Raw genomic sequence first — 57193 nt, 5'->3', positions numbered from 1 at the left:
GCCCGGTTCGGGCTCCGGCCGGGGATCCTCCGCCTGCCGGCAGGTGAGCGGGACCTGGGGGCCGTCCGCCTCCCGGAGCCAGCGCCGCAGGACGACGTGCACGGCTTCGGCCCCCACCAGCTCCCCGCCCGGATCGGACAGGTCGGTGGGCCACATCAGGAACGGGCGCGCCTGCTCCCCGCCCAGGCCGCCGTGCGATCCGATCTGCTCCTCGAAGGCGTGCACGGCCCCGGTCACCGGGTCGTACGCCGAGTTGACCATGATGTCGGCCACGTGCGGGAAGGAGTCCGTCCGGCGGACCGCCCCGGCCGCGCCCGGGCCGAACGGCGCCAGCAGCTCCTCCGCCGCGCCCGGTACGTCGAGCCGCGCCGACGCGCCGTGCGGGCCCAGCACCTCGCCGTCCACCAGCAGGAAACCGACCCCGGGGTGGTTGGCCAGGGTGGCCAACAGGGCGGGGTGGGCCCGCTCGATCGCCCGGCGCGTGGCCCGGCCGGGCAGGTCCGGGAAGGAGATCAACGCGAGGTTGCCCGAGGCCAGCACCACTGGGTCGGAGCCCGCCGGCGGCCGGGCGTCCTCGCCCTCGTCCTCCGGCCGGTGCAGGGCCGCCAGCACCGACGCACGGGCCTCGGCCCCGCTGCGCGTGCCGCCGGCCCGCCGGGAGACCGGCAGCCCGCAGCCCGCCCGGACGAGGTCCTTCAGCGTGAGCCCGTAGCGGCCCAGGAAGGTCTCCCCCGGGCTCTGGCCGTGGTCGGAGAGCAGGACGAAGCGGTAGCCGCGCGGGGCGTGCTCGGTGGCCCGGGCGATCAGCGCGAGGCTCCGGTCCAGTCGGGCCAGTACCCGGTCGGTGTCCCCGCCGTGCGGCCCCGAGTGGTGGGCGACCTCGTCGTACGCGACGAGGTCGGCGTAGACGGCGGCGCGGCCCGCCAGGACGTCCCCCATCACCGCCGCGACCACCACGTCCCGCTCGATCACCGTCGCGAAGGCCCGGATCACCGGGTACAGGCCGCCGCGCGCCACCCGCGGCACGGTCCGCCGCGCCCGCGAGCGCAGCGACTGGCCGATCTCACGGCCCACCTCGGCCGTGAAGGACAGGGCGGTGCGGACGGCGTTCGCCGGGTCGGAGAAGTACGCGAAGTAGCCCGCGCGGGAGCGGTTGTCGCGCCCCCGCCGGGCGGCGACGGACAGCACCAGCGCCAGCTGGTCGGCCCCGCCGCCGAACAGGTTGCCCCGGCTGGCGCCGTCGAGGGTGAGGAGCCCGGCGTCCCCGGTGCGGCGCACGGCCCGGCGCTGGAGTTCGGCCGCGCTCGTGGGCCGGTTGCAGACCATCACCTCGCCGGTGTCCTTCTCGTACCAGCGGAAGGCCGGTACGTCGAAGTTGGAGCCGTGCAGGATGCCGAGCTGGCTGGCGCCGGTCTGGCTGGACCAGTCCGTGCGCCAGGGGGCGAGGCGGTGGCTGCGCTCCAGCCAGTCGGCGACGGTCGGCATCAGGCCGTCCGCGGCGGCCCGGCGCAGCACCTCGTACCCGACGCCGTCGAGCTGGAGGAAGACCAGCCCGGGCGCGGCCTCGGCCGCGCCCTCGGTGCCCGTACGGCGCTGGCGGCGGCGCCTGCGGTCGGCGAGCCGGTACAGCCGCCGCCGGTACGCCTCGTCGTCGCGGACCGCGAGGGCGGTGGAGGTGGCGGAGGCCACCGCGGACATCACCGCGGCGACGACGACGGCCGTCTCGGGGGCCGCGGCGCCGCGGCCGTCCGGGATGAGGCTGAGCGCGATCAGCAGGATCGAGCCGTTGAGGAAGAACACGAGCAGCCCGAGCACCAGGGCCGGCACCAGCAGCAGGGCCCGTACGAGCACCGGCCACACCAGCGCGCTCAGCAGGCCGAAGGCCCCGGCGCCCCAGGCGGCGGTCAGCCCGATCCGGGTGATGCTGTCGCTGTCGGAGGACTGGAGGCGGAAGTCGGGCAGGATCCCGGCGAGGACGAGCAGGGTGAGCGTGGACACCGCCCACACGATCACCACCCGCACCAACGCACCGCCCGCGGCCCGCCAGCGCCAACGCCCTCGCCCCACGCCCGTTCTCCGTCTTCCGTCCCGGGCCGCGCCCCGCCGGCGACCCCCCGGCCAGCGTCGCACAGGGCGGTGGGACGGTGCGTCGGACACGGGTGACGCACGGACGTACGGCGAATGGCGGGGGCGGTGGGGGCGCGGGGATGTGGGGATGTGGCGCGAGGACCTACGTGCCGTCGTAGCCGGCCGTCGGCATGGAGAGCCGGCGGTGCACCTCGGCCTTCATCGCCGAGGTGTACTGCGGCTCGTCGAGTCCGGCGGTCTCCAGCGGGACGCCGCGTCGCGCGCACTCGGCGGCGAACTCCTCGACCGAGCCGAGCGCCCGGGCCAGGACCCGCGGGTTGGGTGCGACGAACAGGTCGATCCGGCCGTCGTCCACGTCGCACCACAGTCCGCAGTGGTCGGCCCGCAACCCGTAGAACAGCAGGTGTCGGGTGATCACGTAGCCCCGGTCGGCGGCCCAGCGCGCGCACATGGCGTGCTGGCTCCGGGTGTCCACGGCGAAGGGATCGGTGTCGAGTTCTTCGAGCGGGGCCAGGCTGGCGATCGCGGCCACGCGCAGCTCATCCATGGCGCCCGACCCTACTCCGATCCGGGCCCGCGCAGGAGGGGACCGCGAGGATCGGGTCGCCGGATCGGTCCGGGGAGGTCACGTCCGCGCGGATCCCCGCGGTCACCCCTAAGCTCGGGAGGGGGTCGAGGGAGGGAGACGGTCGCAGTGGCGGTCGAGATCACCTGGTGGGGGCACGCGACGTGCACGGTGCGGGACTCGGGGGTACGGCTGCTGACCGACCCGTTGTTCGCCCGGCGGTTCGCGCACCTGCGGCGGCGGCGCGGGGCGCTGCCGCCGCCCGAGGCGGCCCGGGCCGACATGGTGCTGGTGTCGCACCTGCACTCCGACCACCTGCACCTGCCGTCGCTGGCCCGGGTGCCGCGCGGGACCCGCGTGGTGGTGCCGCACGGAGCGCGCCGGGCGGTGCCGGGGCTGGAGCGGCTCGCGGAGCTGCGTGACCTGGTGGTGGCGGAGGTGGCCCCGGGCGACGAGGTCGCCGTGCGGGACGACGTACGGGTACGGGTGGTCAGCGCGCGGCACGACGGGCGGCGGCTGCCGTTCGGGCCGCACCGGTCGCCCGCGCTGGGGTACGTGGTCGAGGGCGCGTCGCGGACGTACTTCGCCGGCGACACGGGTCTGTTCGACACGATGGCCGAGGAGGTCGGGCCGGTGGACGTGGCGCTGCTGCCGGTCGGCGGTTGGGGCCCGTACCTGGGTCCGGGGCACCTGGACGCGGAGCGGGCGGCGCGGGCGCTGGCGGAGCTGGCTCCTGCCGCGGCGGTGCCGGTGCACTACGGGACGTACTGGCCGATCGGCATGGACGCGGTGCGCCCGCACGAGTTCCACGCGCCGGGCGAGGAGTTCGCGCGGCACGCGCTGCGGCTCGCGCCGAAGGTGACGGTACGGGTGCCGGCGCACGGGGAGCGGGTGCGGCTGCCGTGATCCCGTGGCGGGAGGCGGTGGCGGCCGCCGGTCAGGTGCCGCCGGAGGGCACGCAACAGGCGCTCGGTTACCCGGCGTTGTTCGTGTTGGTGGCGCTGGGCGCGTTGGTGCCGGTGATCCCGACGGGGGCGTTGGTGAGTACGGCGGCCGTGGTGGCGTTCCATCACCAGGCGCTGCCGTTCGGGCTGTTGCTGGTGTTCGGGGTCTCCGCGTCGGCGGCGTTCCTCGGGGACGTCGCGCTGTACTGGTTGGGCCGGCGCGGGGTGCATTCGCGGGGCGGCTCGCGCTGGCTGGAGTCGCTGCGCGGCCGGGCCACGCCGGAGCGGCTGGAGCGGGCGCGGGCGAAGCTCGACGACAACGGCGTGATGGTGCTGGTGCTGTCGCGGTTGGTCCCGGCGGGCCGGATCCCGGTGATGCTCGCCTGCCTGTTGGCCGGGATGCCGTTGCGGCGCTTCGCCCGGGGCGACGCCCCGGCCTGCCTCGCCTGGGCGGCGACGTACGGGCTGATCGGGATCCTGGGCGGCTCGCTGTTCTCCGAGCCCTGGAAGGGCGTGGCGCTGGCCGTCGGCGTCACGCTGCTGATCAGCGCGGGCCCGGCCGGGTGGCGGCTGGCCCGGCGGTAGGCGTGCCCCGTCGGTCGGCGGCGGGCTCAGGGGCCGGGCGTCCGGTGGGCCCAGGGGCGGACCGCTTCGAGTTGGGCGGCGACCTGGAGGAGGGTCGTCTCCTGGTGTTCCCTGCCGACCAGTTGGACTGCGAGCGGGAGTCCGTCCGAGCCGAAGCCGGCCGGAACCGAAGCCGCGGGGTGACCCGTGACGTTCCACAGGGCGGTGTAGGCGATCATCGGCAGCGAGCGGACCGTCGCGCCGACCGCCCCGACTCCGTCCAGGGCGCCGACCCGTCGGGGCCGGGCGGCCAGGGTCGGGGTGAGCAGCAGGTCGGCCCCGGCGAAACAGCGGCCGGCCCGCTTCGCCAGCCGCTCCCCCGCGCGCACGGCCCGTTCCACCACGGCCTCGGGTGCCAGTCGGGCGAGGCGCAGCGTGCCGCGGGTGCGTCGCTCCAGCAGCTCGGGCCGTTCCACGGCCGCCGCCTCGGCGCGTACACCGCCGCAGAACTGGGCCGCGAAGGCAGCGGTGGTGTCGGGGTAGCGCGGGTCCACCTCCCGGACGTCGTGCCCCAGTTCGCGCAGGATCCGTACGGTGTCGGCGAGCGCGGCGACGTGTTCGGGGTGCGGGCGCACGCCGGGTACCGCGGGGGCGGCCGAGTACCCGATCCGGAGCCTGCCGGGCTCGGTGGACGCGGCGTGGACGAAGCTCGTCGGGGCGGGTCGGGCCGCCCAGCGGTCCCCTTCGGCGGGGCCGCTGAGGACGTCGTACAGCAGGGCGCTGTCCAGCACCGTGCGGGTGAGCGGTCCGATGGTGCCGAGGGCGTACCAGAGGTGCGGGTGCGGAGCGGTGGGGACGCGGCCGCGCTGCGGTTTGAGGCCGAACAGGCCGCAGCAGGCGGCCGGGATCCGGATCGAGCCGCCGCCGTCCCCGCCGAGCGCGGCGCCGGCCAGACCGGCGGCGACGGCGACGGCGCTGCCCCCGCTGGATCCGCCGGTGGTGCGCGCGGGGTTCCAGGGGTTGCGGGCCCAGCCGTGCGCGGCCGACTCGGTGAACGGCCACTGGCCGAACTCCGGCATCGTGGTCTTCCCGATGATCACGGCCCCGGCGGCCCGGAGCCGCCGGACGGCTTCGGCGTCGTGCGGGGCCGGTGTGAGGTTGGCGGCGCCACCGAAGCCGGTCACCTCGCCGGCGACGTCCAGCTCGTCCTTGATCGCGACGGGGACGCCGAGCAGCGGCCCCGCCGCGTCGGGCCCGCCGGCCGCGAGGGCCGCGTCGCGGGCGTCCGCCTCGGCCAGGGCGCGCTCCCCGAGCAGTACGCGGAAGGCCCCGAGGCGGTCGAGCCGCTCGGCCCGGCGCAGGGTCGCCTCCACGAGCCGACGCGCCGACACCTTGCCGGCGCGTACGAGTTCGGCCTGCCGGGCGGCGCCCAGGAACACCAGCTCACGGTCGTCCATCGGTTTCCTTCCGGTCCTGGGCGGTGGTGTTCCTGCTCGCGGTCGGGGTCGGGGTCGGCGCCACGGAGCGCGCCACGCGGAAGCCGACGTCCTCGACCCGGAAGCTCGGGTGGCTGCGGCGGCGCGCGGAGGCCCGGCAGCTCCAGTGCTCGTCGAACCAGCCGCCGCCGCGCAGCACCCGGTAACTGCCGTAGACCTCGGGGTCGTAGAGGTCCCAGCACCAGTTCCAGACGTTGCCGAGCATGTCGTGGAGGCCCCACGCGTTGGGGAGCCGGCCGCCCACCTCGTGGATGCGTTCGTCCGAGTTGCCGCGGTACCAGGCGATCTCGTCGAGGGGCCCGTAGTGCGGTCCGGTGGTGCCGGCCCGGCAGGCGTGTTCCCATTCGGCCTCGGTCGGCAGCCGGTACCCGTCGGCGGACCCGTCGAGGTCGACGCCCTGGCCGTCGGGGTGGAAGCGGTAGGCGGGCGCCAGGCCCCCGCCCCGCGAAAGCGCGTTGCAGAACCGGACGGCGTCCCACCAGGACACGCTCTCGACGGGCAGCCCGTCGCCCCGGGAGGCGCTCGGGCGCACCCCGGTGACCTGGGCGTACCGGTGCTGGGTAACGGGCAGCGCCGCGATCCGGTACGCCGGGAGGTCCACGGCCCAGCTGCGCCGCGTCCGCCGGTCCGACAGGGTGACCCGCCCCGGCGGGACGTCGATCATCCCGGGTTCCGCACTCGCGTCCATGAACAGGGGATCCTACGACACCAGTTCGGCGTCGGGCGGTGCGCCGGCTCGGCGTCGGGCGGCGGGCGGTGCGCCGGCTCGGCGGCGGGCCGCGATCAGTCCGCCAGCTCGGCGAGGGCCGAGCCGAGGCCGTCCAGCGCGTTCCGGACGTGCGGCAGGCCCAGCGGGTCCGGGGACTCCAACGCGGCCAGCCGCTGTCGGGGGTCGCCGCCCAGCAGCGGCCCGGTCGCGAGGCGGACCCGCAGCGCGCCCAGGTCGTCCGCGAAGCGCTGGCCGCCGGGGGTCGCCGCGCCCAGTCGGGCGCCGAGCCAGTCCTCCAGTTCCATGGCGTCGCCCACCCCGTGCCGGGCCAGGCCGGCACGCAGCGGCGTCAGGTCGGCGTACAGGTGCCGGCCCGCCTCCGGGGGCCGGGCGAACGCCCCGGCGGCCAGCAGCACCCGGTGCGCGGCGGCGGCGACCGAGCCGTGCAGGGCGGCGGCCGCGTAGGCCCGCGCGGTGACCGCGTCGGGTTCGTCCAGGGCGTGGGCGGCGGCTCCGGCGACGGGGCCCGCGATCAGGGCGCCGGTGGCGGTGAGGATGTCCAGGGTCCGGGCGCGCAGCCAGGTGCCGCGGGGGGTGCCGGGCAGGCGGAGCACGGCGGCCGGCCAGCCGCCGGGCAACAGCGCCCCGGAGAGGTCGACGAGGACGGCGACCTGGTCGGGCAGCATCTCGGCGGGGCTCAGCACCAGCGTGTCGTGGGGCCGGTGGACGGTGTCGCGCCAGCTCTCGTCGCTGACCACGAACAGTCCGGCGGACTCCGCCGCCTCGCAGGCCTCCCGCAGCAGTTCGGGCGGCGGCACGGTCCCGGTCGGGTCGTCGGCCACGGACAGCAGCAGCACCTGCGGGTCGCCGCCCTCGGCGCGGACCCTGCGTACGGTCTCCAGCAGGGCGTAGGGGTCCGGTACGCCGCCGCACTCGGCGGGGGTCGGCACGTGGTAGGCCCGTCGTCCCAGCAGGCGGATCTGCGGGGTCCACCAGGCGGGACAGGGGCGGGGCAGCAGCACGTCGCCGCCGTACGCGCCGAGCAGGGCCAGCAGCAGGGCGGGGGCGCCGGGCCCCGCGGCCACGTTCTCGGGGGCGGTGGCGAGCCCGCGCCGGGCCCAGTGCCCGCAGGCGGCCTCGCGTACGGGCTCCGCGCCGCCGGGCGGTTCGGGGGCGGCCCGGTCCGCGGCGGCCGTGAGGGCCGCGGTCAGCTCCGGGAGGGCGGGCAGGCCGGGTTCCGGGGCGGGGGGCCCGTACCGGACGGGCCCGCGTCCCACGGACACCGGTCCCCAGGCCCGGGCGGTGCCCGGGCCGTGCGTCGTCCCCTCGGCCATCCCCGCCACCGCGTCCGCCTTCCGCCGCCGACCCGTCCCTGCCCTTTATACGGCTGTTCGGGCTACCTCGCCCGTCGGCCCGTTCACCGAACACGCCCCGCACGAGATCCCACCGTGCGGCCATCCCATCCCCTTGCCGCACAAGCTGCGTGTCCACATGTCAGAACACAGGTCTCACATGACGGTCGCATCCCCTACCGTGATCAACGACGCTTCGACCAGGAGGGGTTCCGCCATGAACGACACCGCCCGAGCCACCGACGCCCACGCACCCGAGCCCGACGCGGCCCACGAGACGGCCGTCTACACGCACGGCCACCACGAGTCGGTGCTGCGCTCCCACCGCTGGCGCACCGCCGCCAACTCGGCCGCCTACCTGACCGGGGAACTGCGCCCGGGGATGCGGGTGCTGGACGTGGGCTGCGGACCCGGCACCATCACGGCGGACCTGGCCCTGCTGGTCGCCCCGGACGGCCGGGTGACGGCCGTGGACGCGGCGGCGGACGTCGTCGAACAGGCCCGTGCCCACGCCGCCGAACGCGGCCTGGCCGGGGCGATCGACTTCGGCACGGCGGACGTCCACGCCCTGGAGTTCCCGGACGACTCCTTCGACGTGGTCCACGCCCACCAGGTGCTGCAGCACGTCGGCGACCCGGTACGGGCCCTGCGCGAGATGCGCCGGGTGTGCCGGCCGGGCGGCATCGTGGCCGTGCGCGACGCCGACTACGCGGCAATGACCTGGTACCCGGCCACCCCCGGCCTGGCGCAGTGGCTGGACCTGTACCGGCGGGTGGCCCGGGCCAACGGGGGCGAGCCCGACGCGGGCCGGCGCCTGCTGTCGTGGGCGCGCGCGGCGGGCTTCACGGAGATCACCGCGTCCGCGACGGCGTGGTGCTACGCCACCGCCGAGGAGAGGGTTTGGTGGTCCTCCCTGTGGGCGGACCGCACGACGGCCTCCGCCTACGCGGCCATCGCCATGGACGGCGGCCACGCCACCCGCGCCGACCTGGACGCCGCCGCCCACGCCTGGCGCACCTGGGGCGAGGCTCCGGACGCCTGGTTCTCCGTCCTGAACGGCGAACTGATCTGCCGGGCCTAGCACGTCGACCAAGAGGGCCCCACGGGCGGTGCCCGGTGACCCTCGCCCGGCACCCCCGGTACGCGGCCGGTGCCGCCCACGCCCGACCGCGCCGCCCGGTGGGCGAGGTCGTCCGGGCCGAACTCGGCCCCGCGTGAGGGCCCTTCAGGCCGACCCCGCCGGGCCCGACCCGCCCGGCGGGCGCACCCGGAAGTCGTACGCGGGCGGCAGCGGGGCGTCCGTCAGCTCGGCCCAGAGTTCGGACAGGGCCTCCTCGCCCTCGCGCAGGTCCGGGAGTTCGAAGCCGTCCTCGAAGAGCCGGCGGGCCGCGCCGACGTGGCCCTCCGCCGCCAGCAACCGGGCGGCGAGCAGCCTGAACCGGCCCTGCTCGCGCAGCGTCGGGCGGAGCCCGTCCCAGACCTCCCGGGCGGCGGCCGGCCGGCCCGCGGCCAGCAGCGCCGTCATCGCCTCCCGACCCAGGGCGGATTCGGCGGCGGTCCAGGCCTCGCCGCCCCGGCTCCGCTCGACCAGGTCCGCGAAGGCCTCGGCGTACCGGTCGGCGGCCCGCAGCGGATCCCCGGCGAGGGAGTCGGCCACCGCGAGGCAGCGCAGCAGGGGCCAGCGGGAGGGGGCCAGGGCCAGGCCGCGCTCCCAACTCCGTACGGCCTGGGCCACGTCACCGGCGTGCCACTGGGCGACGCCGAGGTGGTACTCGGTGAGCGGGTCGGCGGGGGCCGTCTCCAGCATGTCCCGCCAGTGCCCGGCGACGAGGGGCTCGCCGGGCGGGCCCGCCTTGCGCGGCGCGGGCAGCACCCCGGTGCGCCACAACCGCAGCCAGGGTTCCTGGGCGGCGCCGAGGGTGGATTCCTCGAAGGGGGTGCCGGGCAGGTCGTGGCCCGCGCACAGCACCTCCAGGGCGCCCCAGCCGGAGCCGGTGGCGATCCGCTCCCCCGGTTCGGTGTCGGCGCGGGCCCGCCAGGCCTTGTGGGCGGCGTCGAGGGCCGCGGCCGGTAGGACGGCGTCCAGGGCCTCGGCGGCGGCCCCGCGGGCGGCCGCCCAGTCGGCGCCGTGCACCCGGGCGGGGTCGGCGCTCAGGGGCCCGTACGCCTCCAACCAGCTGAACTCGGCCCCGGGTTCCAGGCGTACGTGTTCCAGTGGGGTGCGGGCCAGGCCGGCCCGGAGTTCGGCGTAGCCGCCGGCGCCGGGCCCGGTCAGCCACTCCTGCCAGCGCCGGCCACCCGCTCCGGCGCCCCACACGAACAGCTCTCGGCCGCGCAACCGGGCGGTGGAGGCCTGGGCCGGCCCGTACCCGTCGGCGTCGAGGGAGGCGATCCAGGGCCGCTCCGCGTCCGCGTCGCGGACCGCGTAGAAGAAGTCGCTCGGGTACTCGCTGCGCAGCGGGTGGGTCCGGTCCTCGCCCTCCCACACGGGTACGGGGACGCGACGCGGGGAGCCCTCGCGGCCGAGGTGCCAGGCTTCGTCGGCGGGGGCGAGGACGCGCGTGCCCGGCTCCTCGGGGACGGCGGCGTTGGACCACCAGGACACGGGCGCGGGGCGTTCGTGCGGGTTGCGGACGCGGACGCCGACGTACAGGAACTCCGAGTCGGCGGGGAGCCACAGGTCCACCTGGAACGGCAGGTCGCGCAGCCGTTCCCATTCCCACATCCGCAGCATCACGCCCCCGTCGGGTGCGGGGACGGGGGCGGCGTGCAGCGGGGAGCAGGACAGGGTGCCGTGTCCGCCGGCGCCGATGCTCCATTCGATGCCGCCGGCGAACCAGGCTCCGTTGAGGGCGAGGTTGGCGGGCTGGAACACCGGATTGCGGTGGAGCAGTTCGCGGCCGGTCGCCAGGTGGACCAGGGAGTGGATCCGGCCGCCGAGTTCGGGCAGCACGGTGACGCGCAGCCTGCCGTTGTCGATGACGACCGATGCGAACTCCCGCTCCGCGCGCTCGCGTCCGTAGCCGTCGCGGACCGGTACGGGCAGCAGCGAGCGCGGCGGCTCGTGCCCGATGCGACGGTCCGTGTCGCGCGGCAGCCCGCCGCGCGCGCGTCGGTCCGGCGCGTGCACCCCGTCGGGGGCGCGCAGGGCGGGAAGGGGGTTGTCGGGACCCAACGGGGCTGCGGGAAGGGTCAGCAGGGCACGTCGGACGGTGGTGGCCATGAGGAAAGGGAACACGCCGGCGCGGTCGGTGCACAGGGGTTCCGCGGATCACCACCGGTCAGGATTACGCAAAGGCGTCCGCGACGAGGTCGGCGAGCAGGGCTCCCGCACGCCCGTCCGGATCCAGGTCCGGGTCGTAGACGGTGACGTTGATGCCGACGCAGCGCGGCGAGCGGGCCAGTACCCCGAGCAGCCCGGCCAGTTCGTCGGGCAGCAGCCCGCCGGGTTCGGGGCTGTCGACGGCGGGCATGACGGACGGGTCCAGCACGTCGGCGTCGAGGTGGATCCAGAAGCCGTCCGTGCGCGGCGGGTGGAGTCCCTCCAGCGCGGCCCGGGCCACGGCGGCGGCGCCCCGCTCGCGGATGTCCCCGACGGTGGCGGCGGTGATCCCGGCGGCGCGCAGTTCGGGGAGGTCGGCGTCGCCGTCCCGAATTCCGAACAGGCGTACGTATTCCGTGCGCAGGTAGGGGCCGAGGCCTTCCAGGTCGCTCAGGTCGGCCTGGCCGCGGCCGGTGGCCAGGGCGAGTTCCTCGCCGGCGGCGGCGCCGACGGGCCCGTTGACGGCCTCGTTGCCGGGGTGGCGGAAGTCGGCGGACCCGTCGATCGCGGCGAGGCCGTAGTGACCGATGCGGCGCATGGCGAGGGCGGCGCCGAGTTGGACGGAGCAGTCGCCACCGAGGACGACGGGGAACTCGCCGGCCCGCAGGTGCTTCTCGACGCGGTCGGCGAGGACGGTGGTGTATCCGGCGAGCGCGGCCGCGTGGAAGACGCCGTCGCCCTCCCGCCAGTCGCCCCGGTCGTAGCGGGGCGGGACGACGACCCCGCCCTCGCGGGCGCCGAGCCGGTGCAGCAGCCCTTGCTCGCGCAGCGCGCCGGCCAGTTTGTAGACGCCGGGCACGGCGCCGGGCGCGGGCGGTCGCAGGCCGAGGTTGGAGGGGGCGTCGAGCAGGACGAGGCTTCTCATGAGCCCATCCTGGGCGACGCGGCCTCCGTCGTCCCGGGATTCGTCCGACCGGGTTCGACGGCGGTGACGGCCCAGCGTTCGTGGTCGCGCCAGGCGCCGTCGACGTGCAGGAAGTCCGGGGAGAACCCCTCCAGACGGAAGCCGCGGCCCCTGACCAGGGCGATCGAGGCGGCGTTGGCCGGCTGGATGTTGGCCTCCAGGCGGTGCAGCCCGAGGCCGCCCCGGTCGGTGGGGGCGAAGGAGTGCTCGACGGCCAGGTCGAGGGCCTCGCCCATCACCCCGCGTCCGGCGGCGTGCGCGAAGGCCCCGTAGCCGAGGGCGCCGCACCGGAAGGCGCCCAGCACGATGTTGTTGACGTTGACGAAGCCGGCGATGGCGCCGGTGGCGAGTTCGCAGACCAGGAACCCGGCGCGGCCCTCGTCGCCCGCGAGGCGGGCCACCCAGGGCTCGTACTCGGCGACGGTGACGGGCGGGAACAGCCAGGGGTGGTGCAGGTGCCGGCTCTCGTGCGCGCGGGCGGTGAACTCCGGTCCGTCGGACGGGCGGAAGGGCCGCAGGCCGACCGCCGGACCGGTGACGACGTAGTGCGAATGTTCCATCGCCCCAGGCTAGGGGCCGGAACGGCATCCTCCGGTGATCGTCACCGAGGGCGTTTTCGTCCTGCCGGCCGCCGCCGCCCGCGTCACGTCGGGCGGCGGCGCCGGCCCAGGGCCAGGTAGGCCCCGCAGAGACCGCCGAGCACCGCCGTGCTCAGCAGCGCCACCCACAGGGGCATCGTGACGATCGGGACCAGCAGCCGGATCTCCGTCGACCGGGTGTTCTCGAAGATGAAGACGAGGGTGAGGACCGCGAGGGCGAGGAAGCCCACGCGGGCCGGGGTGAACGTGCCGCGGCCCTGGGAGGAGGCGCCTTTGGGGGCTTGGTGGGTCATGGGCCCATGATCCGCCCGCGGGGCGGTCGGCGGTCAGCTGTGGAGGGCCAGACGGGGGACGTCGTCCCGGTCGATCCCGAAGACCTGCGCGTACAGGGACAGCTCCGCCTCCAGGGCCGTGACCATCGTCTCCGCGCGTCGGAAGCCGTGGCCCTCGCCCTCGAAGGTGAGGTACGCGTGCGGTACCGGGCGGCCCCGCAGCGCGGTCAGCAACCGCTCGGCCTGGGCGGGCGGACAGACCGGGTCCTCCAGCCCCTGGAGCAGCAGGAAGGGGGCGGTGATCCGGTCGGCGCGGGCCACCGGGGAGCGTTCGCGGCAGCGCAGGGCCAGGGTCTGTCCGCGTCCGGCCAGGCCGTCGGTGTAGTGGGATTCGAGGTCGTGGGTCTCGGCGGCGAAGCCCCGCAGGTCCAGGACCGGGTAGATGATCGCGGCGCAGGCGTAGAGGTCGCCGGCGGCCAGCGAGGCGGCCGCCGTCCAACCGCCGGCGCTGGCGCCGCGGACCGCGAGCCGGGCGGGGTCGGCGGTGCCCTCGGCGGCCAGGGCGCGGGCGACGGCCGCGCAGTCCTCGACGTCGACCACCCCCCACTGTTCGCGCAGCCGCTCGCGGTAGGCGCGGCCGTACCCGGTGGAGCCGCCGTAGTTCACCTCGACGACGCCGATGCCGCGCGAGGTGAAGTAAGCGATGTGCAGGTCCAGGGCGGGCGGCACGTGGTCGGTGGGGCCGCCGTGCGCCCACACCACGTACGGGGGCCGTTCGGCGGCCGGGGCCCGTACGGCGGGGTGGTGCGGCGGGTAGACGTGCGCGTGGATCTCCCGGCCGCCCGGGCCGGGGAAGGTCCTGGTCTGCGGCTCCGGGTAGTGGGCGGGGTCCACGGGGTCGGTGGCGTGGGCGCCGACGACGCGGGCGTGGCCCGTCGCGGTGTCCAGTTCGACGACCTCGTAGGCGCTGCGCGGGCTCGCGGCGACCCCGTAGACGCGGGTGCCGCTGACGGCCAGGGTGGGCTGCCAGGCCGTCCAGGGGCCGGCGACGTCGACGAGGTCGCCGCTGTCGGGGTCGAGGACGCCGAGCACCGAGGAGCCGCGGCCGTGCAGGACGGCGAGCGGGCCGCCGTCGGACCCGTCGGCGCTGGAGCCGGGCAGCGGCGCCAGCCAGCTCAGGCCGGGCTTCCACAGGGCGCCGCCGAACTCCTCCTCGCGGGCGCACAGGTTGACCGCCCCGCCGCCCCCGGTGTCGACCCGGTACGGGTTCCACCAGCCGCTGCGGTCGCTGACGGCGAGCAGGCTCCCGTCGGCCGCCCACGCCACCTGGGCCACGGCCTCGTCGGGGCCGCCGAGGACGGTGCGGGGCGCGCCCAGCGCGCCGTGCGGGGTCACGTCCGCGAGTTGCAGTTCGGTGCCGTCCCAGGGCATCCGGGGGTGGTCCCAGACCAGCCAGGCGGCCCGCCGCCCGTCGGGGGACAGCCGGGGCCCGGTCCGGAAGCGGTGCCGGTCGTCGGTGAGCTCCCGTACGGCGCCGCGGTCCGCGGCGGCCGAACCGTCGATCGGTACGGCGACGGTCACCCGGCGCACGTCGCCCGGCCCGGGGCCGGTGAACTCCTCCAGCACGCACCACACCTCGGCGCCGCGCAGCACCGGGTCGGCCCAGCGCAGGCCGCCCCCGACCGTGGAGAGGGGGGTCAGGGGGCGCGGGCCGGGGCCGGCGGACGCGTCGGGTTCGTACGCGTACATCCGCTGGTCGGCGTGGTGGACGAACACCACGAGCGGTCCGCCGGTCGGCCGTTCGGCGCCCGCCCAGGGCAGGCCGCCGTACTCGGTGAACCGGCTGCGTACGTTCCACGGGGCGGGCAGCACGGACCGGGCGGGCCGCCCGTCGGCGGGGCGGCGCACGAGGGTGCGCCGCCCGCCCTCCCGCGGGCGGGGCTCGGTCCACCACACCTCGGCGCCCACGGCGCCCAGGTACTCGGGGCGGCCGTCGTGGGAGGCGGCGAGCGCGGCGTCGATCGGGGAGGGCCAGCTGCCGTAGGGCAGGTCCGGGCCGGGGACGGCCGTCACCGGGCCCCCCTCACAGCGCGCGCAGGGCGCGGTCGAGGACGCGGACGCCGAAGTGGAGGGCGTCGACGGGAACCCGTTCGTCGACGCCGTGGAAGAGGGACCAGTAGTCGAAGCCGGGGGGCAGTTTGAGCGGGGAGTAGCCGTAGCCGGTGATGCCGAGCCGGGAGAACTGTTTGGCGTCGGTGCCGCCGGCCATGCAGAAGGGGACGACGTGTCCGTCGGGGTCGAAGTGCTCGACGGACTCGCGCAGCACGGCGAAGGTGCGTCCGTCGACGGGGGCTTCGAGGGCGACCTCCCGGTGGTGGAACTCCCAGTGCACGTCGGGGCCGGTGAGTTCCTGGAGGGTGGCCATGAACTCGGCCTCCCCGCCGGGCAGGATGCGTCCGTCGACGTAGGCGGTGGCGTGGCCGGGGATGACGTTCAGCTTGTAACCGGCGCTGAGCATCGTCGGGTTGGCGCTGTTGCGGACGGTGGCGTCGACGAGGGCACCGACCGGGCCGAGCCGGGGCAACAGGGCGTCGACGTCGAAACCGGCGGCCCGGGGGTCGACCGACAGGCCTTGCAGGGCGGCGAGTTCGGTGATGCAGGCGGTGACGGTGTCGGTCAGGCGGACCGGCCATTCGTGCGCGCCGATCCGGGCGACGGCGGCGGCGAGCCGGGTGACGGCGTTGGCCCGGTTGGGCTTGGAGCCGTGGCCGGTGGTGCCGTGCGCGGTCAACTTCAGCCATGCCGTGCCGCGTTCGCCGGCCGCGATCGGGTAGAGGGCGCGACCGCCGCCGGCGTGCACGGTGAAGGCGCCGGACTCGCTGAGGCCCTCCGTGCAGCCCTCGAAGAGGTGCGGGTGGTGGTCGGCGAGGAATCCGGACCCGTCGACGGCGCTGTCCTCCTCGTCGGCGGTGTAGGCGATCACGATGTCCCGGCGCGGCCGTACGCCCCGGCGCGCCCAGGCCCGTACGAGGGCCAGCAGCATCGCGTCCATGTTCTTCATGTCCACGGCGCCCCGGCCCCAGACCACCCCGTCCCGGACCTCGCCGGAGAACGGGTGCACGCTCCAGTCGGCGACCTCGGCGGGGACCACGTCGAGGTGGCCGTGGACGAGGAGGGCCGCGGCGGTGGGGTCGGTGCCCGCGAGGCGGGCCACCACGTTGGTGCGGCCCGGGGTGCGTTCCAAAAGGAGGGGTTCCAGCCCGGCGCCGGCCAGCCGCTCGGCGACGTATTCGGCGGCGGGACGCTCGCGGCAGTCACCGCCGCCCCGGTTGCTCGTGTCGATGCGGATCAGCGCGGAGGTGAACTCGACCACCTCGTCGAACGCCGTTCCGTCCAGTGCCCCGTTGCCCTCGGCCGCCGCGCGCATGTCAGCCATACTGCTCCTCCACGGCCGCCGAGACGACCGTCGTGACCGTCTTGAAGGTGCGGATCCCCTCGTACATGGTCCCGCTGGTGTAGGCGACGCGGCGCTCGCCGGAGCGTTCGACGCCGGGGACGACGGCGGCGGCGAGCGACAGGTGTTCGGCGTCGAACTCCACCTCGACGGTGAAGGGGCCGCCGCGCACCGGTTCGTGGCGGACGGCGAGCCGCGCGGCCTCGGCGGCGGCGGCCCGGATGTCGGCGGCGGTGCGGGCGGGGGTGCGGCACACGGCCGCGTAGCGCGACACGTGGTCCTTGACGGCGACGGTGATCGCGTCCGGGGCGTAGCCGGCCGCGTCGACGCAGGTCAGGTCGTCGCCGGTGACGAGGATGACGGGGACGCCGTACTCGGCGACGACGTGGGCGTTGAGCGTGCCCTCGCCGGCCGGCAGGCCGTTCAGCCAGACCCCGGTGATGGAGTTGGCGAGGTAGGTGTGGGCGAGGACGCCCTCGGCGCCGGCGCCGGTGTGGTAGCCGACGAAGGCGATGCCGTCGATGTCGCCGCGCTGGACGCCCTCGACCATGGAGAGGTTCTTGTGGCGGCCCGTGAGCAGCTCGGCGCGGGCGTCGAGCTTCTCCAGCAGCAGGTTGCGCATCGTCGCGTGGGCCTCGTTGATGAGGACCTGGTCGGCGCCGCCGTCGTAGAAGCCGAGTACGGCGGCGTTCACGTCCGAGGTGAGCAGGCCGCGGCAGCGTTCCCACTGGGACGCGCCGGGCAGGACGTCCTCGGGCCAGGTGACGCCCGTGGCGCCTTCCATGTCGGCGGAGATGAGGATCTTCATCGGGCCCCCGGTGGGTCGGGTCGCGGATCGCCCACCCTAGGCCGTCTCCTGCGGATCCCGCCCGACCCACGCCGCCCGGCACCGCGGGGAGCGGAGGCCGGCTCCGGGGGGCGCCTGCGGTCCGGGACCGGCCGGGGTTCCGGCGGCCGGGGGCCGCCGGAATTCCACCCGAACCGGTGAGCCGTCGGGGGCGGCCCGCCAACGGCCGCGCTCAGTTCTCCACTTCTCGGGCCAGGTTGTCGAGGAAGGTGTCGTAGATGCGGCCGAGGCCCTTGGGCGCGAAGGTGCGCTCGAAGAAGCCGCCGATGCCGCCGGCGCCGTTCCAGACGGTCCTGGCCACGACCTTGGACTTGCCCTCGCCGGCCGGGGTCACGGTCCAGGTGGTGACCATGGAGGAGTTGCGGTCCTTCTCCACGAGCTGGCCGTTCGTGGGCTCGGTGACCTCCAGCAGGCAATCGCGCACGCGCTTGCTGGTGGCCTGGAGCTTCCAGTGGACCAGGGTGCCCTCGCCGTCGCCGCCCTCGCGGACCTCGTACTCGCTGAAGTGCTCGGGGAGCAGCTTGCCGCGGGAGCCGCTGTAGTCAGCCAGCGTGTCGAACACGGTCTCCGCGTCGGCCGCGATGATCCGCTCCGTGGTGGCCTCGACCTGCGCCATACCTGTTCCTCCAGCAGTTGTGATCGCTCGTCACGGCGAAGCCAACCACCTCCGGCCCGGGCACCCAAATCCGGTCCGCCCGGCCACCGGCCCGTGCGGGCCGCAGGTGCCGGTCCGCACGATCATGGGAACGTTTGTTCTATTCTCGGGGTCGAGCCACCGAGGAGGCGCCGATGCGCTGGGACAGCCTGACCGACAACGCGACCGCCACCGACGGCCCCGACGAGGCCGCCGGCGGACCGGGCACGACCGACGCCGCCGACGCCACCGCAGCCGCGCCCGCCGGCGGCCCCGCCGCGCTCTTCGGGGCGGGCGCCGTCGTGACCCGCACCATCGACACCCCCGAGTTCCGCGGGATCACCTTCCACGAGGTGCGGGCCCGGTCCCTGGTGAACCGGGTCCCGGGCGCCTCGCGCATGCCGTTCGAATGGACGGTCAACCCGTACCGCGGGTGCAGCCACGCCTGCGTGTACTGCTTCGCCCGCCGCACGCACGCCTACCTCGACCTCGACACGGGCCTCGGGTTCGACTCGCAGATCGTCGTCAAGACCAACGCCCCGGAGGTGCTGCGCCGCGAGCTCGCCGCGCCCCGGTGGACCGGCGCGCACATCGCGATGGGCACCAACGTGGACTGCTACCAGCGGGCGGAGGGTCGCTACCGGCTGATGCCCGGCATCATCGAGGCGCTGCGGGAGCGCGCCAACCCGTTCTCCATCCTGACCAAGGGCACCCTGATCCTGCGCGACCTCCCCCTCCTGCGGGAGGCGGCCGAGGTCACCGACGTGGGCATCTCGGTGTCCGTCGGCTTCACCGACACCTCCCTGTGGCGGACCGTGGAACCCGGTACGCCCTCCCCCGCCGCCCGGCTGCACGCCGTCCGGACCCTGACGGACGCGGGCATCGAGTGCGGGGTGCTGATGGCCCCGGTGATCCCCTTCCTCGGCGACTCCCCGGAGCAGTTGCGGGACACCGTCCGGGCCGTCGCGGAGTCCGGGGCCACGTCCGTGACACCCCTGGTACTCCATCTGCGACCCGGGGCGCGCGAGTGGTTCACGGCCTGGCTGGGCGAGCACCACCCCCACCTGGTCGAACGGTACGAACGGATGTACGCGGGCGGTTCCTACGCGCCGACCTGGTACCAGCGCCAGATCACCCGTCAAGTCCACCGGCTGGCCGCCGAATTCGGCATCGGTCCGGCCGGCAGTGGGGCGTCCCGCCCGACCCGGGCGGTCCGGTCGCCGGCGGTGGGGGCGGCCGGGGTGCCGGCGGCCGGGCCGACGCAGCTGACCCTGTTGTGAGCCGCGGCGACCCGTGAAGGGTCATCACATCGGGCCAATGGGCGACCCAATCCCGCTTTCCGGGCGCGGTTTCCGGGACGATTCCGCCCAGAACCCTCGGCTGGGAGGCCCCATGCTCCACCCCACGAAGAAGCGCGCCGTCGCGCGGCGTGCCGCCGCCAAGAAGCGTGCCGCCGTCCTGCTGTCGATCTCCGCCGTCGCCGCCGTGCTGACGAGCCCCGTCACGGCCGCGCCGGCGGACCCCGCCGCCCCGGCCGCCGCCGCGCCCGGGCGGGCGGCGCTGCGCTGGACGGGCTGCGCGACCCCGCGGTATCCGACGCTCCAGTGCGCCTCCCTCCCCGTCCCGCTCGACCACGACCGGCCCGCCGGGCGGCAGATCTCCCTGGCCCTGACCCGGGTGCCGCACACCGCCGCCACCTCCCAGGGCCCGCTGCTGGTCAACCCGGGCGGCCCGGGCGGCAGCGGACGCGCCCTGGCCGGGTTCGTCGCCTCCGCCCTGCCCAAGGACGTGGCCGCCCAGTACGACGTGATCGGCTTCGACCCCCGGGGCGTCGGCAGGAGCGAGCCCTCGCTGGACTGCGCCGCCGGGCACTTCAAGCCCGTCCGCCCCGACTCCGTGCCGCTCGACCCGGCGACCGAGCGGGCCAACCTGGAGCGGGTGCGCGCCTTCGCCGAGTCCTGCGGGGCCAAGCACGCGGACGTGCTCCCGTACGTGGGCACCGTCTCCGCCGCCCGCGACCTGGAGGTGCTGCGCACGGCCCTCGGCGCACAGCGCCTGAGCTACTTCGGGTACTCGTACGGCACCTACCTCGGCGCGGTGTACGCCCGCCTGCACCCGGACCGGGTGCACCGGCTCGTCCTGGACTCCGTGGTGGACCCGGCCGGGGTCTGGTACCAGGACAACCTCGCCCAGGACCTGGCGTTCGACGCCCGCCACAAGGCGTTCCTGGCCTGGGTGGCGAAGTACGACTCCACCTACGGGCTGGGCACCGACCCGGCGCGGATCGAGAAGCTCTGGTACGGGATGCGGGACGCGCTGCGCGGGACCCCGGCGGGCGGCAAGGTGGGCCCGGCCGAGCTGGAGGACACGTACATGCCGGGCGGCTACTACAACGGCTACTGGCCGAAGCTGGCCGAGGCCTTCGCGGCGTACGTCCTGAAGCAGGACGCGAAGCCGCTGGTGGCGGCGTACGAGCGGTTCGGCGCGGTGGAGCCCTCGGCGGGCAACGGGTACAGCGTGTACACGGCGGTGCAGTGCCGGGACTCGGCCTGGCCGACCGACTGGAACGCCTGGCGCGCCGACATGTGGCGCACGCACGCCAAGGCGCCCTTCATGACCTGGAACAACGCCTGGTACAACGCGCCCTGCGCGTTCTGGCCCGCGGAGTCGCTGCGGGCGCCGGACGTGACGAACTCCGAGCTGCCGCCCGCGCTGCTTTTCCAGGCGACGGAGGACGCGGCCACGCCGTTCGGCGGGGCGGTGAGCATGCGGGACAGGTTGAAGGGTTCGGCACTGGTGGTGGAGGAGGGCGGCGGCAACCACGGCATCGCCCTCAGCGGCAACAAGTGCCTGGACGAGAAGCTCGCCGCGTACCTGCGCACGGGAGCGGCCGCCGACGCCACCTGCCCGGCCCCGCCCGCCCCGACCCCTGCCGCGGCGACCAGGGCCGTCCCGCCGTCCGCGGGCGGCGCGGCCCTGCACGGCCTCCTGGGCTTCCGCGGCTGACCCCGGTCGGGGATCCGGGTCGTCCTTGTCGGATCCTGCCGGTCGGCAGGGTCCGAACGGGACGCCCTACGCGTCCGGGTGGCCGCCCAGCAGGCGGTTCAGGGCGTCCGTCGCGGCGACCGCGAGGCGGGGGTGGGACTGGGCGCGGACCAGGACGTCGCGGGCCCGGGCGTCGGCCAGCGCCCCCAGCCCCTCCACGCAGGCGAGCGCGACCCGCCAGTACGGGTCGTGCGGCGCGAGCAGCCGCGACAGGGTGGCGATCAGCGCGGGGGCCGACTCGGGGGCGCGCAGCGCGGCCAGCAGCCGTACGGGGTGCAGGGCGTAGGCGGTGCGCAGGGAGTTGGTGGCCAGGGCGGCGGCCGCGCGGGCGGTGCGCGGGTCGTCGAGGACGGCCAGCGCACGGGCTGCGGCCTCGCAGCGCGGCGGGTCCCGGTGGTTGAGGAGCAGCACCAGCGCCTCGAAGGCGCGGCGGTCCCCGGCCAGGCCGAGGCGGTACGCGGCCAGTTCACGGGCCCACAGGGGCAGGCCGGCCGAGGTCAGGGAGTCCGCCAGGGCGTCGGGGTCCGCCGTGAGCAGCGCCTCGTACTCCGGGGATCCGGTCGACTCCGCCCGCAGGCGCTCCAGCACGTCGTTCACCCGCCCACCCTAGGGGCGCCGGGTCCCCGGAATCAGGCGTTCCGAAGACCTCGTTGATCGATGATCGATGATCGGTACATTTGGGCGTTCCAGGTCACATCTCCGCACTCTGGCGCACCAGTTACCAGCGGGTTACAGTCACTGCCATACGTACGGGAACGGCCTGGTGACGCAGCCGCCCCGTACCAGTCGGTTCGACCGCACCACCACGGCAGGACCCCGGGACAGGGTCGTGCCGCTCGTTCGGCCCGCCGCGCCCCACCCTTCGGGCGCTTCCCTGCGGGCCCACCCCGCACGGTTCTTTCCCGCACGGCTCCTCGCCGACGGCTTCCGTTCCTTGCGTGCCGCTTCTCGTGCTCCCGCACGATCCTCCGTACGGAGCTCCGTGCGGCCTCCGCGCGCGCCGTGCACCGCGCGCCGCCACCCTCAGTCGTCACCCTCTTCCCACTGGAGTCCCGCGATGGACCGTCCGTCCACGTCCAGTCAGTCCACCCTCCGGACCGTCGCCGTCGTCGGCCTCGGCACCATGGGGACCGGCATCGCCGAGATCCTCGCCCGGGCCGGCCGCGAGGTCATCGGCATCGACGTCAGCGAGGCCGCCGCCCGGCGCGCCACCGCCTCCCTCGCCTCCGCCACGGCCCGTTCCGTCACCCGGGAACTGATCACCGAGCAGGAGCGCGAGGGTGTCCTCGCCCGGTTCCGCACCTTCACCGACCTCGGCGCGGCCGCCGACGCCGACCTCGTCATCGAGGTCGTCCCGGAGGACTACGAGCTCAAGCACCGGCTGTTCTGCGAGCTCGACGCGATCGTGCGGCCCGACACCATCCTGGCCACCGGCACCAACGCCCTGTCGGTGACCCGGCTGGCCGCCGAGTCGCAGCGCCCCGAGCGCGTGCTGGGCCTGCACTTCTTCAACCCGGCGCCCGCGATGAAGCTCGTCGAGATCGTCTCCTGCGTGCTCACCGCGCCGCCGGCCGTCGAGGCCGTCACCGAGCTGGCCCGCGAACTGGGCAAGGAACCCGTGTCGGTCGGCGACCGGCCCGGATTCGTCGCCGACGGCCTGCTGTTCGGCTACCTCAACCAGGCCGCCGCCATGTACGAGGCCAAGTACGCCTCCCGCGAGGACATCGACGCGGCCATGCGGCTCGGCTGCGGCCTGCCGATGGGGCCGCTGGCCCTGCTCGACCTGGTCGGCGTGGACACGGCCCGTACCGTCCTGGAGGCCATGTACGCCTCCTCCGGCGACCGGCTGCACGCCCCGGCCCCGATCCTCGGCCACCTCGCCGAGGCCGGCCTGACCGGCCAGAAGTCCGGGCGCGGCTTCTACACGTACGAGGCTCCCGGCAGTTCGGTGATCGTCCGCGACCTGCAGAGCCCGCCGGACGGTTCGCTGCTCGGCGCCGGCCGTCCGGTGTCCTCGGTCGGCGTGGCCGGTTCCGGGACGATGGCGAGCGGCATCGCCCAGGTCTTCGCGCAGGCCGGGTACGACGTGGTGCTGGCGGCCCGCAGCCAGGAGAAGGCGGAGGCCGCGAAGGCCGCGATCGGGAAGTCCCTGGGCCGTGCGGTGTCCAAGGGCCGACTGACCGAGGAGGCCGCCGCGGCCACGCTGGGGCGGATCGCGCCGGCCGGTTCGCTGGAGGCGTTCGCCGAGGTGGACCTGGCCGTGGAGGCCGTCGCCGAGGACCTCGCGGTCAAGCAGGAACTGTTCGCCGGGCTGGACAAGATCTGCAAGCCGGGCGCGGTGCTGGCCACCACCACCTCCTCTCTCCCGGTGATCGCCGTGGCCCGCGCGACGTCGCGGCCCCAGGACGTGATCGGGATGCACTTCTTCAACCCGGCCCCCGCGATGAAGCTGGTCGAGGTCGTGCGGACCGTCCTGACGGCCGACGACGTGCACGCCACCGTCCGCGAGGTCTGCGGCAAGGTGCGCAAGCACCCGGTGGACTGTGGCGACCGGGCGGGCTTCATCGTGAACGCGCTGCTGTTCCCGTACCTGAACAACGCCATCAAGATGGTGGAGCAGCACTACGCGGGCATCGACGAGATCGACGCCGCGATGAAGCTGGGCGGCGGCTACCCGATGGGGCCCTTCGAGCTCCTCGACGTGGTCGGCCTGGACGTGTCGCTCGCCATCGAGAAGGTCCTCCACCAGGAGTTCCGCGATCCCGGTCTGGCCCCGTCCGCGCTGCTGGAGCACCTCGTGGCGGCGGGCTGCCTGGGGCGCAAGACCGGCCGCGGATTCCGTGAGTACGCCCGCCGGTAACCGGCCGGGCCCCGAGCAGGATGCGTGGGGAGGGTTGCTCGGGTCCGCCGGACCCTCACGGCGGACGAACCCTCCCGAGCCCAGTGCGGGCCCTCCCCCGCATCCGTCCCCCGCCCACCCCCCACAGGCGCGCTCCCCCGCGCGAATGAAGTACTTTCGCTCTATGTCCCAGCCCGCCAAGACCTCGCCCCGCGCCTCCTCCGCCCCGGACGTCCCGGAGAGCGCGGCCGGCACCCGAGCGGCCGCCCAGCGGCTCAAGATGCGCCGGGAGCTGGCCACGGCGGCCATGGAGCTGTTCGCGACGAAGGGGTACGAGGCCACGACGGTCGACGAGATCGCCGCGACCGCGGGGGTGGCCCGCAGGACCTTCTTCCGGCACTTCCGCTCCAAGGAAGAGGCGATCTTCCCGGACCACGACGACACCCTGACCCGCGCCGAGGCCGTGCTGGACGTGGCGCCGGCGCACGAGCACCCGCTCGACACGGTGTGCCGGGGCATCAAGGAAGTCATGAAGATGTACGCCGCCTCCCCCTCGGTGTCGGTGGAGCGTTACCGGCTGACCCGTGAGGTACCGGCGCTGCGCGAGCGGGAGATCGCCTCGGTGGCCCGCTACGAGCGGCTGTTCACCCGCTACCTGCTGGCGCACTTCGACGAGACCGACCACCACGACGGCAACGACGACCCGCTGTTGGCCGAGGTGGCCGCCTCGGCGGTGGTGACGGCCCACAATCACGTACTGCGCCGCTGGTTGCGGGCCGGCGGGCAGGGTGACGTCGAGACGCAGCTGGACCACGCCTTCGCGATCGTCCGCAAGACCTTCGGTTCCGGGATCGGCGCGGGCCGCACGGCGGGCGCCACCGCGCCGCCGGTGCCGGCGGCGGTGCGCACCGAGGGCGAGGTGCTGGTCGCGGTGGCCCGCACCGACGCCCCGCTGGACGAGGTCATGCGGACCATCGAAGAGGCGCTCAGGAACAAGTAGGCGACCGTCCCGGCCATCGGCCGGGTGGTTCCGGTCACAACGGCCGCTCCCGGTTTCGGGGGCGGCCGTCGTCGTATGTCCATTCTGCCCCTACTCGCGGGTAACTCTGATCGATCATCGCTCATCTGCGCAGGTCAATCGGCAAATGAGAGAAAGTTTTGGCACGCGGTGCCTTGTCGAGTGACACGGGGTGCCATACGTTGAATCTCGTCCGGACGTCCCCGCGGCCCACGCCCACTCGGCGCGGAACGCGCCCCGGATGCCTGCGTCACCAGGCTCCCGCCCGCCCCACCACAGGCAGGCCCGCACCACCGATCCGCCGGACCGACGGCACTCGCACCACCCACACCACACGTACCCCGCGCACACCGCGTATCCCTCAGCGCACCCTCATCAGCGCTCGCCGGAGGCAATACCGTGAAGGACATCCTGGACGCGATTCAGTCGCAGTCCGCCACCGCCGCAGACTTCGCGGCGCTGCCGCTGCCCGACTCGTACCGCGCGATCACCGTGCACAAGGACGAAGCGGAAATGTTCGCGGGGCTCACGACCCGCGAGAAGGACCCGCGCAAGTCCCTCCACCTCGACCACGTCCCGCTGCCCGAGCTGGGCCCGGGCGAGGCCCTGGTGGCCGTCATGGCCTCGTCGGTCAACTACAACTCCGTGTGGACCTCGATCTTCGAGCCGGTCTCCACGTTCAGCTTCCTGGAGCGCTACGGCAAGCTCAGCGAGCTCAGCAAGCGCCACGACCTGCCGTACCACGTCATCGGCTCCGACCTCGCGGGCGTCGTGCTGCGCACCGGCCCCGGCGTCAACGCCTGGCGGCCCGGCGACGAGGTCGTGGCGCACTGCCTGTCGGTCGAGCTGGAGTCCTCGGACGGCCACAACGACACGATGCTCGACCCCGAGCAGCGCATCTGGGGCTTCGAGACCAACTTCGGCGGCCTGGCGGAGATCGCGCTGGTCAAGTCCAACCAGCTGATGCCCAAGCCCGACCACCTCAGCTGGGAGGAGGCCGCCTCCCCCGGCCTGGTCAACTCCACCGCCTACCGCCAGCTGGTCTCCCGCAACGGCGCCGGCATGAAGCAGGGCGACAACGTGCTGATCTGGGGCGCCAGCGGCGGCCTCGGCTCGTACGCCACCCAGTTCGCCCTCGCCGGCGGCGCCAACCCGATCTGCGTGGTCTCCAGCCCGGAGAAGGCCGACATCTGCCGGGCCATGGGCGCGACCGCGGTCATCGATCGCAACGCCGAGGGCTACAAGTTCTGGAAGGACGAGCACACCCAGGACCCCAAGGAGTGGAAGCGCTTCGGCAAGCGCATCCGCGAGCTGACCGGCGGCGAGGACATCGACATCGTCTTCGAGCACCCCGGCCGCGAGACCTTCGGCGCCAGCGTCTACGTCACCCGCAAGGGCGGCACCATCACCACCTGCGCGTCCACCTCGGGCTACATGCACGAGTACGACAACCGCTACCTGTGGATGTCGCTCAAGCGCATCATCGGCTCGCACTTCGCGAACTACCGCGAGGCGTGGGAGGCCAACCGCCTCATCGCCAAGGGCAAGATCCACCCCACGCTGTCGAAGGTCTACTCCCTGGAGGAGACCGGCCAGGCCGCCTACGACGTCCACCGCAACCTCCACCAGGGCAAGGTCGGCGTCCTCGCGCTGGCCCCCCAGGAGGGCCTGGGCGTCCGCGACCACGAGCTGCGCGCCCAGCACCTCGACGCCATCAACCGGTTCCGGAACATCTGAAGTCCGCAGAGGATCGCCTGAGATGACAGAGCGCCAGAAGGACAGGCCGTGGCTCATGCGGACGTACGCCGGCCACTCCACGGCCGAGGCGTCCAACGAGCTGTACCGCCGCAACCTCGCCAAGGGCCAGACCGGCCTGTCCGTCGCCTTCGACCTGCCGACGCAGACGGGCTACGACCCCGACCACATCCTCGCCCGCGGCGAGGTCGGTCGGGTCGGGGTCCCGGTCTCCCACCTGGGTGACATGCGCCGGCTGTTCCAGGACATCCCCCTGGAGCAGATGAACACCTCGATGACGATCAACGCCACCGCCATGTGGCTGCTGGCGCTCTACCAGGTGGCCGCCGAGGAGCAGGGCGCGGACATCGCCCTGCTCCAGGGCACCACCCAGAACGACATCGTCAAGGAGTACCTCTCGCGCGGGACGCACGTCTTCCCGCCCGGGCCCTCGCTCCGCCTGACGACGGACATGATCGCCTACACGGTCAACCACATCCCGAAGTGGAACCCGATCAACATCTGCAGCTACCACCTGCAGGAGGCCGGGGCCACCCCGGTCCAGGAGATCTCGTACGCGATGTCCACCGCCATCGCCGTCCTGGACTCCGTGCGCGACTCGGGCCAGGTGCCCGAGGAGCGGTTCGGCGAGGTCGTCGCCCGGATCTCCTTCTTCGTGAACGCGGGCGTCCGCTTCATCGAGGAGATGTGCAAGATGCGCGCCTTCGGCCGCATCTGGGACAAGGTCACCCACGAGCGCTACGGCATCACCAACGAGAAGCAGCGGCGCTTCCGCTACGGCGTCCAGGTCAACTCCCTGGGCCTGACCGAGGCACAGCCCGAGAACAACGTCCAGCGCATCGTGCTGGAGATGCTGGCCGTCACCCTCTCCAAGGACGCCCGCGCCCGCGCGGTGCAGCTGCCCGCCTGGAACGAGGCGCTGGGCCTGCCCCGGCCGTGGGACCAGCAGTGGTCGCTGCGCATCCAGCAGGTACTGGCCCACGAGAGCGACCTGCTGGAGTACGAGGACGTCTTCGCGGGCTCCCACGTCATCGAGGCGAAGGTCGCCTCCCTGGTCGAGGAGTGCCTCGCCGAGATCGACCGGATCCAGGAGATGGGCGGCGCGATGGCCGCCGTCGAGTCCGGCTACCTCAAGTCGCAGCTGGTCTCCTCGCACGCCGAGCGGCGCGCCCGGATCGAGGCCGGCGAGGACAAGATCGTCGGCGTCAACTGCTTCCAGCAGACCGAGGAGAACCCGCTCACCGCCGACCTGGACGGCGCCATCATGACCGTCGACCCGGCCACCGAGGCGCTGACCGTGGAGCGCATCCGCCGCTGGCGCGCCGAACGGCAGGAGTCCTCCGACCGTCAGGGCAACGGCGACCCCTTCGTCTTCCCCACCACCCAGCAGGCCCTCGAACGCCTCAAGGAAGCCGCGGCGGGCACCGAGAACCTGATGGAGGCCACCCTGGAGTGCGCCCGCGCCGGCGTCACCACCGGCGAGTGGTCGAGCGCCCTGCGCGAGGTCTTCGGCGAGTTCCGGGCCCCGACGGGGGTCTCCTCGGCCCCGGTCGCGGTCACCGCCGAGGCGGGCACGCCGATGGCCCTCGTCCGCGAGAAGGTCTCCCGCACGGCCGACGAGCTCGGCTCGGGCCGACTGCGCCTGCTGGTCGGCAAGCCCGGCCTGGACGGGCACTCCAACGGCGCCGAGCAGATCGCCGTCCGGGCCCGCGACGCGGGCTTCGAGGTGGTCTACCAGGGCATCCGGCTGACGCCCGAGGAGATCTCCTCGGCGGCGCTGGCCGAGGACGTCCACTGCGTGGGACTGTCCATCCTGTCCGGATCGCACAGCGCGCTCGTCCCCGACGTCCTGGAACGCCTGCGGGCGGCGGGGGCGGGCGACATCCCCGTCATCGTCGGCGGCATCATTCCCCAGGCCGACGCGGTGTCGTTGAAGGCGGCCGGGGTGGCCGCCGTGTTCACTCCGAAGGACTTCGGCATCACGGAGATCATCGGCCGTATCGTCGACGAGATCCGCAAGGCCAACAAGCTCGACTCTCTCGAAAGCACGGAGGTCCCCGCATGACCACGCCCTCTTCCCCGGTGAACCGGCTGCGGCCGCGCCGTTCCTGCCTCGCGGTGCCGGGTTCCAACCCGCGCTTCCTGGAGAAGGCCCAGGGCCTGCCCGCCGACCAGGTCTTCCTGGACCTGGAGGACGCCTGCGCCCCGCTCGCCAAGGAAGGCGCCCGCCACACCATCGTGGACGCGCTGAACAACGGCGACTGGACCGGCAAGACCCGGGTGGTGCGCGTCAACGACTGGACGACGCACTGGACGTACCGCGACGTCATCACGGTCGTCGAGGGCGCGGGCCAGAACCTCGACTGCATCATGCTGCCGAAGGTCCAGGACGCCCAGCAGATCGTCGCCCTCGACCTGCTGCTCACCCAGATCGAGAAGACCATGGGCTTCGAGGTCGGCAAGATCGGCATCGAGGCGCAGATCGAGAACGCCAAGGGCCTGGTGAACGTCGACGCCATCGCGGGCGCCTCGCCGCGCCTGGAGACCATCATCTTCGGGCCGGCCGACTTCATGGCCTCGATCAACATGAAGTCCCTGGTCGTGGGCATGCAGCCGCCCGGCTACGGCGCGGACGCCTACCACTACATCCTGATGCGCATCCTGATGGCCGCCCGCACGCACGACCTCCAGGCGATCGACGGGCCCTTCCTCCAGATCAAGAACGTGGACGGCTACCGCGAGGTCGCCGGCCGCGCCGCGGCCCTCGGCTTCGACGGCAAGTGGGTGCTGCACCCCGGCCAGGTCGACGCGGCGAACGAGGTCTTCTCCCCCTCGCAGGAGGACTACGACCACGCCGAGCTGATCCTCGACGCGTACGACTGGTGCACCTCCGAGGCCGGCGGCAAGAAGGGTTCGGCGATGCTCGGCGACGAGATGATCGACGAGGCCAGCCGCAAGATGGCCCTGGTCATCGCCGGCAAGGGACGCGCGGCGGGCATGCGGCGCACCAGCAAGTTCGAAATCCCCGTCGGCTAGAAAGGCCCTGACTCCCATGCAGTTCGGACGCACGTACGAAGAGTTCGAGGTCGGGGCGGTCTACAAGCACTGGCCCGGAAAGACGGTCACCGAGTACGACGACCACCTGTTCTGTCTGCTGACCATGAACCACCACCCGCTCCACATGGACAGCAACTACGCCGAGAACACCACGGACTTCGGCAAGAACGTGGTCGTGGGCAACTACATCTACTCGCTGCTGCTGGGCATGTCCGTGCCGGACGTCTCCGGGAAGGCCATCGCCAACCTGGAGATCGAGTCCCTGCGGCACGTGGCGCCGACCTTCCACGGCGACACGCTCTACGGCGAGACCACGGTCCTCGACAAGACGCCGTCGAAGTCGAAGGACGACCGCGGCATCGTGTACGTGGAGACCAAGGGTTACAAGCAGGACGGCACCCTCGTCTGCGTCTTCCGGCGCAAGGTGATGGTCCCGACCGAGACGTACATCAAGGAGCGCGGCGGCGAGCAGCCCGGCCGGCCCACGCTGAAGGAACAGGGGAAGTAGCCATGGCCCGACTCGCCCAGACCGCCGGGCTCACGGACGTCCAGCGGGAGATCCTCAAGACCGTCCGGGAGTTCGTCGACAAGGAGATCATCCCGGTCGCGACCGAGCTGGAGCACCGCGACGAGTACCCGCAGCAGATCGTCGACGGCCTCAAGGAGCTCGGCCTCTTCGGGCTGATGATCCCCGAGGAGTACGGCGGCCTGGGTGAGTCGTTGCTCACCTACGCGCTGTGCGTGGAGGAGATAGCGCGCGGCTGGATGTCCGTCTCGGGCATCATCAACACCCACTTCATCGTGGCGTACATGCTCAAGCAGCACGGTACGCAGGAGCAGAAGGACCACTTCCTCCCGCGGATGGCGCTGGGCGAGGTGCGGGGCGCGTTCTCGATGTCCGAGCCGGGCCTGGGCTCCGACGTGTCGGCCATCACCTCCAAGGCGGTGCGCGACGGCGACGAGTACGTCCTGAACGGCCAGAAGATGTGGCTGACGAACGGCGGCACGTCCACTCTGGTGGCCGTTCTGGTGCGAAGTGACGAAGGACACCCCGAGGGCACCGCGCCCCACAAGTCGATGACGACCTTCCTCGTCGAGAAGGAGCCCGGCTTCGGTGAGGTCCGTCCGGGCCTGACCATCCCGGGCAAGATCGACAAGATGGGCTACAAGGGCGTCGACACGACCGAGCTCATCATGGACGGACTGCGCATTCCGGCCAATCGGGTCCTCGGCGGGCAGACGGGCCGAGGGTTTTACCAAATGATGGACGGCGTCGAGGTCGGCCGGGTGAACGTGGCGGCGCGTGGTTGTGGCGTCGCACAACGTGCCTTCGAATTGGGTGTCTCGTATGCCCAGCAACGTCACACTTTCGGCAAGGCCATCGCTGAGCACCAGGCCATCCAGTTCAAGCTGGCCGAGATGGCTACCAAGGTCGAAGCCGCCCATGCGATGATGGTCAATGCGGCACGCAAAAAGGACTCCGGGGAACGAAACGACCTCGAAGCAGGGATGGCGAAGTACCTCGCCTCCGAATACTGCAAGGAAGTCGTGGAAGACGCGTTTCGTATCCACGGTGGATACGGCTTCTCGAAGGAGTACGAGATCGAGCGTCTCTACCGGGAGGCTCCGATGCTGCTGATCGGCGAAGGTACCGCCGAGATCCAGAAAATGATCATCGGGCGACGCCTGCTCGAGGAGTACCGGCTCCAGGGCTGAAAGTCCCATTTGCGGTGGATCGCCCGGCGATCCTCCGCAACGGGATCACAGCCAGTGACTGGATGGCGGCCATCGACTCGGCTTCTGGCTTGCCCAGTTGTTGCGCGCAACCGATAGCATTCCAGTAAAGCCGCCGTCCCGTCCCCCCGTTTACGGCGCGGCAATCACCCGCTACGAAGGTCATCCATGCCCCACAGCCAAACCTCTGCACCTCGCGTCGGCCTCCTCGGCGGACGTATCGCTCGCGGAGCATCGCCGTGGCTTCTGCCGACCGTCGCCACCGCGGCGCTCAGCCTCACCCGGGCCCGCAAGTCCGGACGCTGGGCCGCGGCGGCCGTGCCCGCCACCGCGCTCGCGGCGGGCATGCTGTGGTTCTTCCGCGACCCCGAGCGTGAGATCACGCAGGGCCGCGTCATCTCGCCCGCCGACGGTGTGGTGCAGAGCATCATGCCGTGGAAGGACGGGCGGACCCGCGTCGCGATCTTCATGAGCCCGCTGAACGTCCACGTCAACCGCGCTCCCCTCGCGGGCACGGTGACGTCCGTGGAGCACGTCCCGGGCGGGTTCGTCCCGGCGTTCAACAAGGAGAGCGAGAACAACGAGCGCGTTGTCTGGCACTTCGACACCGAACTGGGCGACATCGAAATGGTGCAGATCGCCGGCGCCGTCGCCCGGCGCATCGTCCCGTACCTGCCGGCCGGCACCAAGGTGGAGCAGGGCGAACGCATCGGACTGATCCGCTTCGGCTCGCGCGTCGACATCTACCTCCCCGAGGGCGTCGAGGTCGCGGTCGAGGTCGGTCAGGCCACCACCGCGGGGGTGACCCGAATTGACCGTGACTGACCCCGAAACTCCCTCGAACCCGTCGGGTGGATGGGTGCCCGAGTCCGCCGAGGAGGAGTCCGCCGAGGACGACATGCCGCTCTCGTTGCGGCTGTCGATAGCGGACACCCTCACCCTCGGCAACGCGACCTGCGGATTCATGGCGGTGTACTTCACCACCACCGGAATCCTCATTCCGCACCTCACCGGCAGCGGTGAGTCGGGCATGGCCCGGCACAGCGCCGCGACGGCGGTGATACTGATGCTGCTGGCCGCGGTCTTCGACCTCTTCGACGGCATCGTGGCCCGCAAGCTCCGCAGCTCGCCGATGGGTGCCGAGCTGGACAACCTGTCCGACCTGATCAGCTTCGGTCTGGCTCCCGCCTACTTCGTGCTCGTCTACGGCATGGTCGCCGACGACGCGCACCAGAAGATGTCGGCGCTGGCCGCGATCGTCGTCCTGCTCGCCGTGGTGCTCAGACTCGCGAGATTCAGCTGCGTGACGCTGAAGGACGGCATGTTCCAGGGCATGCCGAGCCCCTTCGGCGCGCTCACGGTCGTCTCGATCGTGCTGCTGGAGCTGCCCTTCATCCCGACGCTGCTGGCGATCATCGGGGTGGCCTGGCTGATGGTGAGCCGGGTCGAATACCCCAAGCCGCGGGGCGTCCTCGCGGCCGCGATGCTCAGCTGGATCGTCGGGGCCATGGGGCTGCTGGCGGCCTGGGCGTTCGATGCCCCGGGCGGCCAGATCCTGCTCCAGGCCGGATGCGCCCTCCAGATCGCCCTGGCGGCCACCATCCCGCTGTTCGCCACGACCCGGAGGGCCAACACCTTCCGGCACAACCGGCGCGAGGCGCGGGCGGCTCAGCTGCCGTAGCGCTGCCGCTGGTACGACATGACGAAGGCCCCGGGTGCCCCAGGCAACCCGGGGCCTTCGTCATGTCCCCGGGTGCCCCGGGCTTCCTCCGCGAGCCCTGCGCGGGCCCGTCCGGCGTAGCCTTGATGTCGGAAAACCGCCAGCCCGGAGGGTCCGGGGTCGAAATCATGGAGTCATGCACACCGATACCGATCGCTGCGTGAGAGCCGTGCAGTCGAAGGACGCCCGCTTCGACGGCTGGTTCTTCACGGCCGTCCGCACCACGGGGATCTACTGCCGGCCGAGCTGTCCGGCCGTGCCGCCCAAGGTCGAGAACATGAGCTTCCTGCCCAGCGCGGCGGCCTGCCAACAGGCGGGCTACCGGGCCTGCAAGCGCTGCCGGCCCGACACCAGCCCCGGCTCCCCCGAGTGGAACGCCCGCGCCGACTCCGTCGCCCGCGCCGTCCGGCTGATCCAGGACGGGGTCGTCGACCGCGAGGGCGTGCCCGGTCTCGCCACCCGGCTCGGCTACTCGACCCGGCAGGTCGAGCGCCAGCTGCTCGCCGAGCTCGGGGCCGGGCCGCTGGCCCTGGCCCGGGCGCAGCGGGCGCAGACGGCCCGGCTGCTGATCGAGACCTCCGAGCTGCCGATGGGCGACGTCGCGTTCGCCGCGGGGTTCTCCTCGATCCGCGCGTTCAACGACACCGTCCGCGAGGTCTTCGCGCTCTCCCCCAGCGACCTGCGGACCCGGGCGGTGCGGGCGGCCGGCCGGCCCGAGGCACAGCCGCGGATCCCGGGGACGATCAGCCTGCGGCTGCCGTTCCGGGCCCCGCTGAACCCGGACAACCTCTTCGGGCACCTGGCTGCGACCGGTGTCCCCGGGGTCGAGGAGTGGCGCGACGGTGCCTACCGGCGGACGCTGCGGCTCCCGTACGGCACCGGTGTGGTGGCCCTAACGCCCGGGCCGGAGCACATCGGCTGCCGGCTGGCCCTGACCGACCTGCGGGACCTGACCATCGCGATCAGCCGCTGCCGGTGGATGCTCGACCTGGACGCCGATCCGGAGGCGGTGGACGAGCAGCTGCGCGCCGATCCGCTGCTGGCCCCGCTGGTGGACAAGGCTCCGGGGCGTCGGGTGCCGCGCACGGTCGACGCGGCGGAGTTCGCCGTGCGGGCCGTGCTGGGCCAGCAGGTCTCGACCGCCGCCGCGCGGACGCACGCGGCCCGGCTGGTGACCGCGTACGGGGAGCCCGTCCAGGACCCCCGGGGCGGCCTCACGCACCTGTTCCCGTCCCCGCAGGCCTTGGCGGCCCTCGACCCCGAGACGCTGTCGATGCCGCGCAGCCGCCGTACGACGCTGACCACGCTGGTGGCGGCGCTGGCGGACGGTTCGCTGCCGCTGGGCATCGACAGCGACTGGGAAGCGGCCCGCGCCGGGCTCAACGCCCTGCCCGGGTTCGGGCCGTGGACCACCGAGATCGTCGCGATGCGGGCGCTCGGCGACCCGGACGCCTTCCTGCCGTCCGACCTGGGGGTGCGGCGGGCCGCCCAGGGGCTCGGGCTGCCGTCGACCCCGGCCGCGCTGACGGCCCGGGCGGCCCTGTGGCGCCCCTGGCGCGCCTACGCCGTCCAGTACCTGTGGGCCACCGACGCCCACCCCATCAACCACCTGCCCGTCTGAGGAGCGCACCCATGAGCACCAAGCAGCACACCGTCGTGGACAGCCCGTACGGCCCGCTGACCCTGGTCGCCACCGACGGCGTCCTGAGCGGCCTGTACATGACCGGCCAGCGCCACCGGCCCGTCGAGGAGTCCTTCGGCGAGCGGGTCGCGGACGGCGAGGAGCCGTTCCCCGAGGTGCGCCGGCAGTTGGCCGCGTACTTCGCCGGCGAGCTCCGGGAGTTCACCGTCCCGGTCCGGCTGGAGGGCACCGCCTTCCAGCGCAGCGTCTGGGAGCAGCTGGTGCGGATCCCGTACGGGCAGACGTGGTCGTACGGGCGGCTCGCGACGGAACTGGGCAGGCCGGGCGCCTCGCGCGCGGTGGGCCTGGCCAACGGGAAGAACCCGGTCGGCATCATCGTGCCCTGCCACCGCGTGATCGGTGCCTCGGGCGGCATGACGGGCTACGGCGGCGGCATCGAGCGCAAGGTGCGGCTGCTGGAGTTCGAAGGGGCGGGGAAGTAGCCCGGATGGCGGGAGCGGTGGCTCAGATCACCGAGAGGGGGACGAGGAGGGCGAAGCCGGCGCCGGCTTCCACCGCGTAGGCGTAGAGGTCCGGGTGCTGGACGGGGGCGGCGAGGAGGACGACGCTCTGCTGGGCGGAGGCCGCGTCCACCCAGGCGGGGTCGGCGCCGAGGCGGCCCTGGTACCAGCCTTCGCAGGAGGCGGGTCCGGTGACGGCGAGGAGGTCGTCCTCGCGGCGGTAGAAGGCCTGCCAGCCCTCGGCGGGCGCGGACCAGCCCTCGAAGTCCTCGAAGGGCGACCAGCCGCCCTCGCGTATCGCGTTGTCGAACAGCCAGACGGGCGAGCCGTCTTCGGTGACCTCGTCACCGGCCTGTTGGTCGGTGGTGAAGTGGACCATGGGGAGGGCGTCGGGCCCGTCGGCCGTGCTCGGCCAGGCGTACATCGTGATCATCTGCTGATTCTGTCCTGCTCGTGTCCGCTGCGGGTACCCGCCTGCCCCGCGAATCCGCTACGGGGTGGGGCGGCGGCCGTTCTCCAGTTCCACGGTGCCCTCGCCTGATTCCAGTGCGCGGTAGGCCTCTTCGGTCCGCAGGCCGAGGGATCCGGGGAGGTACGTGGTGAGTTCGCCCGGTTCGACCAGCCGCCAGGAGAGGAGTTCCTCCTCCTGGAGCCTGATCGAGGCGAGTTGCGCGTCGTCGAGCACGCCGCCGTCGTAGAGGTAGGCGGCCAGCGGCGGGCGGCCGGTGCCCAGCGACCAGTCGACGGCGAGGAGCCGGCCGAGCGGGACGTCGATGCCGATCTCCTCGGCGCTCTCGCGCCGGGCCGCCGTCCGCGGGGATTCGCCCAGGTCGGATTCGATGGTGCCGCCGGGCAGGGCCCAGCCCGCACGGTAGTTGGGTTCCACGAGGAGCACCCGGCCCGCGGCGTCGCGGAACAGGGCGGCCGCGCCGGCCAGCACCCGGGGCAGGCTCGCGATGTAGGTGGCGTAGTCGTCGGTGGTGGTCACGGCGCCACCCTACCCAGCCGGCGCCGGCCGTCCGCAGGGCGGCCCCGCGGGCTCACCCCTGCGGGTCACCGCCGTCCTCCCGGTCCCGTCCCCGGGACTCGGCGACGCGCCGCAGCCGGGGGTGGCGGGCCGTGCCCTGCTCGGTGATGGCGTCGCCGACCATGGCCTTCACGGCGTCGCGCAGGCCGTGCAGGGCGTGGTGGCGGGCGGGGCCGGCGCCGGGGTCCTCCCGCAGTTCCCTCACCAGGGCCCAGCACAGCAGCAGCATGACGATGACGAAGGGCAGGGCGACCAGGATGGTCGCGGTCTGCAGGGACTTCAGACCGCCCGCGACGAGCAGGACGGCGGCCACGGCGGCCATCAGCACGCCCCAGGTGACGACGAGCCAGGTCGGCGGGTTCAGCGAGCCCCGGCTGGTGAGGGAACCCATGACCAGGGACGCGGAGTCGGCGCTGGTGACGAAGTACGTCATGACCAGGACCATCGCGACCCAGGGCGTGACGGTGCCCAGCGGCAGCGCGTCGAGCATCGCGAACAGCGAGGCCTCGGTGCCCTCCTTGATCTTGGACGCGAGGTCGGCGGCGCCGGTGGACTGGAGGCGGATGGCGGTGCCGCCCATGACGCAGAACCAGACCACGGTGGCGCCGCTGGGGACGAGCAGGACGCCGACGAGGAACTCCCGGATGGTGCGGCCGCGGGAGATGCGGGCGATGAAGGTGCCGACGAAGGGCGCCCAGGACAGCCACCACGCCCAGTAGAAGATGGTCCAGGCGCCGAGCCAGGCGCTGTCGGTGAAGGCCCCGGTGCGGCTGGCCATGGGCAGCAGCTCGTCCAGGTAGCCGCCGACGCCGGCGGGGATCACGTCCAGGACGTAGACGGTGGGGCCGAGCACGAAGACGAAGAGCATCAGGGTCGCGGCGAGCACGAGGTTGATGGTGCTCAGCCACTTGACGCCCTTGTGCAGGCCGGAGAAGGCGGAGAGCACGAACGCGGCGGACAGCGAACCGATGATGATCAGCTCGACCGTGGTGGAGTCCTCGACGCCGGTGGTGATGTTGAGGCCCTTGGACACCTGGAGGGCGCCGAGGCCCAGGCTGGTCGCGGTGCCGAAGACGGTGGCGAAGACCGCGAGCAGGTCGATGGCCTTGCCGGCCGGCCCGTTGGCCCGCTCCTCGCCCATCAGCGGGACGAAGGCGGAGCTGAGGCGGTTGCCGCGGCCCTTGCGGAAGGTCGCGTAGGCGAGGGCGAGCCCGGCGATGCCGTAGATGGCCCAGGGGGTGAGCGTCCAGTGGAAGAAGGAGTACTCCATGGCCGCGAGGGCGGCGCCGCCGGTGCCGGGGGCCGCGCCGGAGGCCGGTGGCGGGTTCAGGTAGTGGGTGAGCGGCTCGCCGACGCCGTAGAACATGAGGCCGATGCCCATGCCGGCGCTGAACATCATGGCGATCCACGCGAGGTTCGTGAACTCCGGTTCGGAGTCGTCGGCGCCGAGCCGGATCCGCCCGAAGCGGCCGGCCGCGAGGGCGACGCACATCACGAGGAACACGTCGGCGGCGATCACGAACAGCCAGGCGAAGTTGTTCAGCACCCAGGTGAGGGCGGTGCCCGAGGCGGAGTCGAAGGAGTCCTTCCCGAGGGCGGCCCACGCGACGACGGCCAGCACGGCGATCACGCCGATGGTGACGACGCCGTGGTCGGGCGTGCCGTCCACAGGGTCGCCGGACCCCCCACCTGGAGTATCCGGACGTGGCTGTTCCAGTGAATCCGTGCTCATGCGGCCACACTATGCAGATGTATATCCGTATTTAGCCGTATGGCGCGCCGCCTGTGGCGTAGGCCACCCATGGGCATAGGAGGATCCTCCGGATAGGCTCATGGGGGCGCGACTGCACTGTTCGATAGCAAGGGATTAGCAAGGTGACGGACGGAGCAGTAACTGAGACCGCGCGCGTGCTCATCGCCGCGGACAAATTCAAGGGCTCGCTCACGGCCGTTCAGGTCGCGGAGCGGGTGACGGCCGGCCTTCGCAGGGCCGTACCGGACGTGGAGATCGAGACCCTCCCCGTCGCGGACGGCGGCGACGGTACGGTCGCGGCCGCCGTGGCGGCCGGTTTCGAACGCCGGGAGGTACGGGTCACCGGACCGCTCGGCGACCAGGTCACGGCCGCTTTCGCGCTGCGCGACGGCACCGCCGTGGTCGAGATGGCGGAGGCCTCCGGCCTCCAGCTGCTGCCGGCGGGCACCTTCGCCGCGCTGACGGCGACCACGTACGGTTCCGGCGAGCTGCTGAAGGCCGCCCTGGACGCGGGCGCCCGCTCGATCGTCTTCGGCGTGGGCGGCAGCGCCACCACCGACGGCGGCGCGGGCATGCTCGCGGCGCTGGGCGCGGTGTTCCTGGACGCGAACGGCGAACAGGTCGGTCCGGGCGGCGGCGCGCTGGCCGCGCTGGCCTCGGCCGACCTGTCCGGGATCGATCCCCGCTTCGCCGAGGTCGAGTTCGTCCTGGCGAGCGACGTGGACAACCCGCTCACGGGCCCCAAGGGCGCGCCCGCGGTCTACGGCCCGCAGAAGGGCGCCTCGCCCGAGGACGTGGCGACGCTCGACGCGGCGCTGGCGCACTTCGCGGTGGTGCTGGAGAAGTCGATCGGCTCGAAGGCCGCCGAGTGTGCGGTGCTGCCGGGCGCGGGCGGCGCCGGCGGCATCGGCTACGGGGCGCTGCTCCTCGGGGCGACGTTCCGTCCCGGCATCGAGCTGATGCTGGAGGTGCTGGGCTTCGCCCCGGCGCTGGAGCGGGCCACGCTGGTCATCACGGGTGAGGGTTCGCTCGACGAGCAGACCCTGCACGGCAAGGCCCCGGCGGGTGTCGCGGCCGCGGCGCGCGCGGCGGGCAAGCCGGTCGTGGCGGTCTGCGGACGGCTGCTGCTGGACCAGGCGGCGCTGGAGGCGGCGGGCATCCGCAAGGCCTACCCGCTGACCGACCTGGAGCCGGACCCGGCGAAGTCCATCCCGAACGCCGGCCCCCTGCTGGAGCGGGTCGCGCAGACCATCGCCGCCGACGTGCTCTGACGCACGACCCGGCCCGTACGGCCGAAGGCCCGGAACCCCGCGACGACGGGGGTCCGGGCCTTCGCCGTCCCCCGGGGGCGGCGGGTCCCGTCGGGGCGGACGGGCGGCTCGCCTGCTACGCGGTGACCCGGGCGCGGGCCGCCGACAGCAACTGAGCGGTGGTCACGACCCGGGCGAAGCCGCCGCCGTGGAGGTTCACGGCGGCGGCGGTCGCCAGTTCGTCGGCGGTCAGGGACAGCCCGTCGGGGCCGGCGAGGTCGAAGGTGTGGGTGGCGTCCAGCGGTACGAGGACCCGGTAGCCGAGGTTGCCCGCCATCCGGGCCGTGGTCTCGACGCACATGTTGGTCTGGATCCCGGCGACGACCACCTGGCGGATGCCCCGCTCGGTGAGCCACCGGGACAGGTCGGGGGTGCCGTAGAAGGCCGAGTTGACGGTCTTGGTGATCAGCAGCGCCTCGTGGCGGCGCTCCTCGACCAGGTCCTTGAAGGCGTAGCCGGGCCGGTCCTCGGCCAGCACGGATCCGGGCTGCACCGAGTTGTGCCGGACCAGGACCACCGGGCGCCCCGACTCCTGCCAGGCGTCCATCAGGGCGGCGATGTTGTCCTCGGCGGCCGGGTTGTTGCGCCGCCCCAGAAGGAGGCGTCGTCGAAGGCCTTCTGGACGTCGATGACGATCAGGGCGCTGTCGGCGGCGAGCTGCGGGGCGGCGGCCCCGGTGGTGGTGGCGGCCGGTCGGGGCGTGGTGTGCGCGGTGTCGGTCATGGCTCCATCGTGTCCCCGGCGGCGCGCCCGTCCCAGGGGTGGCCGGGACGACGATCGATGGGATCCTGCCGGCCTGGCAGGACTCCGCGTACGGGGTCTGGCACAGTGGCCCCATGGAGCGCGTAGCGATCGTCGCCCAGCCCGGTATCCGGAGCTTCGACCTCGCCGTCATCACCGAGGTGTGGGGACCCGACCGCAGCCGGGCCGGGGTGCCCTCCTTCGAGCTGCGCCGGTGCGCGCGGGACGGCGGCCCGATCGCCCTGCCCGGCGGGCTCACCCTGATGCCCGACCGCGGACTCGACTGGCTCAGCGCCGCCGACCTCGTGGTCGTGCCCGCCCTGGCCGAGCCGGACGATCCGACGCCCGAACCGATCCTCGCCGCGTTGCGCGCCGCGCACGCCCGGGGCGTGCCGGTGGCCGCCCTGTGCGCCGGGGCCTTCGTGCTGGCCGAGGCCGGGCTGTTGGAGGGCAAGCGGGCGGTGACCCACTGGTGGCTCGCCCCGCGGCTCGCGGCGCGCTACCCGGGGGTGCTGGTCGAGGACGCCCCGCTGTACGTGGAGGACGACGGGCTGTGGACCTCCGCCGGGGTGGCCTCGGGCATCGACCTGTGCCTGCACCTGGTGCGCGAGGCCCACGGGGCGGAGGCCGCGGCGGCCATCGCCCGCTCGATGGTGACCGGCCCCTTCCGCACCGGCGACCACGCCCAGTACCTGGACCGGCCCGTGCCGGCGGCGGACCGGATCACCGAGGCCCTCGCCGCGGTGCGGGAGCAGGCCCTGCGCCGACTGCACGAGCCGTTGGACGTGGCCACGCTGGCCCGCTGGGCCGGGATGTCGCCGCGTTCCTTCGCCCGGCACTTCACCGCCGCGACCGGCATCACCCCGCACCGGTGGCTCCTCGGCCGGCGGCTGGACGAGGCCCGCAAACTGCTGGAACGCACCGACCACCCCGTGCCGGAAGTGGCCCGGCGGTCCGGGTTCGCCAGCGAGGTCACCTTCCGTCAGCACTTCGGCGCCCGGGTCGGCGTCAGCCCGCGCGCGTACCGTGCGGCGGCGGCCGGCGCACCGGGACGCGGCGACAGTGTTAGAAAGGGCTCATGACCGGACGTTCGGGTCGACACGGGGAAGCGCGGCCGGCAAGCCTGCTCGCGCGCCTCTCCCTGGCCCCGGGCACCGTCGCCGGTCAGGTCTTCGCGCTCCAGGCGGTGATCGTCGCGGTATTGATCACCGCCGCCGCGCTGGCCCTGGTCTTCCAGGCCCGCTACGACAGCCGGCAAAACGCCCGGAACCGCTCGCTGGCCGCCGCGGAGGCCTTCGCCCACGCCCCCGGCCTGCCGGCCGCCCTGCGCGGACCGGACCCGACCGCCGGCCTCCAGGCGCTGGCCGAGGGCGCCCGCAAGGGCTCGGGGGTGGACTTCGTCGCCGTGCTGAGCACCGACGGCGTCCGCTACACCGACTCCCGGCCCGAGCTGATCGGCAAGCGGGCCGCCGGCGACCTGGCCCGCGCCGCGGCCGGACGCTCGTTCACCGAACTGTTCCAGGGCAAGCCCAGTGACGCGGTCCGCGCGGTGGTGCCCGTCCGGGACGAGCGCGGCAACGTCGTCGGCCTGGTCTCCACCGGCGTCGAGATCGAGAACGTCGCGGACGTGGTCGAGGGGCAGCTGCCGCTGCTGCTCGGCGCGGCCGCGGGCGCCCTGCTGCTGGGGACCGGCGGCGCCGCCCTGGTCAGCCGCCGCCTGCGGCGTCAGACCCGGGGCCTGGGCGCCGCCGAGATGGCCCGGATGAACGAGCACCACGAGGCGGTGCTGCACGCCGTGCGCGAGGGCGTGCTGATCATCGACACCGACCACCGGCTGGTCCTCGCCAACGACGAGGCCCGCCGGCTCCTGGACCTGCCGGCCGACGCCGAGCAGCGGCACGTGGAGGAGCTGGGCCTGGACGCGCGCACCGCCGAGTTGCTGACCTCGGGCCGGGTCGTCACCGACGAGGTGCACCGGGCGGGCGACCGGCTCCTCGCGGTGAACGTGCGCCCCACCGAGACCTTCTCCGGGCGGCCCTCGGGCAGCGTCATGACCCTGCGCGACTCCACCGAGCTCGCGGCGCTCGCCGGGCGCGCCGAGGTGGCCCGGGAGCGGCTCCAGATGCTCTACGACGCCGGGGTGCGGATCGGTACCACCCTGGACGTGGTGCGCACCGCCGAGGAACTCTCGGAGGTGGCCGTGCCGCGCTTCGCGGACTTCGTCACCGTCGAGCTGCTGGAGCCGGTGCTGCGCGGCGAGGAACCCTCACCGGCCGCGGGCGCGCACACCGAGATGCGCCGGTCGGCGATGTCCGGGGTGCGCACCGACCAGCCGCTCCAGCCCGTCGGCGACGTGATCCGGTTCGCGGTGCCCACCGCCCCGATGGCCGCGGCCCTGGACGCCGGGCAGGCGGTGCTCGCGCCCGATCTGAACGCCGCGATGGGCTGGCGGGCCCAGGACGCCGCCGGTACCCGGGTGGCCCTGGACTACGGGCTGCATTCGCTGATCTCCGTACCCCTCCAGGCGCGGGGCGTGGTGTTGGGCATGGCGAACTTCTGGCGGGCCGCGGACACCCCGGAGGCCTTCGACGAGGAGGACCTGTCCTTCGCCGAGGAGCTGGGGGCGCGGGCCGCGGTGTCCATCGACAACGCGCGCCGCTTCACCCGTGAGCACGCGACGGCCGTGACCCTCCAGCGCAGTCTGCTGCCCCGGGTGCTGCCCGACGTGAGCGCGGTCGACGTCGCCTTCCGGTACCTGCCCGCGAAGGCGGGGGTGGGCGGCGACTGGTTCGACGTGATCCCGCTGCCCGGGGCGCGGGTGGCGCTGGTGGTGGGCGACGTGGTGGGGCACGGGGTGCACGCGGCGGCCACGATGGGCCGGCTGCGTACGGCCGTGCACAACTTCTCCACCCTCGACATCCCGCCCGACGAGTTGCTGGGACACCTGGACGAGCTGATCGACCGGATCGACCAGTTGGAGCGCGGCGCGCCGAGCGAGGGCCCGGCAGCCGGTACGTCCGCCCGGGGCGGCGACGCGCCCGCCTGGACGGGCGGCCGTGCGGGGTCCGCCGTACCCGGGGAGGACCCGGAGGCCGGGGAGGAGCCCGCCGGGATCACCGGCGCCACCTGCCTGTACGCGGTGTACGACCCGGCCTCCGGGGTCTGCACGATCGCCAGCGCCGGTCACCCCGGGCCCGCCCTGGTGCACGCCGACGGGCGGGTGGAGTTCCCCGAGCTGCCGCCCGGACTCCCCCTCGGGGTGGGCGGCATGCCGTTCGAGGCGACGGGTCTGCGGCTGCCCGAGGGGAGCCGCCTCGTGCTGTTCACCGACGGCCTGCTGGAGGACCGCGACCGGGACTTCGACTCCGGTCTCGCGCTGCTGCGCGAGACCCTGTCACAGCCCGGCCGCAGCCCCGACCAGGCCTGCGCGGACGTACTGGCCGCGCTGCTGTTCCCGTCGCCCGACGACGACATCGCCCTGCTGATCGCCGACACCCGGCGGCTGGAGCCCGACCGGATCGCGGAGTGGGAGGTGCCCGGCGATCCGTCGGCCGTCTCCCGGGTGCGGGGCGCGGGCGCCGCCCAGCTCGCCGCGTGGGGGTTGGAGGAGATCTCCTTCACCGCGGAACTCGTCCTCAGCGAGCTGATCACCAACGCCATCCGGTACGGGTCGGCGCCCGTGCGGGTCCGGTTGCTGTACGACCGGACCCTGATCTGCGAGGTCTCCGACGGCAGCAGCACCTCCCCCCACCTGCGGTACGCGGCGACCACCGACGAGGGCGGCCGCGGCCTGTTCCTGGTGGCCCAGTACGCCGAACGGTGGGGCACCCGCTACACGGACCGCGGGAAGGTCATCTGGGCGGAGCTGTCGCTGACCGGCGGCCCCGAGCCGATGGCGGGGCCCGCCCCGGACCTCGAAGCGCTGGAGGACCTCGCCTGGTGACGGGCGGCGCCCCGCCGCGGGAGGCGGAACCCTCAGCAGGCCCCCAGCGGTGGTCCGTCAGCGGGCCCTGGTGCGGGCCAGGAGGACCGCCACGTCGTCCTGGGGGGCGGTGGGCAGCAACTGGGTCAGGATCCCCTCGCACAGCTCCTCCAGGGGCTGCGCGGCCTGCCGCAGCGCCCGGCCGAGGCGTTCCATGCCCTCGTCGAGGTCCCGGTCGCGGGCCTCGATGAGGCCGTCCGTGTACAGGACGAGCAGGCTGCCGGGCGGGAGCGGCACCTCCTCGGTGCGGAAGTCCTGCCCGCCGGTACCGAGCGGGGTTCCGGCGGGCCCGTCGAGGAAGGTGACCGTCCCGTCGGCGGCGGCCAAGGCAGGCGGCGGATGCCCTGCGCGGGCGATGACGCAGCCGCCGGTCGCCGGGTCGTGGACGGCGTAGACGCAGGTGGCCATCTCGTCCTCGCCGAGGTCGGCGACGACCGCGTCGAGGGAGCGCAGCAGCCGGGCGGGCGGTACGTCCTCGCGGGCGAGGGTCCGTACCGCCGTGCGGAGTTGGCCCATGACGGCCGCCGCGTGGATGCCGTGGCCCATGACGTCGCCGATGACGAGGCCGGTGCGGCCCCGGGGCAGTTGGATGACGTCGAACCAGTCGCCGCCGACGTCGTGGTCACTGGCGGGCAGGTAGCGGCCGGTCAGTTCGAGGCCGGGGACCTCGGGGAGGGCGCTGTTGGTGAGGCTGCGCCGCAGGGTGCGGGCGGCCTGGCGCTGGGTCGTGTACATCCGGGCGTTGTCGATGTTCAGGGCGGCGCGCGCGACGAGCTCGTCGATCAGGACGCCGTCCTGCTCGTCGAACGGCTCGCGCTCGCGCACCCGGGTCACGGCCACGGCCCCGAGCACGGTGCCGCGGGCGACCAGCGGCACCATGCGCGCCGAGCCGAGGGTGGCGAGGTAGTCGCGCAGGTCCTGCGCGCGGGGGTCGGTGATCAGCGCGGGGATGTCGGAGGCGAACAGGGCCAGGGGGACGCCCTCGGTGACGACCCGTTCGTAGACCGTTCCGGCCGGGACCCGGAAGGTCTGGCCGGGGGCGAGCTTCGCGGTCGGCGCCGTCGGGTCGGGGAAGGTCGCGGCGAGCCGGCGGAGCACGCCGCGGGTGGAGGCCGCCGACTCGTCCGGGTCGAGGACCGCCTCCAGGATCTGTACGTCGGCCGAGTCCGCGAGCTGCGGCACCAGCAGGTCCACGATCTCCCGGGCGGTCTGGCGCAGGTCGAGGGTGGTGCCGATGCGGGTGCCGGCCTCGGCGAGCAGCGCGAACCGGGTGCGGGCCCGCTCGGCCTCCAGTTGGGCCCGCTGGCCCTCGGTGATGTCGATGAGGGAGGCGATGAGCCCGAGGCGGCGGCCGCTCCCGTCGAGCAGCGGGGCGTACGAACAGGACCAGGTGCGGTCGTGCTCGGGGTCGGCGGGGGTGCGTCCGGTGCGGCGGACGTCGACGACGGCGCTGCCGCGCTCCAGCACCTGCCGCATGGTCGCCTCCAGCGCGGCGGCGTTGACCCCGGGCACCACCTCGGTGAGCCGTCTTCCGAGGTGGTCGGCGGCGGGGACGCCGTTCATCCGGGCCAGGGCGTCGTTGACCCGGAGGAAGCGCAGGTCGGGGCCGAGGGTGGCGAGGCCGATCGGGGACTGGGTGAACAGGCTCTGGAGGGCGACGAGGGAGTCCCGCATGTGCAGGACCTCGGAGGTTTCGACGGCGATCAGGAGCGCTCCCGTACGGCCCTGCGGATCGGCGGCGGGCACGATCCACATCTCCATCGCCACGCGGTGCCCGTCGCGGTGGCGCACGGGCAGCGTGCCGACGACGGTCTCCCCGGCCTGGACGCGGCGGGTCAGGTCGTCGGCGAGCCGGCGGTTGGCCTCGGGGACGAGCACGGCGGAGCCGGGCCGGCCGAGGATGTCCTCCGGGCGGTGCCCGAGCAGGTCCTGGGCGGCCAGGGACCATTCCACGATGCGGCCGTCCGCGTCCTCGCGCCACAGGGCGATGGGGAGCAGCTCGCGGAGTACGCCGGCGTATCCGACCGCCGCCATCGGCTGATCGGGCATCTCGCTCGTCGACTGGTAAGTGTCCAACGCACCGACCTCACCCCGGGGGGCCTGTTTCCTTCCGATTCACCCTAGCCGAGCCCCTGGGACGGCGCGTCGGGGCGCAGCGCGCGGGGTTGGGGACCGCCCGCCCTGCCGCGGGCGGTCACCGGCCGGGTCAGAAGTCGGCCTGCGCCCGGACGTCGGCGCGGCCGACCGATTCCAGCTCCCACATCTTGCAGTAGAGGCGGCGGATGTACTCGATGTCGATGTTGCGGCGCTGCGCCTCGTTCACGGGGTAGAGGACGGTCAGCTCGAAGGAGCGTTCGGCGTTGATGTCGCCCTCCTTGTCCCGCCACTGGCCGCGGCCCTCCTGGAGGGTCAGGCCGGACGGGAAGCGGGGCGTGACCACGTCGTTCACGAACTTCATGAACTGCTCGTCGGTGATCGGGGGGTTGCCGTTGTGGCGGCCGGTGCCGAAGTACAGGTGGGTCGAGATGAACGGGCTGCCCACCTGGGAGGCGGTCTGCTGCTCCGCGGCGGCGGTGGTGGCACGTGTCTCGAACGCCACGTCGGCCACGGGTCTTCCCACGGCGAAGAGGAGCGCGCCCACGGCGAAGAGGGCGGCGGCGGGCAGCGGTATCCGGATCTGGCGCATGTGTGTGGTCATCCCTGTCTGTCTACGTGGAGGGGGGGGTGGCGGTGCGGGGGGTGTGCGGGGCCGGTCCGTGCGCCCTCAGGCGGGCAGGGACTCCAGCAGGTGGACGGCCGCGTCCTTGAGGCGGCCCGGCGCCCGCGCGCTGCGGCGCAGGTCCCGCGCGGTGCGGCGGAGCGTGCCGGTGGTCCGTACGGAGCCGATCCAGGCGGCGCGCGGCGCGAGCTCCGCGACGAGGTCCTCCGCCTCGTTCCAGGCCCCGGCGCGCGCCAGGGCCGCGAGGAGTTCGGCGGTGAACAGGTGCCGGTAGGACGGGCCGGGGGCGGTGGCCGCGGCGTGCAGGAGCGGGATGGCCCGGTCCCAGTGGCGCAGCCGGGCGAGGACCCAGCCGCGGTGGCCGAGGAGTTCGCTCTCGTCGATCCACCAGGCCCAGTGCGGGTCGCGCCCTGAGACACCGTCGAGGAAGCGGCTGCGGGCCCGGCCGAGGAGCGCGAGGGGTTCGCGGCGCGCGCCCAGCATCGCGACGGCGTGGGCCTGCCGGATCAGGACGAGGCTGGCGACCCGGGCGGGCAACGGCTTGGGGCCGGCGACCCGGGCCGCGCTCGCCAGGGCCGCCCGCGGCCGGCCGGTGTGGGCTTCGAGCATGCTGTGGTTGAGGAGCACGAGCCGCGCCGTCCAGCGGTCGCCGCACAGCTCCGCCAGGGCCAGGGCCCGGGCGTTCATCCGCCGGGCACGGGTGTTCAGGCCGGCGTCGAAGAGGATCCAGCCGATGACCTCGGCGAGTTCGGCGAGCGCGGCCAGCAGGTCGCCGTCCTCGGCGTGCAGGCTCGCGGGGGTGGCCGACAGCTGCGGGAACCGCCGTAGGGCCTCGCGTACGGCGGGCACGGCGGCGGTGGCGCCCCGCTCGGTGTCCAGGGCGACGAGCCGGCGGATCGCGTGCAGGGCGCAGCCGAGCAGCGCGCCGGGCTCCTCGGGCCGGGCGGTGCCGATGGCGGGAGCGGGAAGCGGCGGGGCGGTCATGACAGCAGGCCCGCCTCGATGGCACCCTCGCGGCGGCGGCCGAGGCCGGCGAAGGAGGAGGCGACCTCCGTCAGCCACTCCACCTCCTGGCGGAAGTCCTCGTAGGGCGGGCGGACGGGGATGTCGGCCGCGTCGGCCTGCTCGGCGCGCTGCTCCGCGGGTCGGCTGAGCACGGCGCGCACCTGGAGCGCCTCGCCCAGGGGCGAGGTGGGGTCCTCGGGGAGGTTCAGGGAGCGGGCGACGCGGACGAAGTCCGCCAGCGAGAGGGAGGTGCGGAGCATCAGCTGGCCGTCGCGGATCTCGATGACGCGCCGGTAGAGGCTGTAGTGCGGGTCGCGCGGCGGGATGAGGTCGCGGGGCAGCGAGCGGGGCGGGTCCAGGGCGATGTCCGGGGAGGCCTCGTACAGGGCCCACCACAGCGGGCGCAGCCGCAGGTAGGAGCGGTAGCTACGCACCCAGCCGCGGGCTCGGGTGACGCGGATGCCCCAGGAGGGGATCGTCCAGCCGATGATCTGGAGCAGGGCTCCGATGCTGCCGCTCGTCCACTGGATGGGGTCGAGGGCGGCGCCGTCGAAGTCCAGTCGGGTGCCGGCGATCTGGATGCTGCGGGTCACGCAGTAGACGAGGATCATGCTCGCGCCGACGGTGACGGTGCGCATGCCGACGGCGAGCCACTGGCGGTTGGCCATCCTGGTGAAGCGCAGCGACAGCCGGACGGTTTCGAACTGTCCGATGGCGCAGATCAGCAGGTAGAACGACATGTACAGGGCGTACCGGCCGTCCTGGATGCTGAGCAGGATCGTGGAGGTGGCCGTCTCGGACTTGGCGGCGGGGCCCACGATGAGCGAGGTGGGCACGAGGACGCACAGGGCGGCGGTGAAGAACAGCACCCGGTTGCGCGCCATCCGGCGGGCCTCGGCGGGCGGCGACGACCAGTAGACGAGGACGACCTGCTGGGCCGCGGTCAGGATGACGACGGCGACCTGGGTGATCAGCGAAGTGATGTTGGGCAGTCCGAAGAATCCGGAGATGTGCAGCCGCAGCAGGTCGAGGTCGACCAGGAAACTGATGCCGGAGCAGAGGAAGTAGGTGCACAGCGCCCACAGGGCGATGTCGGTCTTCCTGCGCAGCAGGTCCGGAAGGCGGTACGCGAAGGCGGCGATGCCGACGACGGCGCAGATCCAGGCGAGGATCCCGTAGATCACACGCACCCCTGATCCGGCTTGCCGAGTCCGCTCTCGATGCGGGCGACGATCTCGGCGGCATCGGCGGGGACGCCCCAGGCGGGTTCGGTCCACCGTTTCGCGGCGCGCGCGAGGATCAGCGAGGCCATGGTCTCGGCTTCCTGTTCCTCGTCGTCGCTGTAGCGGGAACGCATCAGCATGCCGCGTACGGCGGCGGGGTCGACGTCGGGAATCAGCCGGCCGGAATCACCGCCGGCCAGTTGCAGGGAGCCGTTGTGGTCGAAGGCGATGTGCGCCAATTCGTGCGCGATGATGTGTTCTTTGTGTGAGGACGACGCGGCTTTTTCGTACACGATGACGTCGAAGTCATCCATTTTCAGCCATATGCCGAACAGGTGACGTTCAGGAAATGGCGTGGATATCAAATGGATGGGCCGGTTGCGTTGTTCGGTCAGATGGCGGTGGAGTTCGTCGATGCCGCACCCGTGCTCCATGCCCCACTGCGCGAGGAGTCCCTCGCAGGTGTGGCGCACCTTCTTCAGGCGGCGCCGGAGCCTTCTGTCCTCGGACGTCGATGACGCAGAGCCAGGTAACTTCATCCTCAGTCCTCCGCCGAACCCCTGCGCGGCCGTACTCGTCCGGTCACGCCGCCGCCCTCGTACCGGCCGGCACGGAAAGGGACCGAACCCCCTCCGTCTCGGCACCACGGTGTCCGAAGGGTTTCGATTCCGGGGCGACGACGCGGCCATGATGCCACACGCCCGACGCCCTCATCCGTACGACGAGTTGTCTGCGACCGCGGCCCGACCGTTTCCGCCACCGGGCCCGGAGGAATTTCGGCCAGGAGCTTCACGGAACTTCTACGAATTCACCGACATGTGCCGTGAAAGGCGGTCAGCGCGCGGGCGCACCCGTGGCGCGGGTGGACCGGCGGGGGCGCGCCTCTCAACGCACGAGGCGGGCCTGGCGCGGGAGTTCGGCCGGGTCCAGGACGGAGGCGATGCCCCGCGCGAGGCAGGGGATGCGGTGGGGCGGGATGCCGGCGATGTTGATGCGGCCCGAGGTGGTGCCGTAGATGGCGAACTGCCGCCGCAGCAACAGCATCTGCGCGGAGGTGAGCGGGAGCATGGAGAACATGCCCTTCTGTCGCGCCAGCGCCCGGGCCTGGACGGCGCACCCCAACGCGTCCAACTGCTGGGTGAGTTCAGCGCGGTTGGCGGCGATCCGGCCCCGCATGAGCTCCAGTTCGGCCTCCCAGGAACGGCGCAGCCGCTCGTCCTCCAGGATGGCCGTCACGACGGCGGCGCCGTGCTCCGGCGGCATCGAGTACAGGGTCCGGGCGGCGTTCTGCAGGGCCGTCTCGGCGTGCCGCACGGACCGGGCCGAGGCGCCGATCACGATGGCGCAACCCGTACGGTCGCTGTAGAGGCCGAAGTTCTTCGAGCAGCTCACGGCCACCAGCATCTCCGGCACCCGGGCGGCGAGCATCCGGGTGGGGGCCAGATCGGCCTCCAGTCCGTCGCCGAGTCCGTGGTAGGCGAGGTCGACGAAGGGGACCCAGCCGTTGCGGGCGGCCAGTTCGGCCAGGGCCGCCCAGTCCCGCGGGGCGGGGTCGGCGCCGGTCGGGTTGTGGCAACAGCCCTGGAGCAGGACGACGTCGTCGCGCCGCGCCGCCCCGAGGTCGCGCAGGACCGATTCGGCGTCGAAGCCGCCCTCGGCGTCGCGCCAGCCGTAGGTGCGCACGGTCAGGCCGGCGGCCTCCAGGATGGGCCGGTGGTTGACGTACGCCGGGTCGCTGATCCACACCGTGGTGCCGGGGCGGGTCCGGCAGATCAGGTCGGCCAGCAGCCGCAGCGCGCCGGAGCCGGCGACGGTCTGGACGGCCGCGGCCCGGTCGGCCGGGCCGTCGGGGCCCAGCACCATCGAGAGCAGGGCCCGGTTGAAGCCGGCGTTTCCGGAGAGCCCGCGGTACTCCTTGGACTCGGACCGTTCGGCGAGCAGGATCTCGGCCTCGCGGACGGCCGCCATGACCGGGGTGCGGCCGGTCGGGTCCCGGTAGACGCCGAGGACGAGGTTCAGCCGCTCGGGGCGTTCGTCGGTGCCGTACTCGTACGTCAGGTCCCACAGTGGGTCGGTGGGCGGCGGGGGGAGCAGCTCAAGCATCTGCGGGAACCTCGGGTCGCGGGTGGACGTGCGGGCGGGGGCGGCGGTTGGCGAGGACGACGCCGATGGTGATGAGGGGGACGCCGATCAGCACGGCGAGGGTCGGCTTCTCGCCGAGCAGCGGCACGGCGAGCAGGACGACGGCGACCGGGCTCAGGCTCCCGACGACGGAGGCGCGCTCGGCGCCGAGCCGGCGGATGGCGAAGGCGTACAGGAGGCCGGCGCACAGGCCCACGCCGAGCCCCTGCACCACGAGGAACAGCAGGATGTCGCCGCCCTCGGCGTGCGCGATGCCGGTCGGGAGCACCCCGGTCAGCACCAGGAGGGCGATGACGGCGAAGGAGGGCAGGCAGAGCAGGCCGATCGAGCCGACGGGGTCGAGGTCGACGTCGCGCAGGCCGACCGTGTAGAGGGCCCACAGTCCGCTGGCGACCAGCAGGGTGCCCGCGCCGGCGAGGACGTCGGTGTCGACGGGGACGACGTACCGCCAGACGAGGGCGAGCACCCCGGCGGCGATCAGGGCCAGGCCGGCGCTCTGCGCGCCGCGGGGCAGGCCGCGACCGCGGGCGGCCATCAGGGCGGAGACGAACAGCGGGACCATGCCGGGGACGATGGAGCCGACGAAGGCGGCCGAGGTGAGGGCGCCGCCGTGCATGGCGGCGAGGAAGAACGGCACCCCCGCACCGCAGACGATCTTGAGGGCGGGTCCGGGTCGGACCGCTGCGATGCGTGCCCTGCGTCGCCACAGCGCGGGCAGCAGGACGACGAGCGGGACGCCGAAGCGCAGCAGGGCGGCGTCGGCGGGCAGCAGGGTGGAGGCGCTGAGGGCGCGGGCGCTGAGCGCGAAGGCGGCCCAGATCGCCACGGTCACCAGCAGCGCGGCCATGCCCCGGGCCTGGGGGGAGAGCCCGCTGCGGCCGGGATGTCCGGCTCGCGGGCCCTCCGCGTCGAGCGGAGCGGCCGGCCCGGTGGTGGTGGTCGCGACCAAGGAAGTTGCTCCAGCCTGTGAGAGCGGACCGGTCTGGTCCGTTCGCCCGCAACGCTAGGGCCTGGGCGGGGGCAGCCGATTGCCAGTTCTGTCGCTCGGACATACGTTTGGGGCAGGATCTGCCAAGAACTGCCCCGGGAGGGCCCATGGACGCCGTCGATCTGCAGATCATCCGGGAATTGCAGGCCGACGGGCGGCTGTCGAACCAGGATTTGGCCGACCGCGTCCGGCTGTCCCCGTCGCCGTGTCTGCGCCGGGTCCGCCGGCTGGAGGAGGCGGGTCTGATCCGCGGCTACACCGCCATGGTGGACCAGGTCGCCTTCGGGCTCCCCGTCACCGTCTTCGTCCGCATCCGCCTGGAGCGGCACACGGCGGAGGCGGTCGGCGTGTTCGAGGAGCACGTGGCGGTCATCGAGCACATCCAGGACTGCTACCTGATGGCGGGCAGCAGCGACTACCTGCTGCGGGTCGTCATCGAGGACCTGGAGGCGTACGAGGCGCTGGTGCGCCACCGGATCCACGCCATTCCCGGCATCGCCTCGATCGAGTCGAGCTTCGCCTACGGCAGCGTCAAGCAGACCCGGACTTACCCGCGCCCCTCCCCCGGCGGGACCGCACGGGGGAGGTGACGGGCTGCGCGGGCGCGGTTTCCGCCTGCGCGGGCGGAGTGACCGCCTACGCCGGGTCGGCCGTCGGGCCGCCGACGGCCGCTGCGAAGGCGGCGTGGGCGGTCGCGTCGAAGAGCACGAACCGGACCTCCTCGACCTCGGTGCGGGCCGCCCGTACCGTCGCGACCGCGATGCGGGCGCCGTCGTCCATCGGCCAGCCGTAGATCCCGGTGGAGATGGCGGGGAAGGCGACCGTCCGGGCCCCCAGCTCGTCGGCGACGCGCAGGGACTCGCGGTAGCAGGAGGCGAGGAGCGCGGAGCGGTCCTCGGCGCGCGACCACACCGGGCCGACCGTGTGGATGACGTGCTCGGCCGGTAGGCGTCCGGCCGTGGTGGCCACCGCCCGACCCGTCGGCAGCCCCTTGCCGTAGTGGGAGCGCCGCAGGTCCTCGCAGGCGGCCAGGATCTCGGGGCCGCCGCGCCGGTGGATGGCGCCGTCCACTCCCCCGCCGCCGAGCAGGGAGGAGTTCGCGGCGTTGACGATCGCGTCCGCCGCTTCGGTGGTGATGTCTCCGAGGACGAGGGCGATGCGGACCATCAGGAGGCCTTCCGAAGGTGGCGCCAGACCGCCTTGGCCGCGTTGTGGCCGGACATGCCGTGCACGCCCGGGCCCGGCGGGGTGGCCGAGGAGCACAGGAACACCGCGGGGTGGGCGGTGGTGTACGGGGACAGGGTGACCTTCGGGCGCAGCAGGAGCTGGAGGCCGGAGGCCGCGCCGCAGGCGATGTCCCCGCCGACGTAGTTGGGGTTGCGGGCCGCGAGCTGCGCGGGGCCGGACGTCACGCGGGCCAGTACGAGGTCGCGGAAGCCCGGGGCGAAGCGCTCCAACTGCCGCTCGATGGGCTCGGTGAGGTCACCGTCCCAGCCCGACGGGACGTGTCCGTACACCCAGAACACGTGCTTGCCCTCGGGTGCCCGGCCGGGGTCGACGAGGCTGGGTTGGGCGGCGATGAGGAAGGGGTTGCGCGGGGCGCGGCCGCCCGAGGCGAGTTGCAGGGCGGCGTCGATGTCGCGGGTGTGGGGGCCGATCTGGACGGTGCCGGCCCGGCGGGGTTCCTCGGCGGTCCAGGGCACCGGCCCGTCCAGGGCATAGTCGATCTTGAAGGCGGCGGCCCCGTACCGGTAGCCCTCGTAGGCGCTGCCCAGTCGGGCGATACGGGCCAGGGCGGTCGGGGAGGTGTCGAAGAGGTACGCGCGGGCCGGCGGGAGGTCGTCGAGCCGCTTGACCTCGAAGCCGGTGTGGATGGTGCCGCCCAGGTCGCGCAGGTATCCGGCGAGGGCGTCGGAGAGGGACTGCGAGCCGCCGCGCGGCAGCGGCCAGCCACCCGCGTGCGCGGCGAGGGCGAAGACCAGGCCGACGGCGCCGGTACCGATGCCGTTCAACGGAGCCATGACGTGCGCCACGAGCCCGGCGAACAGGGCGCGCGCCCGGTCGTCCCTGAAGCGGCGCAGCAACCAGGTGGAGGGCGGCAGTCCGGTGAGCCCGAAGCGGGCGAGGGTGATCGGGTCCCGGGGCAGCGCGGTGTTCGGCAGGGACATGAAGTCCCGGGCGAGGGTGTCCCACTTGCCGAGGAACGGCTCGACCAGCCGGCGGTAGGTGCCCGCGTCGCGCGGCCCGAAGGAGGCGGCGGTCTCCGCGACGGACCGGGAGAGCACGGCGGCCGTGCCGTCGTCGAAGGGGTGCGCCATCGGGAGCGGGGGGTGCAGCCACTCCAGTCCGTACCGCTGGAGCGGCATGGTCCTGAACACCGGCGAGCCCGCGCCCAGGGGGTGGACGGCCGCGCAGGGGTCGTGCCGGAATCCGGGGAGGGTGAGCTCCTCGGTCCGGGCGCCGCCGCCGACGGTCTCCGCGGCCTCGAAGACGGCCACGGAGTGGCCCCGGCGGGCCAGTTCGACGGCGGCCGTCAGCCCGTTGGGCCCCGCCCCCACCACGACCGCATCGAGAATCGGCGGCACTTGCGACTCCTTCGTCCGATGGGCACTGACCCCACCCTATGGTGCGGCCCGCGCCGATCGGCTCCGCGGGTCGTCCGGCGGGCCGCCGTCGCCGCGCTACGCGCCGCGCAGCAGGTCGCGGACGCGTACGGTCGTGGCCTCGTCCCGGCCGACGGCGAACGGGAGGGCGTTGTCGCGGTCCACCCGGAAGGGCACCCCGTCGACGGTGCTCTGGGTGCCGCCCGCCTCGGCGACCAGCAACAGACCGGCCGCGTGGTCCCAGGCGGAGGGCCAGTTGAAGGCGAGGGCGTCCATCTCCCCGCGGGCCACCTTCAGGTACTCCAGACCGGCCGAACCGCAGGGCCGGACGGTGACGCCTGGCACCTCCAGCCGGGCGAGGACGCGCCGCTCCTCCTCCGTCGTGTACAGCGGGTGGGCCGTGGCCACGCGCAGTTCGGCGCCGGGTTCGGGCGAACCGCTGTGGATCCGCTCGCCGTTGACGTACGCGCCCTGTCCCCGTACGGCGGTCGCCAGCTCGTCCAGGGCCGGGGCGAAGGTCCAGGAGGCGAGGATCTCGCCGCGCAGGGCCAGCGCCACCAGGGTGCAGAAGCCGGCGTCGCCGTTGACGAACTGCCGGGTCCCGTCGACCGGGTCGACGATCCACACGGGTGCTTCGGCGCGCAGCGCCCGGTAGACGTCCGGGTCGGCGTGCACGGCTTCCTCGCCGACGACGGCGGAGCCGGGCAGCAGTTTGGTCAACGAGGCCGTGAGGTGTTCCTCGGCCAGCCGGTCGGCGACGGTCACCAGGTCGTGGGGGCCGCTCTTCTGGTCCACCTCGTGGTCGGCGAGTTGCCGGAACCTGGGCATGATCTCGACGGCCGCCGCCTTGCGCACGGCCTCTTCCACGGCGGACAGGTCACGGGCCAGAAATTCATCGATCATGCGTCCAGCAAAGCACGGCCGACCGACAAACCCCACCCCCGCACCCATCGGGGCGACGCACACCGCACGACGCGCGGATGAACGGCCGGACGGCCGGGGGTGGGCGGGCGGCGACGCCCCCTTGACACTGTTAGTAAAGTTTCCTAACTTGACGGCACCACCACCCCCGCCCCGGCAGCGCCCGGACGCCCACCCCGATCACCCTCGGGGCGTGAACTCAATGAACGAAATGATGACGCGGACGGGCGCGTCCGGTATTTCTAAGCGGAACCGCGCGCCCTGACGCATTTATCCGATCGCGAACGACAGAACGCGCCGTCGGCTTATCGGCCTTTTATTTACGCGGGCAGCACGGAACATCGGAAATGCTGGCGATGTCATCCCGGGGCGCATCCCGAAAAGGGACGGTGCGGTGAAGTCGGCGCGGACGTGTGCCCGTCGGCAAGTATGGCCGAGCCCGGCGTACTTGCGACCCGCCGAGGGTTTCAGTCAGGTAAATTCGCGCGTGCGGAAGGGGCCGGCGCCCCGTGCGCGCCGGCCCCTCCCGAGTCGGCTACTTCGCCATCCCCCAGCGGACCGGCGCGATCTGCTTGGACATGATGGTGATCAGCTCGTAAGCGGCGTGCGACGCGGCGACCGAGGTGATGCCGGCGTGGTCGTAGGCCGGTGCGACCTCCACGATGTCGGCGGAGACCAGCTGACAGTCCGCGAGGCCGCGCAGGATCTCCAGCAGTTCGCGGGAGGTCATGCCGCCGGCTTCCGGGGTGCCGGTGCCCGGGGCGTGCGCGGGGTCCAGGACGTCGATGTCGATGGAGATGTACAGGGGCCGGTCGCCGACCCGCTCGCGCAGTTGCTGGGCTATCTCGTCGACCCCGCGGCGCATCACGTCCGCGGAGGTGACGATGCCGAAGCCGAGCTTGGCGTCGTCGTCGAGGTCCTTCTTGCCGTAGATCGGGCCGCGCGTTCCGACGTGGCAGAGGGCGGAGGTGTCGATGACGCCCTCCTCCACGGCCCGACGGAAGGGCATTCCGTGGGTGTACTGCTGGCCGAAGTACTCGTCCCAGGTGTCGAGGTGCGCGTCGAAGTGCAGGACCGCGACCGGCCCGTGCTTCTTGGCCACGGACCGCAGCAGCGGCAGCGCGATCGTGTGGTCGCCGCCCAGCGTCATCAGCCGGGCGCCGCCGGCGAGGAGTTCGTCGGCGGCGGCCTCGATGGTCTCCACCGCCTCGTTCGCGTTGAACGGATTGGCGCTGATGTCACCCGCGTCCGCGACCTGGCTGTAGTGGAAGGGGTAGACGTCCTGCGCCGGGTTGTAGGGGCGCAGCGTGCGGGAGGCCTCGCGGATGGCGTTGCCGCCGAACCGGGCTCCGGGGCGGTAGGTGACGCCGCCGTCGAAGGGAACGCCGACCACGGCGATGTCCGCCTTCTCCACCTGGTCGATGCGGGGAATGCGGCCGAACGTGGCCTGACCGGCGAAGTGCAGCGTCCGGTCGGTCTCGGTCGGTGCGAGCGGCGGGGTCGGTCCGTTGGGCTGGGCGGTCATGGTGCGGTCGGTGCCTTTCCGGCTACGGCGGCCCGGTGCCCCGTTGGTGGGCCCGGGCGCGGGTGGGGACGCCGGGCGGCTCCCGGGCGTGCGGTGGTCTACTGCGGCGGGTTGCCGTGCTTGCGCGACGGCAGGTCGGCGTGCTTGGTGCGGAGCATCGCGAGCGCGCCCGCGAGGACCTCGCGGGTCTCGGC

Annotated in this window: 48 protein-coding genes and 1 pseudogene (1 of these 49 cut by a window edge); 20 read left to right on the top strand and 29 right to left on the bottom strand. The window is 73.5% G+C overall.

Going from position 1 to position 57193, the window contains the following annotated elements; translation table 11 throughout:
- A protein-coding gene (locus AB0D46_RS30555; protein ID WP_362882264.1) for a phage holin family protein crosses the window boundary here: on the bottom strand, positions 1 to 2067 show its 5' portion. The gene continues 48 nt to the left of window position 1, outside the view; the window shows 2067 of its 2115 coding nt (coding positions 1–2067); it begins with the start codon at positions 2065 to 2067; its stop codon lies beyond the left edge, outside the window.
- 163 nt (positions 2068 to 2230) lie between these two features.
- Positions 2231 to 2635, bottom strand: coding sequence for a hypothetical protein (locus AB0D46_RS30550; RefSeq protein WP_362882262.1), 405 nt, complete (start codon positions 2633 to 2635; stop codon positions 2231 to 2233).
- A gap of 147 nt (positions 2636 to 2782) precedes the next feature.
- On the opposite strand from AB0D46_RS30550, the gene AB0D46_RS30545 reads away from it, so the two are divergent.
- Together AB0D46_RS30545 and AB0D46_RS30540 are read left to right on the top strand one after the other, a co-directional pair.
- On the top strand, positions 2783 to 3559 hold the full coding sequence (locus AB0D46_RS30545) for an MBL fold metallo-hydrolase (protein ID WP_362882261.1): 777 nt from the start codon (positions 2783 to 2785) through the stop codon (positions 3557 to 3559).
- Positions 3556 to 4182, top strand: coding sequence for a VTT domain-containing protein (locus AB0D46_RS30540; protein WP_362882259.1), 627 nt, complete (start codon positions 3556 to 3558; stop codon positions 4180 to 4182). The genes AB0D46_RS30545 and AB0D46_RS30540 overlap by 4 nt, the downstream gene beginning before the upstream one ends.
- A 26-nt stretch (positions 4183 to 4208) precedes the next feature.
- On the opposite strand, the gene AB0D46_RS30535 is transcribed toward AB0D46_RS30540, so the two are convergent.
- The 3 genes from AB0D46_RS30535 to AB0D46_RS30525 form a co-directional block, all read right to left on the bottom strand.
- A complete protein-coding gene (locus AB0D46_RS30535; RefSeq protein WP_362882257.1) occupies positions 4209 to 5618 on the bottom strand; it encodes an amidase in 1410 nt (469 codons plus the stop codon).
- Positions 5605 to 6345 carry a formylglycine-generating enzyme family protein gene (locus AB0D46_RS30530; RefSeq protein WP_362882255.1) on the bottom strand — a complete coding sequence of 247 codons (741 nt, stop codon included), beginning with the start codon at positions 6343 to 6345 and terminating at the stop codon, positions 5605 to 5607. Before AB0D46_RS30530 ends, AB0D46_RS30535 begins: the two co-directional genes overlap by 14 nt.
- A gap of 95 nt (positions 6346 to 6440) precedes the next feature.
- Complete coding sequence (locus tag AB0D46_RS30525; protein WP_362882254.1) at positions 6441 to 7700, bottom strand: aminotransferase class I/II-fold pyridoxal phosphate-dependent enzyme; 1260 nt, start codon at positions 7698 to 7700, stop codon at positions 6441 to 6443.
- Between the two features lie 235 nt (positions 7701 to 7935).
- Between AB0D46_RS30525 and AB0D46_RS30520 the strand changes: the two genes are divergently transcribed.
- The gene (locus tag AB0D46_RS30520; protein ID WP_362882252.1) at positions 7936 to 8799 is read left to right on the top strand and encodes a methyltransferase domain-containing protein; all 864 of its coding nucleotides are present in this window, start codon (positions 7936 to 7938) and stop codon (positions 8797 to 8799) included.
- Positions 8800 to 8943: 144 nt separating this feature from the next.
- Here AB0D46_RS30520 and AB0D46_RS30515 read toward each other — a convergent pair whose 3' ends face one another.
- The 8 genes from AB0D46_RS30515 to AB0D46_RS30480 form a co-directional block, all read right to left on the bottom strand.
- Positions 8944 to 10941 carry a DUF5107 domain-containing protein gene (locus AB0D46_RS30515; protein ID WP_362882250.1) on the bottom strand — a complete coding sequence of 666 codons (1998 nt, stop codon included), beginning with the start codon at positions 10939 to 10941 and terminating at the stop codon, positions 8944 to 8946.
- 64 nt (positions 10942 to 11005) lie between these two features.
- Positions 11006 to 11905 (bottom strand): arginase family protein, encoded by a 900-nt coding sequence (locus AB0D46_RS30510; RefSeq protein ID WP_362882249.1) that lies wholly within the window; start codon positions 11903 to 11905, stop codon positions 11006 to 11008.
- Positions 11902 to 12504 carry a GNAT family protein gene (locus AB0D46_RS30505; RefSeq protein ID WP_362882247.1) on the bottom strand — a complete coding sequence of 201 codons (603 nt, stop codon included), beginning with the start codon at positions 12502 to 12504 and terminating at the stop codon, positions 11902 to 11904. The genes AB0D46_RS30510 and AB0D46_RS30505 overlap by 4 nt, the downstream gene beginning before the upstream one ends.
- 83 nt (positions 12505 to 12587) lie before the next feature.
- Positions 12588 to 12836 carry a DUF1049 domain-containing protein gene (locus AB0D46_RS30500; RefSeq protein WP_362882245.1) on the bottom strand — a complete coding sequence of 83 codons (249 nt, stop codon included), beginning with the start codon at positions 12834 to 12836 and terminating at the stop codon, positions 12588 to 12590.
- A gap of 33 nt (positions 12837 to 12869) precedes the next feature.
- Positions 12870 to 14888: a prolyl oligopeptidase family serine peptidase gene (locus tag AB0D46_RS30495; protein ID WP_362882243.1), complete on the bottom strand. Its 2019-nt coding sequence runs from the start codon at positions 14886 to 14888 to the stop codon at positions 12870 to 12872.
- 10 nt (positions 14889 to 14898) lie between these two features.
- On the bottom strand, positions 14899 to 16251 hold the full coding sequence (locus AB0D46_RS30490) for a M20/M25/M40 family metallo-hydrolase (RefSeq protein ID WP_362882241.1): 1353 nt from the start codon (positions 16249 to 16251) through the stop codon (positions 14899 to 14901).
- Positions 16244 to 17077: a M55 family metallopeptidase gene (locus tag AB0D46_RS30485; RefSeq protein WP_362882239.1), complete on the bottom strand. Its 834-nt coding sequence runs from the start codon at positions 17075 to 17077 to the stop codon at positions 16244 to 16246. Before AB0D46_RS30485 ends, AB0D46_RS30490 begins: the two co-directional genes overlap by 8 nt.
- 211 nt (positions 17078 to 17288) lie before the next feature.
- Positions 17289 to 17732 (bottom strand): SRPBCC family protein, encoded by a 444-nt coding sequence (locus AB0D46_RS30480; RefSeq protein WP_362882237.1) that lies wholly within the window; start codon positions 17730 to 17732, stop codon positions 17289 to 17291.
- 173 nt (positions 17733 to 17905) lie between these two features.
- On the opposite strand from AB0D46_RS30480, the gene AB0D46_RS30475 reads away from it, so the two are divergent.
- Positions 17906 to 19030 carry an Rv2578c family radical SAM protein gene (locus tag AB0D46_RS30475; RefSeq protein ID WP_362882235.1) on the top strand — a complete coding sequence of 375 codons (1125 nt, stop codon included), beginning with the start codon at positions 17906 to 17908 and terminating at the stop codon, positions 19028 to 19030.
- Positions 19031 to 19142: 112 nt separating this feature from the next.
- Complete coding sequence (locus AB0D46_RS30470) at positions 19143 to 20756, top strand: alpha/beta hydrolase (RefSeq protein ID WP_362882233.1); 1614 nt, start codon at positions 19143 to 19145, stop codon at positions 20754 to 20756.
- 66 nt (positions 20757 to 20822) lie between these two features.
- Here the strand turns inward: AB0D46_RS30470 and AB0D46_RS30465 are convergent, their stop codons facing one another.
- Entirely contained in the window at positions 20823 to 21392 is a 570-nt protein-coding gene (locus AB0D46_RS30465; protein WP_362882231.1) for an adenylosuccinate lyase, read from the bottom strand.
- 460 nt (positions 21393 to 21852) lie between these two features.
- On the opposite strand from AB0D46_RS30465, the gene AB0D46_RS30460 reads away from it, so the two are divergent.
- From AB0D46_RS30460 to AB0D46_RS30410, 11 genes are all read left to right on the top strand, one after another.
- On the top strand, positions 21853 to 23655 hold the full coding sequence (locus AB0D46_RS30460) for a 3-hydroxybutyryl-CoA dehydrogenase (RefSeq protein ID WP_362882229.1): 1803 nt from the start codon (positions 21853 to 21855) through the stop codon (positions 23653 to 23655).
- Positions 23656 to 23818: 163 nt separating this feature from the next.
- Positions 23819 to 24634: a TetR family transcriptional regulator gene (locus AB0D46_RS30455; protein ID WP_362882227.1), complete on the top strand. Its 816-nt coding sequence runs from the start codon at positions 23819 to 23821 to the stop codon at positions 24632 to 24634.
- Between the two features lie 417 nt (positions 24635 to 25051).
- Positions 25052 to 26389 carry a crotonyl-CoA carboxylase/reductase gene (gene ccrA / locus AB0D46_RS30450; RefSeq protein ID WP_362882225.1) on the top strand — a complete coding sequence of 446 codons (1338 nt, stop codon included), beginning with the start codon at positions 25052 to 25054 and terminating at the stop codon, positions 26387 to 26389.
- Between the two features lie 22 nt (positions 26390 to 26411).
- The gene (locus tag AB0D46_RS30445) at positions 26412 to 28472 is read left to right on the top strand and encodes a protein meaA (protein WP_362882223.1); all 2061 of its coding nucleotides are present in this window, start codon (positions 26412 to 26414) and stop codon (positions 28470 to 28472) included.
- Positions 28469 to 29443 (top strand): CoA ester lyase, encoded by a 975-nt coding sequence (locus AB0D46_RS30440; protein WP_281206378.1) that lies wholly within the window; start codon positions 28469 to 28471, stop codon positions 29441 to 29443. The genes AB0D46_RS30445 and AB0D46_RS30440 overlap by 4 nt, the downstream gene beginning before the upstream one ends.
- Before the next feature lie 16 nt (positions 29444 to 29459).
- Positions 29460 to 29972, top strand: coding sequence for a MaoC family dehydratase (locus AB0D46_RS30435; protein WP_073909130.1), 513 nt, complete (start codon positions 29460 to 29462; stop codon positions 29970 to 29972).
- A 2-nt stretch (positions 29973 to 29974) separates the two neighbouring features.
- Positions 29975 to 31180 (top strand): acyl-CoA dehydrogenase family protein, encoded by a 1206-nt coding sequence (locus AB0D46_RS30430; RefSeq protein ID WP_362882220.1) that lies wholly within the window; start codon positions 29975 to 29977, stop codon positions 31178 to 31180.
- Positions 31181 to 31366: 186 nt separating this feature from the next.
- The gene (locus AB0D46_RS30425) at positions 31367 to 32023 is read left to right on the top strand and encodes a phosphatidylserine decarboxylase (RefSeq protein ID WP_356881049.1); all 657 of its coding nucleotides are present in this window, start codon (positions 31367 to 31369) and stop codon (positions 32021 to 32023) included.
- A gap of 34 nt (positions 32024 to 32057) precedes the next feature.
- Positions 32058 to 32879 (top strand): CDP-diacylglycerol--serine O-phosphatidyltransferase, encoded by an 822-nt coding sequence (gene pssA / locus AB0D46_RS30420; RefSeq protein ID WP_362882218.1) that lies wholly within the window; start codon positions 32058 to 32060, stop codon positions 32877 to 32879.
- Between the two features lie 175 nt (positions 32880 to 33054).
- A complete protein-coding gene (locus AB0D46_RS30415) occupies positions 33055 to 34539 on the top strand; it encodes an AlkA N-terminal domain-containing protein (protein WP_362882216.1) in 1485 nt (494 codons plus the stop codon).
- 11 nt (positions 34540 to 34550) lie between these two features.
- Positions 34551 to 35042 (top strand): methylated-DNA--[protein]-cysteine S-methyltransferase, encoded by a 492-nt coding sequence (locus tag AB0D46_RS30410; RefSeq protein ID WP_362882214.1) that lies wholly within the window; start codon positions 34551 to 34553, stop codon positions 35040 to 35042.
- A gap of 22 nt (positions 35043 to 35064) precedes the next feature.
- Here the strand turns inward: AB0D46_RS30410 and AB0D46_RS30405 are convergent, their stop codons facing one another.
- From AB0D46_RS30405 to AB0D46_RS30395, 3 genes are read right to left on the bottom strand one after another with little or no spacing between them, the layout of a single operon-like run.
- Positions 35065 to 35493 (bottom strand): hypothetical protein, encoded by a 429-nt coding sequence (locus AB0D46_RS30405; RefSeq protein ID WP_281206374.1) that lies wholly within the window; start codon positions 35491 to 35493, stop codon positions 35065 to 35067.
- Between the two features lie 57 nt (positions 35494 to 35550).
- Positions 35551 to 36048 carry an NUDIX hydrolase gene (locus AB0D46_RS30400; protein ID WP_362882212.1) on the bottom strand — a complete coding sequence of 166 codons (498 nt, stop codon included), beginning with the start codon at positions 36046 to 36048 and terminating at the stop codon, positions 35551 to 35553.
- A 52-nt stretch (positions 36049 to 36100) separates the two neighbouring features.
- Entirely contained in the window at positions 36101 to 37819 is a 1719-nt protein-coding gene (locus AB0D46_RS30395; RefSeq protein WP_362882210.1) for a BCCT family transporter, read from the bottom strand.
- 143 nt (positions 37820 to 37962) lie between these two features.
- Between AB0D46_RS30395 and AB0D46_RS30390 the strand changes: the two genes are divergently transcribed.
- Positions 37963 to 39111, top strand: a complete 1149-nt coding sequence (locus AB0D46_RS30390) for a glycerate kinase (protein WP_362882209.1) — start codon at positions 37963 to 37965, stop codon at positions 39109 to 39111.
- A 115-nt stretch (positions 39112 to 39226) separates the two neighbouring features.
- On the opposite strand, the pseudogene AB0D46_RS30385 reads toward AB0D46_RS30390, so the two are convergent.
- Positions 39227 to 39873 (bottom strand): annotated as a pseudogene (locus tag AB0D46_RS30385) (cysteine hydrolase family protein).
- Between the two features lie 113 nt (positions 39874 to 39986).
- Between AB0D46_RS30385 and AB0D46_RS30380 the strand changes: the two are divergent.
- Complete coding sequence (locus AB0D46_RS30380) at positions 39987 to 40973, top strand: helix-turn-helix domain-containing protein (RefSeq protein ID WP_362882207.1); 987 nt, start codon at positions 39987 to 39989, stop codon at positions 40971 to 40973.
- A complete protein-coding gene (locus AB0D46_RS30375; RefSeq protein ID WP_362882205.1) occupies positions 40970 to 43834 on the top strand; it encodes a SpoIIE family protein phosphatase in 2865 nt (954 codons plus the stop codon). Before AB0D46_RS30380 ends, AB0D46_RS30375 begins: the two co-directional genes overlap by 4 nt.
- Before the next feature lie 57 nt (positions 43835 to 43891).
- Here the strand turns inward: AB0D46_RS30375 and AB0D46_RS30370 are convergent, their stop codons facing one another.
- The 7 genes from AB0D46_RS30370 to AB0D46_RS30340 all read right to left on the bottom strand — a co-directional run bounded on the left by AB0D46_RS30370 (position 43892) and on the right by AB0D46_RS30340 (position 51911).
- Entirely contained in the window at positions 43892 to 45949 is a 2058-nt protein-coding gene (locus AB0D46_RS30370; RefSeq protein ID WP_362882203.1) for a SpoIIE family protein phosphatase, read from the bottom strand.
- A gap of 130 nt (positions 45950 to 46079) precedes the next feature.
- Complete coding sequence (locus AB0D46_RS30365; RefSeq protein WP_362882201.1) at positions 46080 to 46571, bottom strand: DUF3574 domain-containing protein; 492 nt, start codon at positions 46569 to 46571, stop codon at positions 46080 to 46082.
- A 66-nt stretch (positions 46572 to 46637) separates the two neighbouring features.
- On the bottom strand, positions 46638 to 47576 hold the full coding sequence (locus AB0D46_RS30360; RefSeq protein WP_362882199.1) for a DNA-binding protein: 939 nt from the start codon (positions 47574 to 47576) through the stop codon (positions 46638 to 46640).
- Positions 47573 to 48781: an MAB_1171c family putative transporter gene (locus AB0D46_RS30355; RefSeq protein ID WP_362882198.1), complete on the bottom strand. Its 1209-nt coding sequence runs from the start codon at positions 48779 to 48781 to the stop codon at positions 47573 to 47575. Before AB0D46_RS30355 ends, AB0D46_RS30360 begins: the two co-directional genes overlap by 4 nt.
- The gene (locus tag AB0D46_RS30350) at positions 48778 to 49359 is read right to left on the bottom strand and encodes a toxin (protein WP_362882196.1); all 582 of its coding nucleotides are present in this window, start codon (positions 49357 to 49359) and stop codon (positions 48778 to 48780) included. Before AB0D46_RS30350 ends, AB0D46_RS30355 begins: the two co-directional genes overlap by 4 nt.
- Before the next feature lie 346 nt (positions 49360 to 49705).
- Positions 49706 to 50923, bottom strand: a complete 1218-nt coding sequence (locus AB0D46_RS30345; RefSeq protein ID WP_362882194.1) for an aromatic amino acid transaminase — start codon at positions 50921 to 50923, stop codon at positions 49706 to 49708.
- Positions 50916 to 51911 (bottom strand): DMT family transporter, encoded by a 996-nt coding sequence (locus AB0D46_RS30340; protein ID WP_362882192.1) that lies wholly within the window; start codon positions 51909 to 51911, stop codon positions 50916 to 50918. Before AB0D46_RS30340 ends, AB0D46_RS30345 begins: the two co-directional genes overlap by 8 nt.
- A 146-nt stretch (positions 51912 to 52057) precedes the next feature.
- Here AB0D46_RS30340 and AB0D46_RS30335 point away from each other — a divergent pair, with 146 nt between their 5' ends.
- Positions 52058 to 52540, top strand: coding sequence for an Lrp/AsnC family transcriptional regulator (locus tag AB0D46_RS30335; RefSeq protein WP_362882190.1), 483 nt, complete (start codon positions 52058 to 52060; stop codon positions 52538 to 52540).
- Positions 52541 to 52586: 46 nt separating this feature from the next.
- Here AB0D46_RS30335 and AB0D46_RS30330 read toward each other — a convergent pair whose 3' ends face one another.
- The 4 genes from AB0D46_RS30330 to speB form a co-directional block, all read right to left on the bottom strand.
- Entirely contained in the window at positions 52587 to 53117 is a 531-nt protein-coding gene (locus AB0D46_RS30330) for an O-acetyl-ADP-ribose deacetylase (protein ID WP_362882188.1), read from the bottom strand.
- A complete protein-coding gene (locus AB0D46_RS30325) occupies positions 53117 to 54535 on the bottom strand; it encodes an NAD(P)/FAD-dependent oxidoreductase (RefSeq protein WP_362882187.1) in 1419 nt (472 codons plus the stop codon). The genes AB0D46_RS30330 and AB0D46_RS30325 overlap by 1 nt, the downstream gene beginning before the upstream one ends.
- Before the next feature lie 96 nt (positions 54536 to 54631).
- The gene (locus tag AB0D46_RS30320; protein ID WP_362882185.1) at positions 54632 to 55456 is read right to left on the bottom strand and encodes an inositol monophosphatase family protein; all 825 of its coding nucleotides are present in this window, start codon (positions 55454 to 55456) and stop codon (positions 54632 to 54634) included.
- Between the two features lie 553 nt (positions 55457 to 56009).
- Entirely contained in the window at positions 56010 to 56999 is a 990-nt protein-coding gene (speB, locus tag AB0D46_RS30315; protein ID WP_362882183.1) for an agmatinase, read from the bottom strand.
- Between the last annotated feature and the right edge of the window lie 194 nt (positions 57000 to 57193).

This window comes from Streptomyces sp. NPDC048383, assembly GCF_040651775.1.
Lineage (GTDB): Bacteria > Actinomycetota > Actinomycetes > Streptomycetales > Streptomycetaceae > Streptomyces.
This window is presented reverse-complemented; position numbering and strand designations above follow the sequence as displayed.

Coding starts and splice junctions, on each gene's coding strand:
- AB0D46_RS30445 (WP_362882223.1), top strand. CDS start 26,412: ATGACAGAGCGCCAGAAGGACAGGCCGTGGCTCATGCGGACGTACGCC.
- speB (WP_362882183.1), bottom strand. CDS start 56,999: ATGACCGCCCAGCCCAACGGACCGACCCCGCCGCTCGCACCGACCGAG.
- AB0D46_RS30460 (WP_362882229.1), top strand. CDS start 21,853: ATGGACCGTCCGTCCACGTCCAGTCAGTCCACCCTCCGGACCGTCGCC.
- AB0D46_RS30535 (WP_362882257.1), bottom strand. CDS start 5,618: ATGGACGACCGTGAGCTGGTGTTCCTGGGCGCCGCCCGGCAGGCCGAA.
- AB0D46_RS30550 (WP_362882262.1), bottom strand. CDS start 2,635: ATGGATGAGCTGCGCGTGGCCGCGATCGCCAGCCTGGCCCCGCTCGAA.
- AB0D46_RS30515 (WP_362882250.1), bottom strand. CDS start 10,941: ATGGCCACCACCGTCCGACGTGCCCTGCTGACCCTTCCCGCAGCCCCG.
- AB0D46_RS30425 (WP_356881049.1), top strand. CDS start 31,367: ATGCCCCACAGCCAAACCTCTGCACCTCGCGTCGGCCTCCTCGGCGGA.
- AB0D46_RS30470 (WP_362882233.1), top strand. CDS start 19,143: ATGCTCCACCCCACGAAGAAGCGCGCCGTCGCGCGGCGTGCCGCCGCC.
- AB0D46_RS30335 (WP_362882190.1), top strand. CDS start 52,058: ATGGACGCCGTCGATCTGCAGATCATCCGGGAATTGCAGGCCGACGGG.
- AB0D46_RS30410 (WP_362882214.1), top strand. CDS start 34,551: ATGAGCACCAAGCAGCACACCGTCGTGGACAGCCCGTACGGCCCGCTG.
- AB0D46_RS30480 (WP_362882237.1), bottom strand. CDS start 17,732: ATGGCGCAGGTCGAGGCCACCACGGAGCGGATCATCGCGGCCGACGCG.
- AB0D46_RS30395 (WP_362882210.1), bottom strand. CDS start 37,819: ATGAGCACGGATTCACTGGAACAGCCACGTCCGGATACTCCAGGTGGG.
- AB0D46_RS30490 (WP_362882241.1), bottom strand. CDS start 16,251: ATGGCTGACATGCGCGCGGCGGCCGAGGGCAACGGGGCACTGGACGGA.
- AB0D46_RS30365 (WP_362882201.1), bottom strand. CDS start 46,571: ATGACCACACACATGCGCCAGATCCGGATACCGCTGCCCGCCGCCGCC.
- AB0D46_RS30350 (WP_362882196.1), bottom strand. CDS start 49,359: ATGAAGTTACCTGGCTCTGCGTCATCGACGTCCGAGGACAGAAGGCTC.
- AB0D46_RS30530 (WP_362882255.1), bottom strand. CDS start 6,345: ATGGACGCGAGTGCGGAACCCGGGATGATCGACGTCCCGCCGGGGCGG.
- AB0D46_RS30520 (WP_362882252.1), top strand. CDS start 7,936: ATGAACGACACCGCCCGAGCCACCGACGCCCACGCACCCGAGCCCGAC.
- AB0D46_RS30375 (WP_362882205.1), top strand. CDS start 40,970: ATGACCGGACGTTCGGGTCGACACGGGGAAGCGCGGCCGGCAAGCCTG.
- AB0D46_RS30525 (WP_362882254.1), bottom strand. CDS start 7,700: ATGGCCGAGGGGACGACGCACGGCCCGGGCACCGCCCGGGCCTGGGGA.
- AB0D46_RS30455 (WP_362882227.1), top strand. CDS start 23,819: ATGTCCCAGCCCGCCAAGACCTCGCCCCGCGCCTCCTCCGCCCCGGAC.
- AB0D46_RS30330 (WP_362882188.1), bottom strand. CDS start 53,117: ATGGTCCGCATCGCCCTCGTCCTCGGAGACATCACCACCGAAGCGGCG.
- AB0D46_RS30430 (WP_362882220.1), top strand. CDS start 29,975: ATGGCCCGACTCGCCCAGACCGCCGGGCTCACGGACGTCCAGCGGGAG.
- AB0D46_RS30405 (WP_281206374.1), bottom strand. CDS start 35,493: ATGATCACGATGTACGCCTGGCCGAGCACGGCCGACGGGCCCGACGCC.
- AB0D46_RS30500 (WP_362882245.1), bottom strand. CDS start 12,836: ATGACCCACCAAGCCCCCAAAGGCGCCTCCTCCCAGGGCCGCGGCACG.
- AB0D46_RS30440 (WP_281206378.1), top strand. CDS start 28,469: ATGACCACGCCCTCTTCCCCGGTGAACCGGCTGCGGCCGCGCCGTTCC.
- AB0D46_RS30475 (WP_362882235.1), top strand. CDS start 17,906: ATGCGCTGGGACAGCCTGACCGACAACGCGACCGCCACCGACGGCCCC.
- AB0D46_RS30320 (WP_362882185.1), bottom strand. CDS start 55,456: ATGATCGATGAATTTCTGGCCCGTGACCTGTCCGCCGTGGAAGAGGCC.
- AB0D46_RS30380 (WP_362882207.1), top strand. CDS start 39,987: ATGGAGCGCGTAGCGATCGTCGCCCAGCCCGGTATCCGGAGCTTCGAC.
- AB0D46_RS30345 (WP_362882194.1), bottom strand. CDS start 50,923: ATGCTTGAGCTGCTCCCCCCGCCGCCCACCGACCCACTGTGGGACCTG.
- AB0D46_RS30415 (WP_362882216.1), top strand. CDS start 33,055: ATGCACACCGATACCGATCGCTGCGTGAGAGCCGTGCAGTCGAAGGAC.
- AB0D46_RS30485 (WP_362882239.1), bottom strand. CDS start 17,077: ATGAAGATCCTCATCTCCGCCGACATGGAAGGCGCCACGGGCGTCACC.
- AB0D46_RS30360 (WP_362882199.1), bottom strand. CDS start 47,576: ATGACCGCCCCGCCGCTTCCCGCTCCCGCCATCGGCACCGCCCGGCCC.
- AB0D46_RS30510 (WP_362882249.1), bottom strand. CDS start 11,905: ATGAGAAGCCTCGTCCTGCTCGACGCCCCCTCCAACCTCGGCCTGCGA.
- AB0D46_RS30435 (WP_073909130.1), top strand. CDS start 29,460: ATGCAGTTCGGACGCACGTACGAAGAGTTCGAGGTCGGGGCGGTCTAC.
- AB0D46_RS30505 (WP_362882247.1), bottom strand. CDS start 12,504: ATGGAACATTCGCACTACGTCGTCACCGGTCCGGCGGTCGGCCTGCGG.